41 protein-coding genes, 1 tRNA gene and 10 pseudogenes are annotated in these 47892 nt (G+C 69.6%); 37 read left to right on the top strand and 15 right to left on the bottom strand.

The window, feature by feature from the left end:
* Positions 1-161 precede the first annotated feature (161 nt).
* From ACWC5O_RS40550 to ACWC5O_RS40495, 12 genes and pseudogenes are all read left to right on the top strand, one after another.
* Complete coding sequence (locus ACWC5O_RS40550) at positions 162-815, top strand: adenylate kinase (protein ID WP_450591436.1); 654 nt, start codon at positions 162-164, stop codon at positions 813-815.
* Complete coding sequence (locus tag ACWC5O_RS40545) at positions 812-1156, top strand: DUF485 domain-containing protein (protein ID WP_450591437.1); 345 nt, start codon at positions 812-814, stop codon at positions 1154-1156. The genes ACWC5O_RS40550 and ACWC5O_RS40545 overlap by 4 nt, the downstream gene beginning before the upstream one ends.
* Positions 1153-2748 carry a sodium/solute symporter gene (locus tag ACWC5O_RS40540; RefSeq protein WP_450591438.1) on the top strand — a complete coding sequence of 532 codons (1596 nt, stop codon included), beginning with the start codon at positions 1153-1155 and terminating at the stop codon, positions 2746-2748. Before ACWC5O_RS40545 ends, ACWC5O_RS40540 begins: the two co-directional genes overlap by 4 nt.
* 74 nt (positions 2749-2822) lie before the next feature.
* Positions 2823-2930: pseudogene (locus ACWC5O_RS40535) on the top strand (family 1 glycosylhydrolase); the annotation flags it as partial.
* Between the two features lie 48 nt (positions 2931-2978).
* A pseudogene (locus ACWC5O_RS40530) lies at positions 2979-3634 on the top strand (transposase family protein); the annotation flags it as partial.
* A 792-nt stretch (positions 3635-4426) separates the two neighbouring features.
* Positions 4427-4969, top strand: a complete 543-nt coding sequence (locus tag ACWC5O_RS40525) for a GNAT family N-acetyltransferase (RefSeq protein WP_450591439.1) — start codon at positions 4427-4429, stop codon at positions 4967-4969.
* Positions 4970-5225: 256 nt separating this feature from the next.
* Positions 5226-5549 (top strand): hypothetical protein, encoded by a 324-nt coding sequence (locus tag ACWC5O_RS40520; protein ID WP_328664893.1) that lies wholly within the window; start codon positions 5226-5228, stop codon positions 5547-5549.
* Between the two features lie 94 nt (positions 5550-5643).
* Positions 5644-6069 (top strand): annotated as a pseudogene (locus ACWC5O_RS40515) (IS5 family transposase); the annotation flags it as partial.
* A gap of 22 nt (positions 6070-6091) precedes the next feature.
* A pseudogene (locus tag ACWC5O_RS40510) lies at positions 6092-6442 on the top strand (transposase); the annotation flags it as partial.
* An 88-nt stretch (positions 6443-6530) separates the two neighbouring features.
* Positions 6531-6953 (top strand): hypothetical protein, encoded by a 423-nt coding sequence (locus tag ACWC5O_RS40505; protein ID WP_450591440.1) that lies wholly within the window; start codon positions 6531-6533, stop codon positions 6951-6953.
* Between the two features lie 194 nt (positions 6954-7147).
* Positions 7148-7516 carry an ArsR/SmtB family transcription factor gene (locus ACWC5O_RS40500; protein ID WP_450781206.1) on the top strand — a complete coding sequence of 123 codons (369 nt, stop codon included), beginning with the start codon at positions 7148-7150 and terminating at the stop codon, positions 7514-7516.
* Positions 7517-7732: 216 nt separating this feature from the next.
* Positions 7733-8160: pseudogene (locus tag ACWC5O_RS40495) on the top strand (transposase family protein); the annotation flags it as partial.
* An 88-nt stretch (positions 8161-8248) separates the two neighbouring features.
* On the opposite strand, the gene ACWC5O_RS40490 reads toward ACWC5O_RS40495, so the two are convergent.
* On the bottom strand, positions 8249-10558 hold the full coding sequence (locus ACWC5O_RS40490; protein ID WP_450591443.1) for an NACHT domain-containing protein: 2310 nt from the start codon (positions 10556-10558) through the stop codon (positions 8249-8251).
* 900 nt (positions 10559-11458) lie between these two features.
* On the opposite strand from ACWC5O_RS40490, the gene pknB reads away from it, so the two are divergent.
* On the top strand, positions 11459-13402 hold the full coding sequence (gene pknB, locus ACWC5O_RS40485; RefSeq protein ID WP_450591445.1) for a Stk1 family PASTA domain-containing Ser/Thr kinase: 1944 nt from the start codon (positions 11459-11461) through the stop codon (positions 13400-13402).
* Between the two features lie 61 nt (positions 13403-13463).
* Positions 13464-13706 (top strand): annotated as a pseudogene (locus ACWC5O_RS40480) (GNAT family N-acetyltransferase); the annotation flags it as partial.
* A gap of 660 nt (positions 13707-14366) precedes the next feature.
* Here the strand turns inward: ACWC5O_RS40480 and ACWC5O_RS40475 are convergent.
* Entirely contained in the window at positions 14367-15578 is a 1212-nt protein-coding gene (locus ACWC5O_RS40475) for a PP2C family protein-serine/threonine phosphatase (protein WP_450591493.1), read from the bottom strand.
* Between the two features lie 207 nt (positions 15579-15785).
* On the opposite strand from ACWC5O_RS40475, the gene ACWC5O_RS40470 reads away from it, so the two are divergent.
* From ACWC5O_RS40470 to ACWC5O_RS40460, 3 genes are all read left to right on the top strand, one after another.
* Complete coding sequence (locus ACWC5O_RS40470; protein ID WP_450591446.1) at positions 15786-16313, top strand: hypothetical protein; 528 nt, start codon at positions 15786-15788, stop codon at positions 16311-16313.
* A 650-nt stretch (positions 16314-16963) separates the two neighbouring features.
* Positions 16964-17155 (top strand): hypothetical protein, encoded by a 192-nt coding sequence (locus tag ACWC5O_RS40465; protein ID WP_450591448.1) that lies wholly within the window; start codon positions 16964-16966, stop codon positions 17153-17155.
* Positions 17156-17193: 38 nt separating this feature from the next.
* On the top strand, positions 17194-17424 hold the full coding sequence (locus ACWC5O_RS40460) for a transposase (RefSeq protein ID WP_450781204.1): 231 nt from the start codon (positions 17194-17196) through the stop codon (positions 17422-17424).
* 506 nt (positions 17425-17930) lie between these two features.
* On the opposite strand, the gene ACWC5O_RS40455 is transcribed toward ACWC5O_RS40460, so the two are convergent.
* A complete protein-coding gene (locus tag ACWC5O_RS40455) occupies positions 17931-18956 on the bottom strand; it encodes a LacI family DNA-binding transcriptional regulator (protein ID WP_450591450.1) in 1026 nt (341 codons plus the stop codon).
* 645 nt (positions 18957-19601) lie between these two features.
* Here ACWC5O_RS40455 and ACWC5O_RS40450 point away from each other — a divergent pair.
* From ACWC5O_RS40450 to ACWC5O_RS40425, 6 genes are all read left to right on the top strand, one after another.
* The gene (locus tag ACWC5O_RS40450; protein WP_450591452.1) at positions 19602-21287 is read left to right on the top strand and encodes a glycoside hydrolase family 13 protein; all 1686 of its coding nucleotides are present in this window, start codon (positions 19602-19604) and stop codon (positions 21285-21287) included.
* 253 nt (positions 21288-21540) lie between these two features.
* On the top strand, positions 21541-22812 hold the full coding sequence (locus tag ACWC5O_RS40445) for an ABC transporter substrate-binding protein (RefSeq protein ID WP_450591453.1): 1272 nt from the start codon (positions 21541-21543) through the stop codon (positions 22810-22812).
* 34 nt (positions 22813-22846) lie between these two features.
* On the top strand, positions 22847-23785 hold the full coding sequence (locus ACWC5O_RS40440; RefSeq protein ID WP_450591455.1) for a carbohydrate ABC transporter permease: 939 nt from the start codon (positions 22847-22849) through the stop codon (positions 23783-23785).
* A complete protein-coding gene (locus ACWC5O_RS40435) occupies positions 23785-24726 on the top strand; it encodes a carbohydrate ABC transporter permease (protein WP_450591456.1) in 942 nt (313 codons plus the stop codon). The genes ACWC5O_RS40440 and ACWC5O_RS40435 overlap by 1 nt, the downstream gene beginning before the upstream one ends.
* A gap of 400 nt (positions 24727-25126) precedes the next feature.
* A complete protein-coding gene (locus ACWC5O_RS40430) occupies positions 25127-25924 on the top strand; it encodes an extracellular solute-binding protein (protein ID WP_450591457.1) in 798 nt (265 codons plus the stop codon).
* A 157-nt stretch (positions 25925-26081) separates the two neighbouring features.
* Entirely contained in the window at positions 26082-28133 is a 2052-nt protein-coding gene (locus tag ACWC5O_RS40425) for an amylo-alpha-1,6-glucosidase (protein WP_450591458.1), read from the top strand.
* A gap of 109 nt (positions 28134-28242) precedes the next feature.
* Here the strand turns inward: ACWC5O_RS40425 and ACWC5O_RS40420 are convergent, their stop codons facing one another.
* The 3 genes from ACWC5O_RS40420 to ACWC5O_RS40410 form a co-directional block, all read right to left on the bottom strand.
* The gene (locus tag ACWC5O_RS40420; RefSeq protein WP_450591495.1) at positions 28243-28602 is read right to left on the bottom strand and encodes an IS3 family transposase; all 360 of its coding nucleotides are present in this window, start codon (positions 28600-28602) and stop codon (positions 28243-28245) included.
* 337 nt (positions 28603-28939) lie between these two features.
* Positions 28940-29644, bottom strand: a complete 705-nt coding sequence (locus tag ACWC5O_RS40415) for a DNA polymerase thumb domain-containing protein (protein WP_450781202.1) — start codon at positions 29642-29644, stop codon at positions 28940-28942.
* Positions 29645-29652: 8 nt separating this feature from the next.
* Complete coding sequence (locus tag ACWC5O_RS40410; RefSeq protein ID WP_450591461.1) at positions 29653-29820, bottom strand: hypothetical protein; 168 nt, start codon at positions 29818-29820, stop codon at positions 29653-29655.
* A 190-nt stretch (positions 29821-30010) separates the two neighbouring features.
* Between ACWC5O_RS40410 and ACWC5O_RS40405 the strand changes: the two are divergent.
* The 6 genes and pseudogenes from ACWC5O_RS40405 to ACWC5O_RS40380 form a co-directional block, all read left to right on the top strand.
* Positions 30011-30295 (top strand): annotated as a pseudogene (locus tag ACWC5O_RS40405) (MFS transporter); the annotation flags it as partial.
* 149 nt (positions 30296-30444) lie between these two features.
* Entirely contained in the window at positions 30445-32097 is a 1653-nt protein-coding gene (locus ACWC5O_RS40400; protein ID WP_450591462.1) for a serine/threonine-protein kinase, read from the top strand.
* Entirely contained in the window at positions 32094-32990 is an 897-nt protein-coding gene (locus tag ACWC5O_RS40395) for a hypothetical protein (RefSeq protein WP_450591463.1), read from the top strand. Before ACWC5O_RS40400 ends, ACWC5O_RS40395 begins: the two co-directional genes overlap by 4 nt.
* A gap of 185 nt (positions 32991-33175) precedes the next feature.
* Positions 33176-33634, top strand: a complete 459-nt coding sequence (locus tag ACWC5O_RS40390; protein WP_450591465.1) for a hypothetical protein — start codon at positions 33176-33178, stop codon at positions 33632-33634.
* A gap of 660 nt (positions 33635-34294) precedes the next feature.
* Positions 34295-34732: a nucleotidyltransferase domain-containing protein gene (locus ACWC5O_RS40385; protein ID WP_450591466.1), complete on the top strand. Its 438-nt coding sequence runs from the start codon at positions 34295-34297 to the stop codon at positions 34730-34732.
* Positions 34733-35030: 298 nt separating this feature from the next.
* Positions 35031-35404 (top strand): annotated as a pseudogene (locus ACWC5O_RS40380) (hypothetical protein).
* A gap of 33 nt (positions 35405-35437) precedes the next feature.
* On the opposite strand, the pseudogene ACWC5O_RS40375 reads toward ACWC5O_RS40380, so the two are convergent.
* From ACWC5O_RS40375 to ACWC5O_RS40360, 4 genes and pseudogenes are all read right to left on the bottom strand, one after another.
* Positions 35438-35704, bottom strand: a pseudogene (locus tag ACWC5O_RS40375) (ATP-binding protein); the annotation flags it as partial.
* Between the two features lie 2295 nt (positions 35705-37999).
* A complete protein-coding gene (locus tag ACWC5O_RS40370; protein WP_450591468.1) occupies positions 38000-39169 on the bottom strand; it encodes a hypothetical protein in 1170 nt (389 codons plus the stop codon).
* Positions 39166-40311, bottom strand: a complete 1146-nt coding sequence (locus tag ACWC5O_RS40365; RefSeq protein ID WP_450591470.1) for a hypothetical protein — start codon at positions 40309-40311, stop codon at positions 39166-39168. Before ACWC5O_RS40365 ends, ACWC5O_RS40370 begins: the two co-directional genes overlap by 4 nt.
* Positions 40304-40507 (bottom strand): alpha/beta hydrolase, encoded by a 204-nt coding sequence (locus ACWC5O_RS40360; protein WP_450591472.1) that lies wholly within the window; start codon positions 40505-40507, stop codon positions 40304-40306. Before ACWC5O_RS40360 ends, ACWC5O_RS40365 begins: the two co-directional genes overlap by 8 nt.
* Positions 40508-40640: 133 nt before the next feature.
* Here ACWC5O_RS40360 and ACWC5O_RS40355 point away from each other — a divergent pair, with 133 nt between their 5' ends.
* Both ACWC5O_RS40355 and ACWC5O_RS40350 read left to right on the top strand, forming a co-directional pair.
* On the top strand, positions 40641-40913 hold the full coding sequence (locus ACWC5O_RS40355) for a hypothetical protein (RefSeq protein ID WP_450591474.1): 273 nt from the start codon (positions 40641-40643) through the stop codon (positions 40911-40913).
* Complete coding sequence (locus ACWC5O_RS40350) at positions 40903-41112, top strand: hypothetical protein (protein ID WP_450591475.1); 210 nt, start codon at positions 40903-40905, stop codon at positions 41110-41112. The genes ACWC5O_RS40355 and ACWC5O_RS40350 overlap by 11 nt, the downstream gene beginning before the upstream one ends.
* Positions 41113-41183: 71 nt before the next feature.
* Here ACWC5O_RS40350 and ACWC5O_RS40345 read toward each other — a convergent pair whose 3' ends face one another.
* Positions 41184-41432 carry a hypothetical protein gene (locus ACWC5O_RS40345; RefSeq protein ID WP_450591496.1) on the bottom strand — a complete coding sequence of 83 codons (249 nt, stop codon included), beginning with the start codon at positions 41430-41432 and terminating at the stop codon, positions 41184-41186.
* Positions 41433-41615: 183 nt separating this feature from the next.
* On the opposite strand from ACWC5O_RS40345, the pseudogene ACWC5O_RS40340 reads away from it, so the two are divergent.
* A pseudogene (locus ACWC5O_RS40340) lies at positions 41616-42238 on the top strand (DUF932 domain-containing protein).
* 461 nt (positions 42239-42699) lie between these two features.
* Here ACWC5O_RS40340 and ACWC5O_RS40335 read toward each other — a convergent pair.
* On the bottom strand, positions 42700-43137 hold the full coding sequence (locus tag ACWC5O_RS40335; RefSeq protein ID WP_450591477.1) for a hypothetical protein: 438 nt from the start codon (positions 43135-43137) through the stop codon (positions 42700-42702).
* A gap of 585 nt (positions 43138-43722) precedes the next feature.
* Between ACWC5O_RS40335 and ACWC5O_RS40330 the strand changes: the two genes are divergently transcribed.
* Both ACWC5O_RS40330 and ACWC5O_RS40325 read left to right on the top strand, forming a co-directional pair.
* On the top strand, positions 43723-44007 hold the full coding sequence (locus ACWC5O_RS40330; protein ID WP_450591478.1) for a hypothetical protein: 285 nt from the start codon (positions 43723-43725) through the stop codon (positions 44005-44007).
* Positions 44008-44184: 177 nt separating this feature from the next.
* Complete coding sequence (locus tag ACWC5O_RS40325) at positions 44185-44403, top strand: hypothetical protein (protein ID WP_450591479.1); 219 nt, start codon at positions 44185-44187, stop codon at positions 44401-44403.
* 201 nt (positions 44404-44604) lie between these two features.
* Here ACWC5O_RS40325 and ACWC5O_RS40320 read toward each other — a convergent pair whose 3' ends face one another.
* Both ACWC5O_RS40320 and ACWC5O_RS40315 read right to left on the bottom strand, forming a co-directional pair.
* Positions 44605-44790 carry a hypothetical protein gene (locus ACWC5O_RS40320; protein ID WP_450591480.1) on the bottom strand — a complete coding sequence of 62 codons (186 nt, stop codon included), beginning with the start codon at positions 44788-44790 and terminating at the stop codon, positions 44605-44607.
* An 878-nt stretch (positions 44791-45668) separates the two neighbouring features.
* Complete coding sequence (locus tag ACWC5O_RS40315; protein ID WP_450591481.1) at positions 45669-45986, bottom strand: hypothetical protein; 318 nt, start codon at positions 45984-45986, stop codon at positions 45669-45671.
* A 120-nt stretch (positions 45987-46106) separates the two neighbouring features.
* On the opposite strand from ACWC5O_RS40315, the gene ACWC5O_RS40310 reads away from it, so the two are divergent.
* From ACWC5O_RS40310 to ACWC5O_RS40300, 3 genes are all read left to right on the top strand, one after another.
* Positions 46107-46469 (top strand): hypothetical protein, encoded by a 363-nt coding sequence (locus tag ACWC5O_RS40310; protein WP_450591482.1) that lies wholly within the window; start codon positions 46107-46109, stop codon positions 46467-46469.
* Between the two features lie 459 nt (positions 46470-46928).
* A complete protein-coding gene (locus ACWC5O_RS40305; protein ID WP_450591483.1) occupies positions 46929-47204 on the top strand; it encodes a hypothetical protein in 276 nt (91 codons plus the stop codon).
* A gap of 241 nt (positions 47205-47445) precedes the next feature.
* Positions 47446-47754, top strand: a complete 309-nt coding sequence (locus ACWC5O_RS40300; RefSeq protein ID WP_450591484.1) for a hypothetical protein — start codon at positions 47446-47448, stop codon at positions 47752-47754.
* 61 nt (positions 47755-47815) lie between these two features.
* On the opposite strand, the gene ACWC5O_RS40295 is transcribed toward ACWC5O_RS40300, so the two are convergent.
* Positions 47816-47892, bottom strand: a tRNA-Met gene (locus tag ACWC5O_RS40295).

The raw sequence follows: 47892 nt of genomic DNA, 5'->3' as shown, positions 1-47892 counted from the left end.
CGCCTCCTGCGGGACGTGGCCGAGAACCGCCAACTGGGCGACGTCACCACACTCACCGACTCCACGGTCATGGACCTCATCCAGACCAAACTCCCCGCCGCCCCAGCCGAGGACTGACCACCGAACAGGACTACAGGGATCAGGAACTGAAGGAATTGAGCATGCGAATCGTTCTGATCGGCCCTCCGGGCGCGGGCAAGGGCACACAGGCCCGCGTCCTCGCCTGCCTGCTGGCCGTACCGGAGCTCTCCAGCGGGAACCTGTTCCGCGCCGAGATCCGCCAGGGTACGGAACTGGGCCGGCTGGTGCGGCGCCACACGGACGCCGGGGAGCTGGTGCCCGACGAGCTGACCACGACCGTCGTCACCCGGCGCCTGGGTGAACCGGACGCGGCCGACGGCTTCCTGCTCGACGGCTTCCCGAGGACCGTGCGGCAGGCCGAACTTCTGGACGAGTTCCTGGCCGAGCACGGGACAGCGCTCGACGCCGTGATCGCCCTCGACCTGCCGGACGACGAGATCGTACGGCGGCTGACAGGCCGGCGCATGTGCCCGGCCTGCGGGACGACCGTGCACCTGGTGTTCTCCCCGCCCCGCGTCGCGGACCGGTGTGACGCCTGCGGCGGCGGCCTCGTCCGGCGCGCCGACGACAGCGAGGAGACCGTCCTGCGGCGCCTCGCGGTCCACTCCGCGCAGACCGTCCCGCTGCTGCGGTTGTACGCCGACCGGCAACTCCTGGTCCACGTCGACGGATCCGGAACCGTGCCGGAGGTCTCGGAGCGGATGAGCGCGGCCCTGGCGGCGGTGACGAGATGAACGGACCATACGCCACCCCGCCGCCGGAGGAGACCAGCGGCGGGATGGACCTCGGCGAACTGCGCCGCTCCCGCCTCGCCTTCGCGGTGCCGGCCGCGGTCCTCGTCATCGGTGGATACCTGCTGTACATACTGCTGTCCGGCTTCGCGCCCGGAGTCGTGGACCTCGCGCTGGCCGGACACCTCACCCTTGGACTCGCCCTGGGCCTGGGGGTGTTCGCCACCCTCTTCCTCACCGCGTGGCGCTACGCCAGGCACATGCGCACACGGGTCGACCCGCACACCGACGAGATCCGCGCCCGCCAGGCCAATCCGCGTCGTGACGAAAGGGGCGCACAGTGACCAGTTCCTCGGGGGTCATCCCCCTCAGCGGCCTCGCTCTGCCGCTCGTGCTGTTCCTCGTCTTCCTCGTCGTCACCATGTTCACCGGTGTCGTCGCCGGCCCGTACAACGACATGATCAGCGAGTTCTACATCGGCGACCGCAGGCTGTCACCTTTGCGGTACGGCATGGCGATGTGCGGCGACTACATCTCGGCGGCGACCCTCCTGGGCAGCACCGGTCTGGTCTGTCTGACCGGCTACGACGGCCTGCTGTATCTGGTGGGAACCGCGGTCGGCTGGATCGTGGTTCTGCTGCTGATCGCCGAACCGCTGCGCAACTCGGGCCGGTTCACGCTCGGCGACACCGTCGCCCAGCGCGTCCGGGTCGCCCGGCAACGGCCGGTCCGTCTCGCTGTGGGGCTCTGCGCCCTCGTCGTGTCCCTCTTCTACCTGGTGGCCCAACTGACGGCGAGTGTCGCGCTCCTGGCCCAGTTCACCGGGGTGCCCGGGGGCACGGCACGTGCCCTCTGCACGATCACGGTCGGCACCTTCGTGGTCTTCTACGTCGCGGTCGGCGGTATGCCCGGGACGACGTTCATCCAGGTCGCCAAGACCGTGCTGCTGGTGGCCGTGGTGGCGGTGGCCGCCGTCCTGGTGCTGTCGCGCTTCGGGTGGAGCGGCGACCGCCTGCTCGGCACGGCGGCCGCGAACAGCGGCCACGGGGAGGCGTTCCTGCGGCCCGGCCTGCGCTTCGGAGCGAGTACCACCAGCAGGGTCGACTTCTTCAGTCTTGCGCTGTCCATGGCCCTCGGTGTCGGGGGGCTCCCGCACATCGTCATGCGTCTGCTGTCTCCGGACAGCACACGGCGGTTGCGCGGTGCGGTGCTGTGGACAATCGGCCTGGTGGGCGCCGTGTGCCTGGCGGTCGGCGTGCTGGGACTCGGAGCGGCCGCGATCGTCGGCACCGGCACCGTCAAGGCCACCGATCCCAGTGGTAACGCAGCGGTGCTCCTGCTCGCGCAGTCGGTAGGCGGGAACCTCCTGACGGCGGCCTTCTCCTGCCTCGTCTTCGCCACGGTCCTCTCCGTGGCGGCAGGAGTCACCCTGGCAGCGGCCTCGTCGCTGGCCCACGATGTGTACGTCCACGTGATCCGCAAGGGCGGGGTGGACGACCGCCGGGAACTGGCCGCCGCGCGTGCCTCGGCGGCCGTGGCCGGTGCGCTGGGCATCCTGCTCGCCCTGATGTCCCGGGAGTGGAACGCGTCATCACTCGCCTTCCTCGCCTTCGCCATCGCGGCCTCCTCCATCGTGCCGACCCTCGTCTACACGCTGTTCTGGCCCCGCTTCACCGCCCGCGGTGCGCTGTTCGCCCTCTACGGCGGTCTTGGCTGCTCCTTCCTGCTCATCGCCTCCGGCCCCGTCATCTCCTCCACCCCGACCTCGCTGCTGCCCGCGGCACACTTCGCCTGGTTCCCCCTGCAGAACCCGGGCATCGTCTCCATCCCGGTCGGCTTCCTCCTGGGCTGGCTCGGCACCGTCACAAGCCCCACGACCACCGAGCGGACGACGGGAGCCGCGACCGGCCTGCCTGCGCCGGCACCTGAGCAGTGACCCTGTCTGTCCACCGTCGACTGCACTCGAACACGTCCCGCCCACGAAGTGAGGACAGCTGTGCCTCTGTCGACTTGACCGCCTGCCGCCCCGGCTTCGTCTGGGGTGCGGCCACCTCTGCCCACCAGATCGAACGCGCAGTCGCCGAGGACGGCCGGGGACCATCCGTCTGGGACACCTTCCTCAGCCGTCGGTGGTGACGCCGAGTAGCCGTCCTTGACCACGACCTGGTGGCGGATGTCAACTCACCTATGGTGACGGTGTTTTACGGGCTGCCGGTGCTGGTCGTCGAGGACGTGGCGGACGGCGGTGGCGCGGGGGTGGTCACGGCCCGCACTCGGGATGTGGCGATGCCGTGCCCGGTGTGAGGGACGTCGACGGCGATGGTGCACGGGTATCACCAGCGGACAGTGGCGGACGTGCCGGTCGACGGCCGCCAGGTCGTCGTCCGCCTGCGCGTACGGCAGCTGGTCTGTCCGGTCCTGGGTTGCTGGCGGCAGACCTTCCGCGAGCAGGTTCGCGGACTGCTGGAGCGCTCATCAGTACCGCACGGTGCGGCTTGCCTGGCGGATATCCCGGACGGCACGGGAGTTATGCGGCCGGGCGGCCACACGCCTCGCCGGCTTCCTGGCCGTGCCCGTTTCCCGCAGCACCGCGCTGCGTCGCCTGTGGCGCCTACCGCAGCAGGCGGTCCCGCGAGTGATCGGCGTGGACGATTTCGCCCTGCGCCGCCGCCACCGCTACGTCACGATCATCACGGATGCCTAGACCGGCCGACGCGTCGCGGTCCTGCCCGACCGCGAGGCGGCCACCATGGGGGTGGGCTGCGCGAACATCCTGGTGCCGGCACGGCTCGGCCGCCTACGTCGAGGTCGTGCGCCGCGCCTGATCGTTTGGTTCCGGCTGGTTGGGCATGAACTCCGGCTGGCGGCGGGGGAGATGGGGACGGTTCGTTCGCTCGCGTCGCTCGTGGAAGTGGGTGCTCGGTCTGCTGAAACCAGGCAGAAGAAAGTGCGGCTGGAGGTCGCGCGGCTGCGGGAGAAGGCCGAGCGGGTGCGGGCCGCGCTCGGTGAGGCGGAACGTGCGCGCAGTCTTGCGAGCAGGGGGACGGCGGCGCCGCGGTCCTGCACGCTCGCAGCGGTCACCGCGACAGCCAGAACCACCACCAGGTGCCGCTTGCGGCCGCCCACCTTCTTCCCGCCGGTCCCAGCCGGATGTTGAGCGCTGGATGTTTGCCGCCGCCCGCGGCGACTGCGAGTCCACGATCGCGGCCGTCGGGTCCACCGAGCGGCCCTCCTTATCCCAGGCAGCAACGGCCGGATGACCTGCCACTCCGCATCCGTCAGATCCGAGCCGCAACACCGCACAAGGTCCGGCTCGTCCGCCGCGTTGCCGAACCTGTGCGCGAGGCAGTCACATGACGGAGACGGCGCGTTGGACTTTAGGGGCGCAAGCGCGAAAGGCTGCGGCAAGAGGGCCTCCCGTGCTGCCTGGCTTCGACGCCCCCGAGCTACCGCGAGGCCCTGCCTTCCCACTTCAAGCTGGCGTCGCCGCCCGGCCAAGCTGCACGCGGACAAGGGCAATGACTTCGACAACCTGCGCCACTACCGCCGCTGTACAACTGAGGCGACCGCATATTCATTTGCCGCCGGCCAGTCCGGCCGGATAGGAAGCTTGCATGCTACGAGGCAGCAAGGTCGGGCTCAGGGCCCGGCACGAGGACGACATCCCGATCCTGCGGGCCGAGCTCTACGACGACGTGGTCAACTCCTCGCGGGCCGAGGGCGGGCCGTGGCGGCCGATCACGCCCGGCTCGAAGGATCCGCGGCTCGTTGTGGACGACAAGGAGCAGGGGCGCGTCCAGTTCTCCGTGGCGGAGCTGGAGGGCGGCACCTTGGTCGGCACCGCGGCGCTGTGGGGCATCGACAACCACAACCGGTCCGCGCACATCGGGCTGGGGCTGCTGCCGTCCTCCCGCGGCAAGGGGTACGGCACCGACGTGGTCGCGGTGCTGTGCCACTACGGTTTCGTCGTGCGCGGCCTGCAGCGGCTGCAGATCGAGACGCTGTCGGACAACGCCGCGATGCTGCGCTCCGCCGAGCGCAACGGCTTCGTCCGCGAGGGCGTGCTGCGCTCCTCGGCCTGGGTCATGGGCGAGTTCCTGGACGAGGTGCTGCTCGGGCTCCTCGTCCAGGACTGGAAGCCGGACTCGAAGGCCTAGGTTGCCGTCCGACCGTCAAGGACGGGCCGCATCTGCTACCGCCGCTAGGCCGTGTTGCTAAAGGAAGCTGGTGAGCCGGGTGCACCCCAGACTTCGGCGTCGAGCAGCGTCGTTCCCAGCACGAGCCGCGCCTCCCGCCTGCGACGATGCGGCCGCGTTGGTGTCCATCTCGCTGCGTAAACTGTTGGCTCGTATTCCCTTCTGTGATGTCTGCACGCACACTGACGGTTTCCCGTTCGACCCGAAGGACTGAGCCGTGCCCGACCGACCTGAGATTGTCTGCATCTGCGGCTCTACCCGGTTCGTGGACGAGATGAGCGCGGCGAACCGTGATCTGACCTTCGCAGGTGTCATCGTCGTCGCGCCAGGCGTCTTCCTGCGCGCCGAGGATCACGAAGCAGACGAGTTGATCACCAACGAGCAGAAGACCGCGCTGGACGCCCTCCACCTGCGCAAGATCGACCTGGCAGACCGGGTTCTGGTCGTCAACCCAGGCGGGTATGTCGGCGAGTCCACGAGCAGGGAGATCGCATACGCGCACGCCACCGGCAAGCCGATCTCGTTCACCGATCCCTTCTGACCAGTAGACGCTTCGTCGTGCGCGCGGGCAACGAGTCTCGGTCAGCCTTGGAGCGTGTTGCTAGAGGGTCTTCGAAGTCGTCGGGCGCAGCCTTGTGCTTGTGTCGCGTGACGTGATCTCGGATGAGACGCGGGCCGCGCTCGGGCCGTTGTTCCCGGGGGTGAAGGCCACGGGCCGCCCGCCTGTCGATCGACGCACGGTCGTCGAGGCGACGGCGTGGCGGTTCCGCACCGGGGCGCCGTGGCGGGATCTGCCGGAGCGGTTCGGGAACTGGAACACGATCTACAAGAACTTCGATCGGTGGTCGAAGGCTGGGGTGTGGGCGCGCGTGCTCGAGCAGGTCCAGGAGATGGCCCACCAGGGCGGCGACGTCGTGTGGATCGCGTCGATCGACTCCACGATCGTGCGCGTCCATCAGCACGGCGCGACCCTGCCACGGGACACAGGGGCGGTGTCGAACTACAAGAAGTTCGGTGATGAACCCGCTGATCACGCGATCGGCCGCTCCCGCGGCGGGCTGACGACCAGTCGTCGCGGACGGCAAGGGACGGGTACTGGCGTTCATCCTTACCGGCGGCCAGGCCGCGGACACAACCATGCTGCCCGACACGCTCGACGAGATACGCGTCGCCGGTGCGACCGGGCGTCCGCGCAAGCGCCCGGACCGCCTGCTCTCGGACAAGGGCTACCCGTCCAAGGCGAACCGGGCCTGGCTACGCGAGCGTGGCATCGCCACGACAATCCCAGAACGCGACGACCAGATCGCTCACCGCCGCAAGCGGCCGGGCCGGCCGATCGACTTCGGCGATGAGCGGCGTCAGCGGTACCGGGGCCGCAACGTCGTAGAGCGGTGCTTCAACAAGCTGAAGCAGTGGCGCTCGATCGCGATGTGATCCGACAAGACCGCCCGCAACCACCACTCTGGCCAGTGCCATCCTGCAACCCGACTGGTTCGCACAGAACTTCAGCGAGTCCTTCTGGTTGCCGGGCATCCTGGCCGGAACCCTCGCCCTGCCTACCGGTGGCGGGCGCACGCCGTTCGTCGACGCCGAGGACATCGCCGAGGTCGCCGCCGCGGCGCTGACCGAGGGCCGCCACAGCGGACAGATCTACCAGCTGACCGGCCCGCGGGCGATCGGCTTAGGCGAGGCGGCTGACCTGATCGTCGCTGCCACCGGCCGGACGGCCCGTCACCTCGACGTCGACCCCGACGTCTTCGCGGACCGCATGGTCGCCGAGGGCGTGCCGGCCGACGTCGCTCGTCTGCTCACCGGCCAGCTCGTGGACATCCGCGACGGCCGGGGCGCGGGCGTCTCCGAGGGCGTGGAGCGTGCGCTCGGCCGACCGCCCAGGTCGTTCGAGGACTTTGTTGCCGAGGCCGCCGCCGCAGGCCGCTGGAGCTGACTCCGCCCCCGGAGCGAACGGGAACCGCCGTACTCGGACTACTGTCCGGCGTCGAGCGGAAGAACTGCTGGCAGCTGGCCGAACAGGCCGGCCACGGCCGCCCCGGGCCGATGCAGCGGCTGCTGTGAAGTTGGGCGTGCGCGCCCACGGCCCAGGTGCGGGGGCACTCGTTGAGCAGCTCGGCGCGCCAAGCCATGCGATACCCAGCTGTGTTTACTGGTAGCCGTTCCAGTAGTTTTCGGTGCCCGGGCAGACGTGGTACGTGCGCGAGGCCCAGCGGGTCTGGCCCCCTTATGCTGGTCTACCCCGCCTGTCCCGGGCCCGGCGCCGAACCCGCGACGACGTCCCCCGCGGGAGCACTGTTAGGGGTGACCCGAGCGAAGCTCCTGTCCGATCTCGAGATCCCACGAACAACCACTGAACTGTGCGAGCGCCACTTCCTGGCCGCGAGCAGCGTCTCGTACCACTTGGGGATCCTGCATCGTTCCGGACTGGTCACCAGGACCCGTGTCCGCCACCGCGTCCTTTACCAGCAGACTCTCCGGGCGAGCGGTCTGCTGTGAGCCTGTCGTCTATCCGGTTCGGCGGGGTTTTGTGCCGACTATGTGGTGGCTGGGCGGCTGTATGCCTCACCGGTCACGAGGACTCTGCCCACGTCTCTCGTGAACAAAGCCACGAAAGCAGATCACAGCCCGTGACTAAGGCTTGCCAACGAGGCCGTTTCTGATGGCTCTTGGACGATGTCTCGGAGCCAGATGACGATCGCTGCAACGGCCTGGGCCATGAAGACGGCCCGGATGAAGGCGTACCTGATCCTGGACGGCACCTTGCTGCCGATCGACCGGATCGCCGCCGACACCCCGTACTACTCCGGTAAACACAAACGCCGCGGTATGAACGTCCAAGTCCTGACCGATCCACTCGGCCGTCTGCTGTGGGCCTCGCCCGCCCTGCCCGGCTCGACCCACGACCTCACCGCCGCCAGGCACCACGGGATCATCGACGCGCTCGGCGACGCGGGACTCAAATGCTGGCAGACAAGGCGTACCAGGGCGTCGGCCACCCGGTCCGCGTCCCATTCCGGGGTCGCCGACTCAAAAATTCCGTCCTGAAAGGCTGGCGCCTGCTCCGCAAGCTCCGCTGCAGCACCAACAGGATCACCGACATCGTGAAGGCCGTCCTCGTCCTCCATCACACATCAACGTGAGGTTGGAAGAGGCTCAATGTCACGTGTTTCGTCCAACTTCGGTGTCCTTCCCGCAGGAAGAACTGAGCACCTGGACAGGCGGCACCGCTCACGGTGAGGTCGTTGCCCCGGTGTGTGCGCCTGGTGGGTCAGCAGGTAGACGTGGCTCCGGTAGGCGAGTGCTTTCGGCAAGACGGTTTTGTAGTCGGGCATGGCGGAACTGATAGGTCGAGTTTACTCTGCGCAGGATGCCGAGACGGTGGGCGTCTGCAAGGAATGCCTGGAGCCGCCAAGGGAGTTGACCGCGGACAGCGAACTGGATCCGGGTAACGATGTAGTACGGCCAGGCGCAGGTGGCCAGTGCGAGTACGAACCCGATGACCCCGACGTCGAGGAGCCTGAAGGCGGTAACGATCGCGAGATCTGTGAGTGTGTTGGTGAACCAGATACTCGTCCTGACGCCGGCGTCGGGCAGCACGAAAAGAACTGCGCAGGCTCCTCCGCCGAGCACTGCGAGCAAACGATCGGCGCGCAGGGTCCCCTCCACAGTCTCTTGATCATCGTGAGCGGAGGCAGCGCGGACCCAGCGGAAGAAGGCGAGTCCAACGCCCAGGACGGCACCGATGACCAGGCCGTCACGCAGGCTGGCCAGGAAACGCGGATGCCCCTCTCGGTGCACGTATGCCGCGTAACTAGCGAAAAATAGCCCGAAGAAGGCGGCGACACATACCACGCTGACCACTGCGCGGGGCAGACGTCGTCGCCAGTGAGCCATGCTTGGGCGGCCACGGCTCGGCAGGTCTGGTGGGCTCGGCAGGCCCGCGGCGAGAAGAACCAGCCACAGGCAGATGCCGACGAATGCGGTGGCTACGAGAAACTTCTGCGCAACGTTCGTGCCGGGCATGTAAGGCACGGTGGCGGGGGTGGCGGCCAAGCCTCCGCTGAGGGCCACGAGGGCAGAGACGGCAGTCCGACGTCCCGTATTCGCCAAGGGCGCCGACACCCGGCTGCTGAGCAGGAACATAGGCACGACCGCAGCCGCTTGCAGCATGCACAGTGGCACGTCCCGCAACGGCGCCCCGAAGAAGAGCACCAGGAGCGGATTGGTGACAGCGTGTCCGACAAGAGTAATCGCCAGCCAGGTGGTGGCGCGCCGCCAGGGCTTGGTCAGGGTCGAGCTCCATGTGTGGAGTTTCCACCAGGCCAGGTCGAGGGTGCCCTGTCCGCTGAGCCCCTGTGCGAGGAACGAAAGGTAGTGCTGGGCTCTTTGCGAGTCCCAGCGTCTGGCGGGATTCTGTTGCCGTGAGCGCGCATAGAGAGTTGGAATGAGCGCATCCAGCAAGTGGTGCTCGAGGGCGGAGACGTCAGGAAAGCGGCGGGGGTCGGTCAGTTCGGTGGGGTTACGGGCACCGCTGGCGTACACGGACCGGGCCAGGGTGGCCATCAGAGGGCTCGTCAGGACTTGAGCGACCGGAGAATCCGGGTTCTGGGTCAGGAGCTCGGCCAAGGCTTCCCACGCGTGACGGCGCTCCGGCGGAGCGGCGAGGCGTAATGCGGCGAGCGTATCGCCGACGCGTAGAGGCACCGGCTCCAGCACGGTTGCATTCGCCAGAGGCGTGCTTTCCCTTACGGCGCGCGCATAGTCGTCGGTGCGGCAGGTGAGTACGAGTGGCGCATTCGTCGGTAGGGTGTCGTTGAGGGCTGCCAGAACTACTGTCCGCCGCGCGGAGGGTACCTCATCGAGCCCGTCGAGTACGGGCACCAGACGGTGCTCTGTGAGCAGCTCCACGACGGAGCTGGTGCCGTACCGCTGTGCATCCCCCAGCGCCGGGTAGTCCTCGGTGACCCGGCGCTGCAGCCAGTCCCGAGCGTTCTCGCGTGACGGGTCGAAGGAGGCCAGCGGACACAGCACCGGTACCGGGTCATCGGATGCGCGCGTTCGCAGCAGGGCGAGAAGAAGCAGGACGGCGAAGGTCGTCTTTCCCGAACCGGCAGGCCCCAGCACCACAATGCGCTGCCGCGTAGCCCTCCGGAAGGTGTCAATCAGCTCGTCGGACTCATGCGCATGGCACACGAGCCCGGTATCCGACTGGATGCGGGGATCCACAAGCTCCCCGCGTCGGCAGGGAGCCCAGATCACGGGCAACGGTGTGGGCTCGAAGAGCTGCCGCAGGACGGCCTCGTCCTCCCACTGGCGTCGAACCATACGGGCGAGCGCCTGTGCCGTCTCCGCGATCTGCCCCGTGTCGGAACTCTTGTGGTGAGGCTTGCCCCGCCACGCCCAGACCGCCAGGACCCCGAGCAGGCCGACCACAGTCCCGAGCACCGAGGCAGCAGCAGAGACTTGGTCAGGACTCCACAGGGTCCACACCAACATCAACCCGCCGGCAACCACGGCGCATAGCGACCATGCCACCATCCAGCGCCATCGCATACCCAACCAACGGCCAAGTGCCGAACCCGGTCACTCGCGTCCTGGACGGGGCCCGTTTTCCTTCATGGCCGAACAACAGAGAAGCACGCACGACTCGGGCACGAGCCCTCCGAAGCCGACGACCGCGGCTGTGGCGGTGAGCTCTGCACCCTCGGTGACCTCCCGCGGCCAGCGCCAGCGCCAGCGCCAGCGCAAGCCGAGTAGCATGCCGTAGCCGCTCTGGCCGTGCGTGTCGAAGGGGGCTCCGCGGGGGAGCGGCCGTTCTCCGTGCAGGTGAATGACCGGCCGCATCCAGGCGATAGACGGCCGGGTCACGCGGGTTGGGGCTGTCGCCGCAGAACACCGCGCTCGCCTGCTCCTCGCCCGGGTGCGGATGTGGATGCGGGACCGGCGGAGCGGGCGGGAGCGGGGCCGCCTCGGGCGCCTGGCCCTGCCAGAGCTTCTGGAGCCTTTCGGGGAGGTCCGTCCACCCGGGGCGGACGAAGTAGAGGCTCCTCCCGCAGGGCCGTGAGAACTGTCCTGGCAATTTGGCGACGGCCCGTGTTCCGGGCTCGACACGGGAGAACGACCGAGTCTGAAACGTCGGCGTTGCCATGAAAGGCTTCAGGCTTCACCTGATGACCTACCGGGCGACCGGCCGCGGGGCACTCAGGCGAACGCCGGCAGAGGGCAATCGGTTCGACTCGGCTACACTGACGCATTACGGTCGCTTGTCATGCACACCACGCCCGCCGCGCGGCTGGGGCAGCACTGGTGACGGTCGGTGAAGGCTCGTCAACAGGGGCTGCGATCGCCGCACTCGGCCGGCGGGGCGCCACCGAAGTCGACGTTCACACGGTGGGGGCCTCGCACCGAGGCGGCAGCTGGGGGGAAGTGGCGGGGACGATGGACGTCGAGGAGACCGAGAACTTGCACGCGGTGGGACCGATCCGCTCGGTCGGGCAAGGCCGTTACGTCCTGCAGGCACCCCTCGGCGAGGGCGGCATGGCGTCCGTGTACCGCGCCCACGACACGGTGCTGGGACGCACCGTCGCGGTGAAGACGCTGCACGCGGACCTGGCCCGTGCTCCCTCCTTCCGCGAGCGTTTCCGCCGTGAGGCCCAGGCGGTCGCGGCGCTCAACCACACCAATATCGTGGCCGTGCACGACAGCGGCGAGGACGCCGGGCCCGACGGCGTCGTGCCGTACATCGTCATGGAGTACGTACAGGGCCGATCGGTGCGCGAGCTCATCCGGGAGAGGGCCGCGGCCCCTGTCGGTGGCACGGTCCCGCTGGACCGCGCCCTGGCTGTGACCTCGGCCGTGCTGGACGCCCTGGAGTGCAGCCACCGGCAGGGGCTGGTCCACCGGGACATCAAGCCCGCCAACGTGATGACGACGGGCGACGGCGCGGTCAAGGTGATGGACTTCGGCATCGCCCGTGCGCTGCAGTCGGACGCCACCGCGATGACCCGGACCGGAACCGTGCTCGGCACGCCCCAGTACCTCTCGCCCGAGCAGGCGCAGGGCAAGCCCGCCGATGCCCGCTCCGACCTCTACTCGGTCGGCTGCATGCTCTTCGAACTGGTCACCGGCACACCGCCGTTCGACGGCGAGTCGACGATGAGCGTGCTCTACCAGCATGTCCAGCAGCCGCCGCCGGTCCCGTCCTCGCTCAACCCGTCGCTGCCACCGGCCGTCGACGCCGTCGTAGCCCGCGCCCTCAGCAAGGATCCCGCCGGACGCTACCCGAGCGCCCGCGCCATGGCCGATGACATCCGCCGGGTCGCCGCAGGCGAAGCACCCACCCACTCACTCCACTCCGTCCCCACGTCCATGGCCGAGGACGTCACCGACGACGCCGGTGCAGCCGAGACATTCACGGTCCGCACCGGTGCCGCGGACGCCGGCGCGGCCGACGCCCTCGCTGGGACCTTCCGCTTCGTCGCGAGCAGGCAGCAGGCTCACCGGCGGGCTCTGCGCAACGCCAGGATCGTCGCCTGGACCTCGGTTTTCGTCGGCGCGCCCCTGGTGGCCGCGAGCGTGTTCGGCGCACGGTACGTGTTCCCGGACTTCGCCCACACCCCGGATCCGCGGGCGACCGGACCATACCTCTCGTGCGATCCGACGGCCTCCTGGGGCGGCGGTTTCAACCCACCCTCGTTCACGGGCATGTCACCCGCCGAGGCACAGACCTGTGCGGAGATCGCCGGACTGAAGATCGACCAGAAGACCACCACCGGGGCCAAGTACGACAAGGACACCGTCACGCGGCAGGAACCGGAGATCTCCCAGTCGGTCAAGCGGGGCAGCACCATCACCATCTGGGTGTCGACGGGCGGTGATCCCAGGGCCAAGGGCGACCTTGCCGACTGCGAGGTCGAGGAGCAGCACGGCAAGGTCTCCACTCCCTGGCTCAAGGGCAGGACCCCGGCCGCCGCCCGGATCTGCGCGGACATCGCCCATCTCAAGCTGGAGGAGGCCGGGAAGGTCCAGGACCGGCTCATACCGGCCGGCCAGGTAGCACGACAGGAGCCGGGAACGGAGGACATCGCCGTCGGCGGCACCGTCAAGGTCTGGATCTCCACCGGAGGTGACCCCAGGGCCGTCGGCGAGCTCTCCGGCTGCGACAGTGCGACCGATGAACAGCCCGAAGCGCCGTCACTCCAGTACATGACCGTGGCGAACGCCCGTATCTGCGCGGACATCGGGCACTTCAAGCTGGAGGTGCAACGCGTTCCGGACAAGGTCTGGCCGAGCGGCGAGGTCGTCAGGCAGGAGCCGAGCAGCTCCAGCCGCATCGATCCCGGCGGCACCATCAGGATCTGGGTCTCGTCCGGCGCGCAGTGACCGGGCCTCCCGCCGTGGGCGGGCGCGGGGTGTCACTTCGGCTGGCATGGTCAGGTTGTCAGGCTCTGTCGGCTTGGACGAGGTGGGCGAGGACACGCCGGTCGCGGGGTTGGACATCGGTTGGCGGCTGGCGCGTTCGGCGTGGGGTCGCGGTCACGCCACCGAGGCTGCCCTGGCCTGCCTGGCTTTCGGCTTCGAGGCCCTCGGACTACCGGAAGTGGTTGCGTCGACAACCGTCAACAACCTTCGTTCCCAGTCAGTGATGCGCCGCATCGGCGTGACCCGCGACCCGGCCGGTGACTTCTCGAAGTCGCGCACATCGGGTAGTCGTGCAAGCGCGCGACGCCCGATCTCGCGTCGAAACGACGTCACACTTGCGTACGTACCCAGCCGCCGGATAAGCGGTGTCCGCACGCGGCGAGTGGTCCGTGAGGCACAGCTGATGCGGATGCGCGTGCGGGGCGGGTGATCCGTTCGTAGTCTGGCGGTGCTCGGGGTGAGTGCGGAGGTCTTCCATGCCCCGAGCCAGCTGGTCCGGCACCATCTCGCTGTCGCCCCGCGAGACGCCGAGTTCTTCAAGCACGTGCCAGTCGTCGACCAGGCGTCTGCTGACCTGCCCGCTCTGCGGCATGATCACCTTCGTCGGCGGCTCCCGCCGCGGGGACGCCGTCTACTGCGGCCGCGCCTGCTGTCCCCTCTCATCCGGTCTCATCCGATCCTGCCGCCGCACGGTGCCCTGACCTGTCCAGAGACGAAGTCGGACGAGACATGGACGGCTCACCATCTCACGTGATGTTGTCAGCCAACAGCGCTTCCGCGTCCGAGGCCGCCGCACAGCTACGCATTGACTTGGAATCGGATTCCAAGACCGGACACCGGGGAGGAGGTGCCGGCCGAGTTCCCGACCCGGTCGAATACGGCGTACCAGCACAGCGAGCCTTGGCGCACTACCGCGTCACCGGTGCTACGGGCGCCATTCGAAGAGCAGGATGGTCACGTCGTCCCGCAATTGGTTGCGCTGGTAATCGAGGATGGCGTGGATGAGCAGCCGCAGCACCTCGGCCGGGCGCTGGCCCTCGGCATTGGAGCGGATGATGAAGTCGGTGAACCGGTCGAGGCCGAACTCCGCACCGTCCGCGTCGCGCGCCTCCACGACACCGTCGGTGTAGAGCAGGACGCAATCGCCCGGTTGCAGTGTCGTCTCGTGGACCTGCCGGGCCGCCAGGGCGAGGGGGCCGACCAGGCCTATCGGCGGCTGTGGGGGAGTGTCCAGCGCCCCGTCGAGCACCCGCTCGCCACGGATCAGCAGCGGTGGGGGGTGACCGCAATTGACCCAGCGCAGCAACCCGGTCTCGGCGTCGAGCCGACACACTACGCCGGTGCAGAAGTGGTCGGGCACCCACCGGGCGAGCGCCTGGTCCACGGAGCCTACGACGTCGGCCGGGTCTCCACCGCTGCGGCGGGCGTTGCGCGCCGCAGCCATGGCGATCGACGTGGTCAGGCCGGCGGTCAGATCGTGACCCATGGCGTCGAGGATCATGGTGTGCAGGATGTTCTTGACCACCGAGTGGTCGAAGGCGTCGCCGGCGATGTCGTACGCCGGTTCCAGGACCGCGGTCGAGACGCACCTGCTGCTGCCGATGGTGTGGGGTGGCAGGAAGGCCCGCAGCATCTCGGCGGGCAATTGCATGGGCGCGGTGCGGGTGCGGGCGGCGAGCCAGTCGCTGTAGGTGCGCTTGGAGGTGATCAGCATGGCGAACAGATGGGCCAGCATGCGGGTGCGGCGCATTAGCACCCCGTCGAGAGATGCGGTCCGCACCTCGAGCACGCCCAGCCGCTCCGCACCGTCGACCAGAGGCATCCAGACGATCAAGCCGTCGTCGGCCTCGGCCACCCGCGGGGACACCGTTCGGTACGCCCAGCCGGCCGACGAGCGGTCCACCGGCAGTGGCTCCAAGGCCTCGTCGAGTGGGATGAGCAGCCGTTGTTGCAGGTCGACGAGGTAGATCAGCGCGGTGTCCAGGCCGAGGGCCGAGGCGCACCGGTTCGCCAGGGCGGGCAGTTCGACCGGCAGGGCCGGCTGCGCCTCGATGATCAGCTCTTCCAGCCGATGCTCGTCGACGGCGGTGTCGGGACCGGAGGACACGGTGTGCGGTAGGTCCGACACGGGGATCACCCCTTCCGTGCCCAGTCTCACACCGATCCCGCCCTCTCTCACGTCAGGCAAGCCCGCGGCGAGGGCGAGGGCGGCGGCCAGGGCGGTCGGCTTGGCTCGACCGGGCACACCTCATGCGCCTGCCAGGCGATCAGCCGGTCCGGTATCAAGATCACCACTGTCATCGACTGCGTCGACGGCGGGTGGATCGACTCGCTCGGGCGCGACGTGAACAACTCGCCCGTGATCGTCGAGGACATGCGCGGCACCGACGCAGGTCTGATCAACCGGAGCCTCCACCACATGGCGTGGCTGATGGCTCACAAGGACGTCTTCCGGAGCCCGGTCGTCGACCGGCTCGGGGGCCCGGCCGCCTCCCAGGTCTTGTGGAGCGGGCCTCGGCTGGTCAGTGTTGCCGGCGAATTCACCGGCTACGACGTGCACGCCGTACGCGAGCACCGGCGCAGCATCGACTTGGTCCGCTGCCGCTTCTTCGGCAACGACCACATCGGCCTTGAGCACGTGGCATCCGCCACGGGGCATGCGGCTGCCGCCAAGGGGCTGCGCCTGTGCGCGGCCGGGCGGCCGGCTGTCCGTGGGCAGGGCGGAGCGCTGGCGGAGGCCACCGACCAGGTGCTGCTCGGTCTTGGCGGGGAGGTCACCCGGGTCCAGCGCAGGCAGTATGCGGCCTACCACGGGCTGCGGAACTTCGCTGTGTCCGAGTCAGCGGCTCTCCGGCGGCTCCCGAGTCGGTGACCTCGCGGTGATCAGCGATGAGGAGACCGTCGCCGCCGAGGTGGGGCGGTATCGCGAGGCCGGGGCGACGGAGGTGGTGTCACCGCGACAGATCTGGGCGGGAAGGCCGACCGACGCCGCACCGGGAAGCTGCTCGGAGAGCCGGCGAACAGTTGAGGCGCGCCGGCCCGTCGGCCACAGCCGTGGACGGTTCAGTCCGGCGCCGTTTCCGCAGCGGCAGGCTGCCAGCCCAGCCGGGGCGCGATGTCGTGACGCACATCGTGCAGGATCTGCTCGTAGTCGCCCGGATCGAACTCGTACGGCAGTTTCGAGACGCGGCTCCGGGCAGGGTGCGTGTCTGTTGGCCGAGCGGCTCCCGGACTTGGAACGGGAGGCGGTGCAGTCGTGTTTGTTCAACATGCGCAACTGGATCTCGTCGGTGCGCTGGTTCCACTACCGCTCGACCCGCTACCAATCGCCGCCACAGCCCTGACCCGCTGCCTGTACCCGGTACGCCTGCCCGGCGACGCCGTCCACGAGATCACCATGCACCTGCCCGTCGCCCTTGCCGGCGTCGGAAAGCGCGCTGCGCTGCCCAACCCCTGGCTCCACGCACTGCCCACCCGCGAAAACCGTGCCTACATCCCAGCCGTACGCCGATTGCACGCCTGGTGGCGCAACTCATCGACGACCGCCGGAACGACCCCACCCCCAGCCCCGACCTGCTGACCGTACTGCTCGCCGCCCGAGACGATCACACCGGCCAACCCCTGCCCCAACAGCAGATCCACGACGAGGTCATGACCCTCCTCCTCGCGGGCACCGACACCACCGCTGCTCTCCTCGCCTGCGGTCGTGAATGATCACGTCCTGTGGGGCGTGATGATCTGACGAACAGCCAGTGGCCCGGCTGGAGCCGTTGTTGCCGCGGGGCGTCAGGCCGGGGCGTCCGCCGGTGTGGACGTGTCGGCAGTTGGTCGACGGCATACGGTGGCGGACCCGGACCGGTGCGCCCTGGCGCGATGTGCCCGAACGCTACGGGCCCTGGGACCGGGTCTACGACCCTGTTCCGCCGCTGGCAGCGCGATGGCACCTGGGCCAGGATCGTCACCCTGCTCCAGGCCGAGGCTGACGCGAAGGGCCTGATCACTTGGGCCGTGAACGTCGATTCCACTGTCTGCCGGGCCCATCAGCACGCCGCCGGGGCGTCGGAAAAGGGGACCTGTAAAAGGCCGCCCGGCGGTCTCGCCGTCGAGCCGGCCGACCACGGTCTCGGACGTTCCCGGGGCGGGCTGAGCATCAAGATCCACCTCGCTGTCGAGCAGGGGCAGAAGCCGCTGTCGGTGTTGATGACGGCCGGTCAGCGGGCTGTCCTCTACCCGCCTCTGCGTGCGAGCGGCCGCGCGCCTCGTCAGCCTCTCCGCCGAACCGCGGGGCACCCTGGAACCTGCCCGGCTGTCCATGACCTGCTCAGGCTGCGGGAGACACCACAGGCATCGCACTCCGCCCCGTCGGTACGGTCGTCCTCACGCAGGCCGGCCGCTGCGTTGCGTGGCGCGGCTGTGGTTGACGGAACCCTTCGGGGGTGCCTCGATCGGCATGGGCGGCCTTGTCCGCAGGCGCGGTGCCGGGCACGGGTCAGGTGCTGTCGCGTGGGACGAGCGAGGGCTCCAGCAGTACCCGGGGGTTGTCGGGCATTCGCCCTTCGAGGCGGCTGACGAGCAGTCGCATGATGATGTGGGCGACCTCGTCGAGCGGCTGGCGGACGCTCGTCAACGACGGGGTGACGATGGCGGTGATGGGCGAGTCGTCGAAGCCGGTGACCGCGAGGTCGCGACCGATCTCCAGACCTCGCTGCCGGGCGGCGGCGTAGCAGCCCATGGCCAAGGTGTCGCTGGCGGCAACCACTGCCGTCGGCCTGGGGTTGTGGTCGAGCAGCGCGAGGGCGGCCCGGGTGCTGTCCGAAATGGTGTCGAGCGCTCCTGCGGAGCAGGCGGGCGCCAGGCCGTGCTTGCGCAGGGCGCGTTGCCAGCCGTGCTTGCGGGCCTCGCTGGGTCCGGAGGCGCGGGGCCAGCCGAGGAAGGCGATGTCGCGGTGGCCGCGGGCGACGAGATGGTCCACGGCCAGCTCGGTGCCACGGGCCCCGTCGACGTCCACCGTGAGCAGGTCGGGGAGAGACTCGTCGGGAGTGCCGAAGCAGACGAAGGGTGCGCCTCGCTCGGCGAGCCAGCCTGGCCTTGGATCCCCGGGGTCGATGCCGGACAGGACGAAGGCGTCCACGCTGCCGGTGCGCAGGACGTCGCTGTACCGGCTGAGTTCGTCGCTGGTGCGGCCGGCGCTGAGCAGCAGCAGGAGGTAGCCGTCGGCCTCGGCCGCACTGGTGAGGGCGTGCAGGAAGCGGTCCTGCAGGACGCTTGCGGTGTCCGAACGGTCCGGGTCGAGGCGGTAGCCGATCTGGCGGGTGAGGTGGGTGCGCAGTGACCGGGCCATCCGGTTCGGCCGGTATCCCAGTTCGTCAATGACGGCCAGGACCCTCTGCAGGGTCTCCGCACGGACCCGCTCAGGGGCGTTCAGGGCGTTCGAGACCGTCTGGCGGGACACCTTGGCGGCGCGTGCCACCTCGATGATCGTGAGCGCCTCTGGGTTGGGCCGACGGGCGGTCACGGCGCCGGTGCGCGGACGATGGGCGCTGAATTTGATCGTTCAAACATGGCTCTTCAACGGTGACACAGCGGACCGGGTGAGTCAATGGCCGGGCCGAGCGGACGCGGCGGAGCGAGGGCTGTGGTCGTCGCCAGCAGGATCATGACGCCACGGCCTCGGCCGCTGGTCCGGGGGTGGCGGCACCGAGCTCTCCAGGAGCCAGGGTCCGCGCAAGGGCCGGCCGGCCGTGCGCGTCCCGGCAAACGTCACGCAGGACGGGTTGACAGCCGGATAGCGCGGTGCTTTGGTTTGCCCACCCCGATTTGAACGTTCATATGAACGATCAAATTGAATTACCCCGGTCAGCCCCCTCCCACCGGAGGCGGCTGATCCTGCGCATGGAAGCCCCGCGCGGTGCCCTGCGTGCCACGCCAGGTCTTCCGCTGTTGCCCGCCGCCGTCCCACCGGCCGGTTCCGGGTGCCGCGCGGTCCGGGTGCGGCTGTCCGCAGGTACGCACAGGTGCCCGCAGTTCGACATGAACCGACTTCCCCCCGACCGAGCCGGCTCTTCAAAGCGGCTCACGCCTGCCGCCCCGCCGGAGCTTCCGAGCCCTTGGGGCCCGATGTCCGCCGGTCGATGCCGGCTGCCCGAAAGGTCAGTGTCCGATGGCGATTCCCCGCCTGCCGTGGTGGCGTGATGCCGTGATGTACCAGATCTACCTGCGCAGTTTCCGTGACGGGAACGGCGACGGCGTAGGTGATCTGCGTGGTGCCAGGAGTGGCCTGCCCTATGTGGCAGCCCTGGGCGTCGACGGCGTGTGGCTCGGCCCCTGTTTCCCCTCCCCGCAGTACGACCACGGCTACGACGTGGCCGACTACCGTGCGATCGACCCGCTCTTCGGCGACCTCGACGAGTTCGGCCTACTGGTGGACGACGCGCACCGCCTCGGTCTGAAGGTCCTCCTGGACGTCGTGCCCAACCACTGCTCCTCCCAGCACCCCTGGTTCCAGGAGGCCCTGCGGTCCGGTCCGGGCAGCGCGGCCCGGGCCCGGTTCCACTTCGCGGACGGCCGCGGGCGCGACGGGGAGCTGCCGCCCAACAACTGGCGCGCCATGTTCGGCGGACCTGCCTGGACACGCGTACGAGAGTCCGACGGACGACCCGGACAGTGGTACCTGCACATGTTCACCCCGCACCAGCCCGACCTCGACTGGCGCAACCCCGAAGTGGCGGAACACTTCGACGACGTCCTGCGGTGCTGGCTGGACCGGGGTGTCGACGGCTTCCGTATCGATGTCGCCGTCGGCCTGTACAAGCACCCGGGACTGCCGGACTCGCCCGACCCGGACGCCGACGAGGTCGCAAGGGACGCCGTGAACCCGCTGGCGTGGAACCAGCCGGAAGTCCATGACGTGTGGCGCGGTTGGCGCGCCTTGTGCGACTCGTACGCCGCCGCGGACGGCAGGGAGCGCGTCCTCGTGGGCGAGGTGGCCGTGCCGACCCCGGCCGACCAGGCTCTCTACCTGCGCCCGGACGAACTTCATCAGGCGTTCTACTTCGACCTGCTCCACGCCCCCTGGGACGCCGACGCCTTCCGCCTGCGGATCGACGCCGCGCTACGGGACATAGCCGCCACCGGCGCCCCGGTCACCTGGGTGCTGAACAACCACGACCAGCAGCGCAGCGTCACCCGGTACAGCCGATCCCGGGGCCTCGGCGACCTGCCCGACCTGGAGCGCGGGGCGGCCAGGGCCCGCGCGGCGACGCTGATGATGCTGGCCCTGCCCGGCAGCGCCTACCTCTACCAGGGCGAGGAACTCGGGCTGCCCGAGGTCACCGACCTGCCGCCGCACGTCCTGACGGACCCGATCGTGACCGCCACCGGTGACCCGGAACGAGGCCGGGACGGATGCCGGGTGCCGCTGCCGTGGTCGGGGACACAGGCACCCTTCGGTTTCTCCGCAGCAGGTGAGGTCAGCACATGGCTGCCCCAGCCGGACTGGTTCGCCGCGTACTCGGTGGAGAGCAGGCGACGTGACGGCGCGTCGAGCTGGCACCTCTACCGCGACGCCCTGCAACTGCGCCGCGGCCTCGCCCCGTTGCGCGACCCCGAGCTGCGCTGGCTCGCCGGGCCGCCGGAGAGCATCGTCTTCACCCGCGGCGACGGCTTCGTGTGCGCCGTGAACTTCTCGGACTCACCCGTCGCCGCTCCCGTGCCCGGCCGACCGGTACTGTCCAGCGTGCCCTGCGACGATGGAAAGCTGGCCGCCAACAGTGCCGCCTGGTGGCTCCTCGAGCGGGATCCCGTCCGGCCGCGCACCGGGACCGCTCCGGGCCCTGCCCGGGAGTAAGTCGCGGCCGGCCGCGGCCCCATGACGGCCTGGCGCGGTGACAGGACCGTCGGCACCCTCCCTCCCGCCTGTCCGGCGTCCGGGCGCACCTGACGCTCCCGGCACCTCACCGAGGCATCGACCGATGTAGCCCCTCACGCCCGTCAGGGCTCTTCACGCCCACGGATTTGAACGTTCATATCGCCGCAGCCCGACCGGGCCTCGGCCCTTGCGTCCCGGTCGCCGACCGGGTCGCGACCGCAAAGGAGCAGTCATGAGAAACGCCAGAGCCGCGGCAGCCGCCGCCTTCACGTGCACCGCCCTGCTGGCGGCCACCGCCTGTGCCGGAACGACCCCGGACGGGACCGCGGGCAAGCACGCCGAGGGCCGCGGACCCTTCACCCTCGCCATGGGCAAGGACACCACGGGCAAGCTGCAGTCGAAGATCCTCGACGTGTGGAACAAGCGGCACCCCGACGAGAAGGTCACCCTGATCGAGCTGCCGGAGTCCGCCGACGAGCAGCGCTCCACCCTGGTGCAGAACTTCCAGGCCCGCAGCGACCGGTTCGACGCGGTGGCCATGGACGTCGTCTGGACGGCGGAGTTCGCCGCCCGCGGATGGGTGCGCAAGCTCCAACCCGGCTCGCTTCCCGTGGCGGACATGCTCCCGGCAGCCGTCCAGACCGCCAAGTACCAGGAGGACCTCTACGGGGCGCCCATCGCCTCGGCCGGAGCGCTCCTCTTCTACCGCAAGGACCTGGTCGGCAAGGCGCCGGCCACCTGGAAGGACCTCGTCGGGGACTGCGGCATCGCCAAGCGGCACCACATGGACTGCTACGCGGGCCAGTTCGCCCAGTACGAAGGACTGACCGTCAACGCCAGCGAGGCGATCAACTCGGCCGGAGGCTCCGTCTACGGTCCCGAGGGCTCGGTGACGGTCGACAGCCCGCAGGCCAAGAAGGGCATCGACTTCCTCGTCGACGGTTTCCGCCAGGGCTACATCCCCAAGAAGGCCATCACCTACAAGGAGGAGGACGGCCGCCGCTCCTTCCAGAAGGGCGGCCTGCTCTTCCTGCGCAACTGGCCTTACGTCTACAGCCTTGCCAACACCAAGGGCTCCGACACGACCATCGCGGGCAAGGTCGGGGTCGCGCCGCTGCCCGGCGCCGACGGCCCCGGAGCCTCCACGCTGGGCGGCGCCAACCTCGCCCTCAGCACCTACTCCAAGCACCCGAAGTCCGTGCTCGACTTCATGGCCTTCATGGAGAGCCCCGAGGTGCAGCGCGTCGAGGTCGAGGACCTCTCCAACGCGCCCGTGCTGACCGAGCTGTACACGGACAGGGAGCTCTCCCGGCGCTTCCCCTACCTGTCGGCACTGCGCCAGAGCCTGCTCAACGCCCGCCCCCGACCGCAGGTCCCCGCCTACAACGACGCCAGCCTCCGCATCCAGCGCGAGATCTACCAGGCACTGCAGGGCAGCAAGAGCTCCGCGGAAGCACTCCACGATCTCGCCCAGGAACTGAAGCAGGCCGGCAGCGGCAGCTGACCGGCCGGCCGCGCACCAACTCCCGGAGGCACCCGTGTCCACCGCAGTCCATTCACTCGCCGAACCGGCGCCGTCGGCCCCGGCGTACCAGGGCCGCCGCCGTCGCCGCGAGGCACGACTGGCCTGGTGCCTGATCACCCCCGCGATGCTCCTGCTCGCGGGTGTGATCGGCTACCCCCTCGTCAAGGCCGTCTACCTGTCCGCGTTCAGCGACACCATCGGCGGGAAGCCCGAGTTCATCGGGCTCGGCAACTACCGCAGGGCGCTCACGGGCGACGCGTCGGCGGACTTCTGGTCCGCCGTCCAGGTCACCGTCCAGTTCTCGGTCTTCACGCTGCTGCTGGAAGTCGTCATCGGCACCGCCATGGCCCTCGTCATGCACCGCGCCTTCCGCGGTCGGGGACTCGTACGCGCCAGCGTCCTGGTCCCCTGGGCCATTCCCACCGCGCTCACCAGCGTGCTGTGGCGGTGGATGCTCCAGCCCGACGGCATCGTCAACAGCCTGCTCGGCAAGACCGTGCTGTGGACGGGCAGTCAGTGGCCGGCCCGCTGGGCGGTGGTCATCGCCGACACGTGGAAGACGGCGCCCTTCCTCGCGCTGCTGGTCCTCGCCGGGCTGCAGCTCATCCCCGAGGAACTGCACGAGGCCGCCCGCGTGGACGGCGCGGGCGCCTGGCGCCGCTTCCGCAGCATCACCCTGCCTCTGCTGATGCCCGCGCTCATGGTCGCCGTGCTGTTCCGCCTGCTTGACGTGCTGCGCATCTACGACCTGCCGCAGATCCTGACCGGCGGGTCGAACGGCACCACCACCCTGTCGATGCTCGTCGTGCAGGCGTCCGTCGAACAGACCAAGTTCGGCTACGGATCCGCCCTGTCCACGCTGACCTTCCTGCTGATCTTCGTCGTCGCGCTGCTGTTCGTACGGTTCCTCGGCAGCAGCCTGCTGCCGGCCGAGGAAGGCAAGGAGTCCTGATGTCCACCACCGCGCACCCCGGGCCGACAGCCGCCCTGGGAAACCTCCGGCGGGCGCCCGGGCGGGGACACGCACGTCCCGCACCGGTCCGGCGGGGACTGACACCCGCCGCCCGGCGCAGGCTCGGCACGGTCGGCCTGGCCCTCAGCGTGGCCGTCATCGTCCTGTTCTGCCTCGCACCCTTCTACTGGATGCTGGTCTCCAGCCTGAAGGGGCCGAACGACATCTTCAACAACGACCTGTGGCCGAACTCGCCGACCCTGGCCAACTACCGGGCCGTCTTCAGCGGACGGAACAACTTCCTCTACGCCCTGCGCAACAGCGCCGTCGTGGCCGGTACCACCACAGTCCTGGTCATGCTGATCGGTCTGCTGTCCGCGTACGCCTTCGTACGACTGGCCTTCCGCGCCAAGCGGGCGGCTCTGGCGACCGTCCTGGCGGCATCCATGTTCCCGGGTGTCGCTCTGCTGACCCCCGTCTTCCAGCTCTTCAGCGACTGGGGATGGATCGACCAGTACCAGGCCATGATCGTCCCCGACATCAGCTTCGCACTGCCCCTGGCGATCTGGACCCTGACCAGTTTCCTGCGCGAACTGCCCTGGGATCTGGAGGAGTCCGCGATGATCGACGGCTGCACACCGGCCCAGGCGTTCCGCAAGATCCTGCTGCCGCTCGCCGCGCCCGGCGTCTTCACCAGTGCACTCCTGGTGTTCATCGCGGTGTGGAACGAGTACCTCATCGCCAACGCGATGTCCCTCACGCTCGCCTCCCAGCCGGTGACGGTGGCGATAGCCAAATTCACCGGCAGTTCGCAGTACCAGCAGCCCTTCGGCACACAGATGGCTGCGGGCGTGATCGTGGCACTCCCATTGATCGTGCTCGTACTCGTCCTGCAGCGCCGCATCGTCGCCGGGCTGACCGCCGGAGCGGTCAAGGGCTGATCCGCCAGTGGTCGTACGAGCCGTGGCGGACTCACGGACAGGGCGGTACCGGCCCTGGAGGGGCCGGATGCACGCCCGCCGGACGGGTGTGACCACCTGACGGTCACCACCCGGGCTCCGGGGCGGGCCGACGGCGCGGTCCGCCCCGCACGAGCCACCGATCACAACCGGTCCGGAACACACCACGCCGCCCCCGGGTCGGCAACCACGAACCCCCGGGCCGCCCAGGGAAGGACGAGGACTCCCATGACGCAGAACAGCACCCCCGCACGCACAGGGCGGCGGCGCACGAGGACGGCCGCGGTGACGGCCGCCGCCCTGGTCGCGTCGACGCTGCCGGGATGCAGCGCCCTGGGGGGCCGGGGCGCGGAGGTCACCCTCCGCCTGGTCGCCACGGACTATGCGGACCGGCCCGGGGACGGCACCCGCCTTTACTGGGAGGGCATCGCCGCCCGGTTCCGGGCCGAACACCCCGGGATCCGATGTCCCGATCCCCTACGGGCTGCCGCTCGGAGCCGAGGAGTCCCAGACAGAGACGCTCAGCTGGCTGCTCAGCGGCGGCGGAGGCTACACCGACGACGCCGGCGGGTACGCCTTCGACTCACCGGAAAACGTCCGTACCCTCGACTGGATCGCCCGCCAACTCGTGCGTCCGGGGCTCACCGGGCCCGATCCCGTCGGCACCGACCGCCAGGACGCCTACGACTCGTTCACTCGCGGCGAGACAGGCATGCTCAACGGCGATCGGTCACTGATGCGGCGCGCCGCAGGCAGCGGCATCCGATTTGCCGTGGCACCCGTGCCGGGCCGCACCGGACCGTCCAGCTCCGTCACCGGTGTCACGGACTGGATGATGGCATTCAAACAAAACAAACACCGCCGGCAGATCGGGGTGTTCCTCGACTTCGTATACCGGGACGCGAACGTGCAGGCGTTCGCCGACCGCTACGACACCCTCCCGGTGACCACCAGCGCGGCAGAAGCGATGAGCGCGGACCGGGCCCGAAGACCCCTGCAGGTCTACCTCGACCAGTTGCCGGGCGCCCGGTTCTGCCCCGTCGGCAAACGGTCCTGGGGAGCCGTGCTGGTGAAGCTGAAGTCGCTCGTCGGCTGGGCGGTGGCGAAGAACGGTGACCCGGACGGCGTGCTCAAAAACCTGCAGGACACCGCGCGGGCCCTGGAAAGCACCGGTTCCTGACCACGTGTCCCCCCCCCCCCCGCAGCACGGCTCCGCGCCCGACTACGCGCACCGCCACACCCGTTCCGCCGGCGTCCCCGGCTTTGCCTCGCGACCTGGGGCACCGTCACATCACCCGCGGGGCGGCACAGCCAGCCCCGTATTCGAAGGAGTCACAGTGAAGAACTGGACGCCCCAGCCGTTCATCCACGACGCGGTCATCAACCTGGACGCTCCCATCCTCGTGCTGTCCTCTCCGGACGGCCAGCTCGGCAAGGCGGCCGAAGGCTTCTACGCATCCGACAGCCGACTGCTCAGCCGACTGCAGCTCACCGTGGGCGGCAGGGAACCCGAGCCGGTGGCAGCCCACACCCGCGACGCGCGGCACACACGGTTCCTGGCGGTCCACCGGCACGACGCGGACCCCACCCCCGATCCCACCGTCCTCGTGGAACGAGTGCGCACAGCCGGCCGGGACTGCGAACGGATCACGGTCACCAACCACGGCCGGCATCACATCACCCTGCCCCTGCGTCTGGAGGCCGCCTGCGACCTGTCCGACATGTCCGAGGTGAAGGCGGGTCGCCCGCGGGCAGCGCTGCCCGCGACCCTCTCCGGCCCGGGACTCACCTGGAAGACCGCCGGGCAGCAGGCGGTCACCCTGACCGCGACCCCCGCGCCGGACCATGCCGAACCCGGCCGTTCCCCTGCCCTGTCCTGGGACGTCGAACTGGCGCCGGGTCAGTCATGGACCGCGGCCCTGACGCTCGAGGCTCCGGCACCGAGCGCAAGGACACGGCCCCCCGCTGTCGCCGCACCGTTGCCCGGACCTCCTCCGTGGTCCTCGCCGGAGGTCACCTGCGCCGACCCCCGTCTGTCCCGCCTTCTCAACCGCAGCCTCGACGACCTGTCGGCCCTGCTGCTCGCCGACCCTCGTGACCCCTCGGACCGCTTTCTCGCCGCGGGCGCGCCCTGGTACCTGACCCTGTTCGGCCGCGACTCGCTGTGGGCGGCCCGCATGATGCTGCCGCTGGGCACGGAACTCGCGGCCGGTACGCTGCGGGCCCTGGCCCGGCGGCAGGGCACGGCGCACGACCCGGCGACCGAGGAGCAGCCGGGAAAGATCATGCATGAACTGCGCCGTGACGCCAGCAGCGCACTGCCCCCGCTCTATTACGGCACCGTCGACGCCACCCTCCTCTTCGTGACCCTGCTGGCCGAAGCCTGGCGGTGGGGCATGCCCGAGAACCAGGTGGCGGCTCTTCTCCCTGCCGCCGAGCGCGCCCTGGGCTGGCTGCGCGACCACGCGGACGCCGACGGCGACGGCTTCGTCGAATACCTGAAATTCAGGAACACCGGACTGACGAACCAGGGCTGGAAGGATTCCGAGGACGCCGTCCAGTCCGCCACCGCCCGCCTCGCCGAACCCCCGATCGCCCTCGCCGAGGTGCAGGGCTACGCCTACGAGGCCGCGCTGGCCGGCGCGGACCTGCTGGAAGCCTTTGGCAGGCCGGGCGCCGAGCAGTGGCGGGAGTGGGCCCGGAGCCTGGCCCGTCGCTTCCACTCGGCGTTCTGGGTGGCGGACGAGCACGGTCCCTTCGTGGCGATCGCCCTGGACGGCGCCAAGCGGCCGGTCGAAGTGGTGGCCTCCAACATGGGCCACCTGCTGGGCACCGGCATCCTCGACCAGGACGAGTGCGCGGTCGTCGCCCATCGGCTCGGCCTGCCGGACATGGACTGCGGCTGGGGAGTGCGGACCATGAGCGCCAGGGCGCGCGGCTTCAACCCCCTCGGCTACCACACCGGATCGGTCTGGGCCCATGACACGGCCATTGCGGTCGCCGGGCTGGCCGAAACCGGCCACGACCAGGTCGCCGCTTCCCTGCTCGACGGGCTGCTGGAGGCTGCGTCCGCGTTCGACTACCGGCTGCCGGAACTGCATGCCGGCGAGCAACGCCACCCCGGCTCCCGCCCGGCGCCCTACCCGGCGGCCTGCCGGCCTCAGGCATGGGCGGCCGCGGCGGGGGTGAGCCTGCTGACGTCGCTGCTGGGGCTGCGTCCCGACCTGCCCTCGGGAGCGGTCCGTCTCCGTCCCCTGGACGCTCCCGCGATCGGGCCGCTCCGCGTGAACGGTCTCCGGCTGGGAACCGCAACGGTGACCGTCACAGTGGACGGACCGAGAAAGGGACACATCACCGGCATGCCCGCGGCGACACGGCTCGAGCGATGAGGCGCGCATCGGCGGCCTTGCGGGCCTTCCTCTCCGCCTTCTCCGGCAGATACCCGTATGTGTCCGGGGTCAGCGTCGCGGACCTGCCTTGGTGACTGGGCTCTTGGTGTCACATGGCGGCGGACCAGCCGACGACGGCCCGGGAGAACACGTCCACGACGAACGCGACGCAGACGATCCCGGACCAGGTGGCGACATAGGTGAAGTCCGCGAACCGTCGCTCGTTCGGCCGGGGTGCGGTGAAGTCGCGTTGCAGCAGGTCGGCGGCCCGATCATGGCCGTCGTCCCGGACAGTGGTGCGGATCTTCTTCCCCCGCCGGGCGCCCTCCAGGCCCAGGTCGCGCATCAGCCGTGCGACGCCGCAGCAGCGGGCCACCGGTATGCCCTCGCGATGTAGTTGCCGCCAGACTTTCCGGACGCCGTAGACACTGAAGTTGTCCGTGTGGACGTGGCTGATCTGCGTCTTCAGCTGCGCGTCGCGGACCGACCGGGCGCTGGGTGCGGTTCTTGGCGGCGTAGTAGGTGCTCGTCGCGATCTTCAGTCCGTGGCGGGTCAGGACTCGGCAGATCGGCTCGACTCCGAACACCTGGCGGTGTGCGTCGATGAACACGCGAGCGCTTCGATGGCCACACCGATGCCCAGCTTCGCGGCGACTGCCTTCATCACGGCCCACTCCGTCGGGTAGTTGGGGCGGATCTCCGCGACCATGCGCACTGCACGCTCACGAAGTTCGGGAGGGTAGGGGACGGACGTGCCATGACTCGATCCTCTCAGGGAATCGAGCCTCCACCAGACCCGGAGCGCTTCACCATGCCGCACGACGTCCGCGCGCGTCCGTGGGCCACCGCCTCGGTCCAAGGGCGGGTGGGTCGCGCGCGGACGTCGTGCGCGATGCCGGGTAGCTTGGTCGGCCGGCCGTAGTGCGTCGGCGCGCAGCGCGATGCCGCGGACCCGAGCGCGCTGGAGCCCAAGGGAAGTCGTACACCGCGTACGCCGCGCGGGCCAGGAAGACCGTGTGCTGGCTGGCTTCGGGCAGGTCCGGCTGCGGCGGGTGGCACTCGCATCGGCGTAGCGGATCGTGCAGGTGAACGCCCGTGGCGATCTGGCGGGAAGCGCGGAGGAGCGCACCGAGGTCATCGGCTAGGGCGAGCAGGGCGCGCTGGCGGGCGGCCGGGTCAAGTTCGTCCTGGGCGAAGCGATGCTCGGTGCTGACACTCGCCGGTGTCGGAAGGTCGACGAGTTGGGTGTCGCGGCCCTGGGCGCGTTCGTGGAGGGTGCGGCCGGCGCGGGCCCCGAGCAGGTGCTGAAGCGTGAGCTGGGGGACGTCGGCGACGTCGCCGACGGTGTGCAGGCCGTACTCGGCGAGCGTCGCGGCCGTCCTCGTGCCCACGCCGGGCAGTTCCCGGACCGGGTGGGGGCGCAGGAAGTCGGTGATTGCCTCGGGGAAGTCGTCGATGACGGTGCGCCGATCGAGTGGGGTGAGGGCGCAGGCCATTGCGGCGAGCATCATGTTGGGCGCTACCAGTACGGAAGCGCGCCGGTGAGGTCGAGGACGGCCATGTCCGGCTCGATCATCTGCACGCGGAGCGTGATGTTCTCCAGCAGGCGGCGCAGCCGCGGGCGGGTGAGACCGTCAGTCGCCGGTCCCCGGCCGGTCGACGCGATTGAGGTAGTGGGTCTGGTCATCGACCGGCGGGGATCGCCGATCAGTCGATGGGCACCGTGCCGTCAGGTACAGGGACGATGGTCGCCAGCTCGGCCAGGTACTCGGGTTAGTCGTGCAGGCGTGAACGCTGTACGAGACCGACCGGTCGACCTTCGAGGAAGGCGAGGAGGTCCTCCGAGAGGCGTATCGGCTCCAGCTGCCTCCAGCCCCCTCGCCGTTGCCCCGCTGGGGCACGGCTGGGGCGCCCCAGCCGTGGCAGCGGTGTCCGTGCTCTGCCTCCTCGGCGACTACGCGGGCAGCGCCACGGCGCTCGTCACGGATCTTGCCCCGGCCCACCTCCTGGGACGCGCCCTGGCCCGCTTCCAGCTCCCCACCGGCTTCGACCTAGCCGTCTCCCCCCGGCGGTCGTCACCGCTCTCGCCTCCCACGGCCCGGCCGCCCTGGGGCTCTCCCGCCGCCGCGACGCTCCTGTCGGCCGCCGCCGTCGCCCGCTGACCCGGGCCCGCCCCGGGGCGCCGCCCGCCGGGAAAACCCGGGGATGGCGCACCGCAACCGCAGTGGCCGAAAATGTGTCTTCCCACGCGTGGCTCAGCCCGCCCGGACGTGGGTGAGGCTCCGGCGGCACGGCGTCCTGGGGGGATGCGATGAACACATGGGCGGTGCCCGGATACAGCGATTCACTGGAACTCGGGTCGGGGGCGAGCGGCCGGGTCGTCCTGGCCGTGCACGAGGAGACCGGCGTTCCGGTCGCGGTGAAGTACCTCAGCGAGTCACTTCGCACCCGGCCGGACTTCGTGCACGACTTCCGGGCGGAGGCGCGGCTGCTCGGTGGGCTCCGGAGCCCGCACGTCACGGAGTTGTACGAGTACGTCGAGAGCCCGGACGGCGCCGCCATCGTGATGGAGCTGGTGGACGGCGTCCCGTTGCGGGCCCTGCTGCGCAGTCAGGGGCCGATCGGCCCCGAGGCCGCGCTCGTCGTCCTCAAGGGATCGTTGCTCGGCCTGGCCGACGCGCACCGCGTCGGCGTCGTCCACCGCGACTACAAGCCGGAGAACGTCCTGGTCATGCCGGACGGCTCGTCCAAGCTCGTCGACTTCGGGATCGCGGTGGACGCGGGCACCAGCGCCGGTGTGGCGGGAACGCCGTCCTACATGGCCCCGGAGCAGTGGACCGGCGCACCCGCCTCTCCCGCGGCCGACGTGTACGCGGCCACGGCCACCTTCTTCGAGTGCCTGACCGGCCACAAGCCGTACGCGGGAGACAACCTCGCCGAACTCGCGCTGCAGCACGTCGACGCGCCCATCCCCGCCGAAGAAGCCCCCGAGGCGGTGCGTGAGCTGGTGCGCCGCGGTCTGGCCAAGGACCCCGGGGAACGGCAGCCCGAGGCCGAGGCGTTCGTCAGGGAACTGGAGGAGGCCGCGGGCACCGCCTACGGGCCCGATTGGGAGGAACGGGGCCGCGGCCGGCTCGCCGCCCTGGTGGCCCTGCTGCCGCTGCTGCTGCCCTCGGCCCGCAGCGAGCCCCGGACCACCACGGACACCGCGCGCACGGTCCTGGGGCCCGGGTCGGGCCGCGGCGGGGCGCGGTCGTGGCTGCCCGGCCGGCCCGGGACGCTCGTGTCGGCCGCCGCCGTGCTCGTCGGTGTCCTGCTGACCTACGGCGTCCAGTACGCCCCAGGAGCCGCTTCCCAGCAGACGGCGCAGGCCCTGGCCACCACCCGTGCCCGGCCCGGCGCGGAGCCGGCGTCGCCCACCGCGTCGCCCTCCTCGTCCCCGTCCTCGTCCGCGTCGCCGAGCGCATCGGCCGACCTGTCCCCGTCCCCGGGCCTGTCGCCCTCGGGCACGGCGGCCACCGGTTCCGGTGACCCCGGGGCCTCCGCCACGGCGGCACCGGCCACGACGACCACGGCGCCCGGCGGTGCGGCCACCACGGGGGCGCCGACCGCCACCTCCCCCGCCTCGCCCGCCGCTCCCGCGGTCAAGAACGTCGCGGTGTCCTCCTTCCGGCAGACGGGCCCCACGACCGCCACGGCGACCATCGACGTCACCACGGACGGCACCGGGCCGGTCTCCGTCACCGTCTCGTGGTTCTCGGGCAACCTGCCGGGAGTACTCGGCGCGCCGGACGGTGAGTCCCAGACCTTCCGGCGCAGCGGCGCCACCCAGTACACGATCACCGTCGACCACACCTTCGGCAACGGTGGCTGCTACTGGGCGGTGCAGGCCACGACCGCCCCGGCCGCCACCGGCGGCGGTGCCTCGCAGCAGCTTCTGACCAGGCAGTGTGAGATCCGATGACCGCTCAGAACGACCGCCCGCCCGCACCCGCCGAGGACGGCGAGCCCACCCAGGTGCTGTCACCCGGCGGTGAGGCCACCCAGGTGCTGCCGCCTATGGGTGAGGCCACCCAGGTGCTGCCGCCTATGGGTGAGGCCACGCAGGAGTTGTCGCCTGCGGGCCAGTCCACCAAGGTGCTCGCACCCGCTGGCGAGCACGCCTCCACAGTCCGCCTGGGCGACCCCACCGGCGACCCCACCGGCGGCCCCGCCCCGGGCGACGGGCCCCGCTCCGCCGACGCCGAGTACAGCGCGACCGTTCTGGGCAGCCACTGGATCGAGCGACCCGAACCGGACGGCACCGTCCTCGAGGAGCCGTCCACCGCAAAGAATCAGCCGACGCTGGCGGCCGATCGCACCGAAGGCAGCGTGCTGCGTTTCGGCCCAGGCGTGACCGCCGCCGTCGCCCACCGCACCCACCGGACGCTCCCGGCCGTGCAGCCGCCCCCCGCGGCGGCCCCGCGCCGGCGGCTGCGCAGACACGCTCTGCCCGCGCTGGTGGTGCTGCTCGTCCTCGCCTTCCTCGCCTGGCAGCGCCTCGGGCCGCCCGTCGCCGTGCGCACGGTGGCGGTCTCGGCCCGTCCGGCTGCTCTGGGCTGCGACGACACCACGGACATCGTCGGCCTCGTCACCACGAACGGCCGTCCGGGAACGCTCACCTACCGCTGGATCCGAAGCGACGGCACCGCCTCGGGCGTCCTGCGGGAAGTGGTGGTCCGGGGCCAGCGCCAGGCGCGTCTTCACCTGCGGTGGACCTTCCAGGGCGAGGGCCACCGCACGGCGCGGGCCGACCTGCGCATTCTCTCCCCGGCCCACCGGCCGGTCACCACCCACGTCACCTACGCCTGCCCCTGAGGCCCGGGCCCCGGGGCACTAGGATCCGAGGCCCGTGCCCTGACCATGAACGACGTGGAGCGGTTCAAGGCCGCCAGGCCCCGCCTGGAAGCCGTCGCCTACCGGCTCCTCGGCTCCGCCAGCGAGGCCGAAGACACCGCGCAGGACGCGAACCTCACCGGCGCGGGCATCGCGAAGTGGTCCGCGTGGATCTACCGGATCTCGCTGACGAGGTCCTGGCCGAACTGGCGGCAGCGCGGGCGGACGAGATGGACGCCGACACCGTCAACCGCGAACTGTCCAGCGGGCACAAGGCGATCGGCTGGTGGCAGCGGCAGGGCTGGGCCGAACACGGTCCGACGATCGGCATCGGGCGACGGCCGACGCCGCCCGACTGCCCCAAGGCCCTGGCCGAGAACCAGATCGTGGCCCTGTGGCGGCTGGACGTCGCCCTGCGGGAGAAGACGTTTTGGAAGGTGCTCCACGAGTCGGCGGCACGGGCCGATGAGGTGTTGTGCCTGGGGGTTGATGCTGGTGGACTCGCGTATTCAACTGTCTTGAGCACTGCTGCCCAAGCGTCAGTGCAGTCACTGTTTGTGCTGGGGGCGTCGCAGGGTCATGGTCTGCGCTGTGCAGCAACTCGCGTTCTGGCCGTTGATGGCTGACCTGTTCTCATGCCGGAAAAAGTGCCCAAAGCGATCAAGCGTGTGAGCAAGCAGGACCTTCTTGGAACTGAGTGCGACGGGGTCTCTGCGAGCGATCCTTCTTGAGCATGTTCCCAAGCTCTGTTAGCGCTGCCTCGTTCTGATCAAGCGGGCCGACCAGGAAGTCGAGCACTCCTGCTCGACGTGCTTCCGGAGGATTTCGACCGGCGTGAGGACATCGCTGGCGAGGCTCTGCTCACCTTCACGCGCTGGGTGTTGACGGAGATTCCGTTGAGTCCCCTTCCCGCGGAGTAGCAGGCTCAATCGGCCGACCACAGGTCAGGTAGTGCTCCGTGGGGTCCAGCCTGGTGGTGACCGCCAGGGGTTGCCGGAGGCGTATCGGCTCCAGGTACCTCCGGCCTCGGAGCGCAGCTTGGCCGTGGTAACCCAGTGGTAGCTCAGAGCCTCTGCGACGACCGGGGCCAGCATCTCCAGCACGTGCTGTCGACGGTCACGTAATTCCCCACCGCTGTGGTCACGTGATTCCCCAGGTCGTGGGCCGGCGTCTATCCCCCTCCCGTCGCCGGTGATGGCTGTCGCGGCACCGGCCTGAGAAGCTGTCCGATGTTGGCACCGGCTATCGGCGAGGGGACATTCGAGGTGTATCGAGACGATCAGTCAGTGGATCTGCCAACCGTGCTGTCGCCGGAGCGGGTCGCTGAGATCAACGAGATCATCGATCGGATCACACGCTGGGCTGAAGGCCGCGAAGACATCGTCGGCCTGCTCTTGGTGGGATCTTGCGCCCGCGACGCAGCGCGACCGGACTCCGACATCGACGTCGTTCTGCTCACCACGGACGAGTCCCGATATCTCCTTGAGGATGCCTGGGCCATGGAACTCGGGCTGGGCGAACTGATCCGCACCCGGTCGTGGGGACCGATCACAGAACGACGCCATTCCACGGCCTCCGGCCTGGAAGTCGAGCTGGGCGTCGGCTCTCCGACCTGGGCGAAGACAGAACCCGTCGATCCGGGGACGCATCGTGTCGTCACCGACGGCGCCCGGGTGTTGCACGACCCGGCAGGCATCCTTTCCGACCTTCTCGCCGCCTGCTAATTGATCGGCGGCTTGTCGGCGGGGCCCTTGGGCTGCTTGTTGGCCTGCTGGGGCCGTTCATGATGACCTGGTGGCTGGCGTTGATCAGCCGGTCCAGCAGCGACTCGGCGACGACCGGGTTAGGGAAGAGGGGATACCAGTCGCTGGGTGCCCGGTTGTCGGCGGTTGTCGGCGGTTGTCGGCGTACGAACTGAGCTCCCCATCTGTGTACGGATGAACGTCCCCAGCTATGTCGCGGGCAGGAGCACGGATGAGGATCCTGGTTGAGATCGTCAGGCTGGCCGGAGACACTCGCATGATGAGTCGTAGCGCATTGCCCAGATCGGTCGAACGAGGTTGGGCGGGCCGTGGTACCGGGTTCGCACGGAGGCCTTCGAGGCATCGTTCCTGCCCAACCCTGACGAGGACTTGAACTCGGTGTGCAACGTTGATCTCTTCGTGGACCTCAAGGACGGCTCCCGGTGGAGCGCGACCGTGTTCACGGTGGCAGAAGTCAAACGCTTGATGGATGTCTGGGCGGGAAGCGGCGAGGCTCTCGGCGGCCGCTACTTCTGGTGCTCGGACGGCCTGATCGTCCGGGATCCTGGCATCGACAGCATGACCCACGTGATCGCTGGCCTGCTCGAGTCCGGCGAGTTCTCGCAGATCCTCCAACGGCTCGACGACGACTGACCAAGCCTCCGGCCGAATGTGCGAAGTGGCCTGTCAGGCCACGCCTGTGTCCTGCTCGATGGCCTCGAGTCGGTTCTTGAGCCGGTAGCCGGGGCCGTTGATGGAGATCTCGTCGCAGTGGTGCAGGAGGCGGTCGAGGATGGCGGTGGCGCGGACTTCGTCGCCGAACACCCGTCCCTATTCGCTGAAGGTCTTGTTTGAGGTCGGAATGATCGAGCCCTTTTCATGCCGCTTTGAGATGATCTGGAACGGGTTCGCTTCTCCGCGTTCGAGGATCTCGTAGCCCGCCTCGTCGCCCACGGGAATGTGGGATTCACCGCACAGCATGCTGAGCGTGGGCGGCTTGATGCCACCCAGTCAGATCTCGGCTGTGGCTGGGTGCGGGAGGCCGTCCATCGTGTCCGTCCGCGAGTTGCCATGCACTGCCCCGAGTGCGCGCACCCGCTTCATGCGAAGGTTTCACGGTATGGCCTGCGGTTCTTCGCCCACGATCCTGGCTCGCCCACGTGCGCGTTGGCCGGCGAGTCCATGGAGCACCACCTGCTCAAGCTGGAGCTGGCCACTGTGGTCCGTGCCGCTACCACGCCGGACTGGAGGTCCGCGGGCCGGGCCGGCAAGAGTCCCGCGCGGGCGCTGAGGGTCTCGGCCAGCTCGTCCTCTCCGCGTGAGCGGAGGTGATCAGTTCCTGGCCGACGTGCGTTCCCCGGCCCCGGTGCCTGTCCACGCAATGCGTCTTCCTTCGGCGCTGGGGCCTGGCCCGCTGCCGCAAGTCCGGCCGCAGCGGGCCGAGATGAGCCGTTACTCAAGCCACCAGGTCGGGGCCAGAATGGCTGATATGACGGCATTGCTTGCCTTGATGGCAGCCCCAGCCGGGGCAGTGATGACCACACTGATAGGCGTGTTCGCCGGGAGCATGGTCAGCAGAAGAGCCCAGGACCGTCACTGGATCCGAGAACAGCAGGCGGCAGCGTGCGCCCGCGTGCTGCGGGAATCGTCCTCAGCGCTCGTAGATCTCAGCGACATGGACCGCAACCGACCCGCCGACATCCCGTTAGGTGTCCTGGCCCCCACCACAGTCGACTGGCGCCCCTGGAACGAGGCTGTCGGTGTCATCAACCTCGTCGCCGACAAGGACATTGCAGAAGCCGCACACGCCATTGATGGAGAGATTTGGCGGTTTCACGTTGCCGTTCGGCGGGGTCTGACTCCCGAGGAGAATTGGCTGGATCTTCGAGGGCGAGTCGTTGCAGCACAAGGGAACTTCATCGCTGTCGCTCGTCGCCATCTCTCGCTCACCGGGGATCCACTCCAGCGTCTCGACGGACGCCCTGCCCCCGATGACCCGATATGGCGGACAGGGCAACCTGGGAGCACAGCCTGATTGCAGACCCAGCCGCATACCGATCCCCTCAGGCTGAGCTCGCCCAGAAGTACTGCACCGCTCTGTCCGACACAGCCCGAGCAATGCTCCACCGAAGCCGAACTACGAGCAGTGGGCGCTCAAGGAGGGCGGCGGTGCGTTCGCGGCGTGCCCTCGTGTGGTCGAGCGCGGCGGCTGTCGGCGGCATCCTGGATCCTCACCGACACGTACGTCCGCATCTCTTATACGCGCCCAGGCGCCCTCCCTGATGGAACCGCTCAGTCCACCCGGATCGTGGCCTACGGTTGCCTCCCGGTTCCAACCGGGACCTGACGCGTTCCGCTGAGGTCGGTGACGTGGCAGACAACGAGCAGCACCCCACCGTGGTGATTCTGACAGCGCTCCGCGTGGAGTACGAGGCCGTACGCACCTGCCTCACCGACATCCGGAAGCTGTCCCACCCTCTAGGTACTCGATTTGGTGTGGAGGCCGGCTGGGTGGTCATGAAGTCGGGCGAAGATGGCTCTCCGACTGGGCGGGCCCTGTCGGGCCAGCATGAAGACCTCCTGACAATGGATCGCAGCGGCGCGCCGGATCCACTCTCGGCTCCAGGCTGGTCGGTGAGCCAGGCCGCGAACGTTTCGGAGGTGCGGTCGGCCAGCACGTCGGCGTCCCGGCCAGAGGATGACCGAGGAGATCTCGCATGCCACCGCCGCCCTGGAAGGGGCCGACGACGACATGAAGACCAAGGCCCACCGGCGCCTTCGCCTGCTTGGCCGGGCCTGATCTGGCAGGCGCCCGGGCGTACTATGTCCAGCTGCTCTGTGGTCTCATGTGGGGCCTTTGCCGGCCCAACTTGCCGCGGTGCCCGGGGCCGGTTTCGGGTGTCGAGGGTTCTGTCACAGGGCCGGTCTGGGTTTTGTGACGGATCCCCCGGTTATCTCGGGTGCGGATTGACCGTCAGACATGTTTGTCATGTGGCCCAAGGGGCCGGTGCCTGACACATATCAGCGGGTTGTTCAGGCACGTACGGCATGTTCGTGACGTAGGTACCGACCCCCAACTTCGGTTCGGGCGTGTGACTTCCAACGCTCATGGCGTGTTACTCCGCGGTATTTGGCGGAATCAGTGTGGCCTGCGGTACGGCTTGCACGGTGGAGCGCCGTCGCCCCCGCCACCGCCTCGCCCTTGCCGACAGGATCTGCGGCGACCTACGGCACGGCGGCCGAGCGGAGTCAGCGGCTCCCGCCCGGCCGTGGCAGTTTCAGCTTCAGCGGGCCGCAGCCGAGGCGGGCGGCCTCGGCCTCGACGTAGCGGGGGAAGAGGGTGCGCAGGTCCGCGCTCATCCCGCCCTCGTTGGCCTGTACGAGGAACACCGTCGCGCCCGCCTGGCAACGGGCCCGGAAGACGCCGAGGTTGGGGCCGAGACCGCCGTATCCGGCGGCGGATCTCACTCGGTCGCCCTCGTCCAGCGTCATCCTCGTGAAGATCGCGGCGAGCCTCGGGTCCTCGACGGTCATCAGGCGCTGCTCCGGCTGCGAGCCGGTGATGTCCCGGTCGCAGGTGCGCACCGGGCCGTGCCCGTCCGTGATCATGGGGTAATGGTCCGGCTTGCGCTTCTTGCCCAGGGTCAGCCCCTTGATGCCGCAGAGCGCGTCCGGCTTCTCCGTGCGGGTGTAGCGGGCGGCCTTCGGTAGGCGTTCGACCGGATCGGCGATTGTGCCGGTGCAGCCCAGGTCCGCGCTGACCTTGTTGACGAGCTTCACGACCATGCGGGCCATCCCGTCCCGCTCTTTGGTACGCGGCTCCATGTCGGTGATCCAGCTGCCCTGGGCGATGTCCACGACGGTCGGCCCGTCGAGGTCGCCGGGGCGGCCCAGGCAGCCATCCGGGATCGCGAGCCAGGCGCGGTTGTCCGAGGCCATGCCCAGGAGGCCGCCGCCGAGCGGGGTGAGACGGGCGGAGAGGAACTCATCAGCCCACTTGCCATCGTCGCCGGCCCCGTCGTCCAGCCGGTGCACCCGGGCGGTGAGTGCCCATCCGTCGCCGTCACTGTTCGTCAACTGGCAACTGCCGGTGGGGCCGTCCATGGAGCGCCCACCGTGCAGCACGGGCGCCTCGACTGCATTGACGTTCTCCGGCTCACGGAACGTCGCGGCGAGGTCATCGCGGGACAGCGCGCCCCAGCACACCTCGTCCGGCGCGAACGGCCCGACCTGCGCCTGCCAGGCCATGCCGCCGACGCCGAGCAGCACCCCGGCGAGACCTGCGGCCAGCAGCGGCCGGACCCGGCCGCGCAGCAGTCTGCGCCAGTGCCACCGGCGCAGGCGCCGCTCGCTGAGCAGCTCCCGCTCGGCGGGCAGGGGCTGCTCGTATCGGTTCGGCTCGTCCGCAGTGCTGCTCACCGGGCGGCTCCCTTGGGGGCGATGGGGGCGCAGCCCAGGCGGGCGGCGGACGCGTTGGCGAAGGCGGCGAGGTGGCCGGGGTCGGTGGAGGCACCCATCAGGAAGGTGGCGGGCCGGCCGGCGCAGTCGGCTCGTACGATCGCGTGCTTCTCGCCGATGGTCCCCGTGCCGCGCCAGCCGCGGGCCGCGGGGTGTTCGCCCGCGATGCCGTCGAACACCGCGGCCAGCCGGGGCTGCGCGACCATCGCCAGCTCCAGGTACGGCACGCCGTCGCGATCGCCACGGACGCTGCACGTCTGCAGGTCGCGGGTGACCGCGCCGGTCTGGTCTTCGATGTCCTCCGTGTCGAGGTGCAGGCCGCGGATGCCGCAGACGTCGTCAGAGGAGCTGAAGATGCGCTCCTGCTTGCCCGGCAGGTCGTAGAGCGGCGAGCTGACCCTCAGCGGCTCGTCCGGCGCGCAACCGGCCGCCGCCATCCCACGGTTGGCCGCCGCGACGAGCAGCACCGCCGCCTCCCGGGCGCCGCCCAGGCCGGCCGGATCGTTATGGGTGTACGAGGGGCCGCTGGTGTACGTGCCGGACGCTTCCATGGTGACGACGGTCGGCCGGCCGTCCTGCGTATCGCAAGACTTCGGGAGCACCAGCAGGCCACCGCGCCCGTTCACCGTGCCCGGCAGGCCGTCCGGGAGCGGGACCATGTCGCCGCCCAGGAAACCGTCCTGGACCATCGCGAGCCGGGCCTCCGCGGCCTTGGGGACCGGGCCGTACTCGACGGACACCTGCTGGTTGATGGAGACCCTGTCGCCGTCGTAACTGCTCTTGTAGTCGCTGGCGATGGCGACCTCGCACCTGCCGGTCGGGCGCTCGCGGGTGGGAGCCGTCTCCTTGCCGGTGCGTGACCCGTCGTCATCGTCGCCGAAGGCCTCGTCGCCGAGGAAGTCCGGGCCGCTGTCCTTCTCCCATGCGCCCCAGCAGTAGCGGTCCTTCGGCCACGGCCAGGTGTCCGCCGCCCACGTGGCGAGCCCGGTGCCCGCAAGCACGAGCACCAGCGCGGATATCAGCAACAACCGGCCGCGCCTGCTGTGCGGCAGCGCTCGGCGCAGCCGACCGGGCTCCGCGGGTGCCTCGTCTGTCTCACTCACCCCGTGATCCCCTCCGGCGCAGGAGTGTATCCCCCGTCATGAGTCCGGAGCAGTCCGCCCCGGCCATGGGGATGTTGCCGTTCAGCAGGTAGTCGTCCGTGGTGGGCGTCACGCAGATGCTGTGGCCGTACGCGCCGTGATCCTGGCCCTGTACGTCAGCTCCACCGCGGTCTTGCCGCCCAGCTTGCCTTTTCATCGCTGGAGTACTTCCCGGGACCGGTCGCCGAAGAATTCGTAATTCTTGAGTCCAGCGAAGAGGATTTCACCCGCTGGGCGATGGAGTTCGATGCCCAGGACGCCGACACCGCAGCGGCACACGCCTATGCGCAATGCCGAGAGGAATCCGAGAGGTTGTCGCGATCACTGGCACGGGCGGGAGGGAAAACGAGATCGACTACGCCCCCTCCGAGCATCACGGCTGGTACGCGGTCCACGACTCCGCCTCCGGCGACATCCCGGAGCCGATCGTCCTGCACGACGCCTCCGGCTGCCGCGACTTCCGAGCGGACACCGCCGCCGTCGTGGGGACGATCCGCCGCTTCCTCGCCGCCGCCCGCCCGATCCCTTGGAAGGACCGGACCCATGTTCCTGGTGACCACTGACGCCCGACTTGACGCTGTCGTCGTTGCTCCGGCCTGCGCCGAAGTTGTCGACGAGAAGGCGCGCACCGTGATCGACCGCGCGGGCTTCGTCTGGGAGGCCGACATCGAGGCGTACACGAAGCCGGACCGGGACGAGGCCGAAGCCGCCCAGATCGCCGGACTGCTGTTCGCCCTCGGCTACGCCGTCCGGACCCGCTGACCGCAGGCCAGCACCCCCAATCCAACCTGGTGGCGGGGGAGTGGCACCTCCGCCGCCGGGTCCGACCGAGGTCACATCCGCGAGCCAAGGAGGAAACCGTGGCCGTGGCCGGCGTGAACGCCGCTTTCGCTGACGAGAAGGCCCGCCAGATCGACGCCGTCCGCAGCCGTGAGCGCACCTTCCAGGCCCGGATCGACCGGGGCGAGGTCCGCCTGCTCGGCGGTGACCAGTACGAGGTTCTGACCGGCTGGGACCGGGGCGAAGTGTTCACTGTGTCCCGCAACGCGCAGGGCGAGATCGACGGGATCATCGTGAACCACGGTCTCGACGAGTGCGTAGACGGCACGATCGCCCTGTACGCGTCGTGCCCCGCCTGGCACGGGCTGGGCCAGGTCATTCCCGGCGGTACCGCGGACATCGACACCGTGCTCCGCGAAGGTGGGCTCGACTTCACCGTCGCCACCGCGCTGGCCCTGTACGAGTGGGACGGCAACTCCGTGAGCATGCCGACCAGTTCCACACCGTCCGTGAGGACACCGGTGCCGCTCTCGGCGCGGTCGGCGCCCGCTACCAGCCGATCCAGAACCGCCAGGGCTTCGAGTTCCCCCAGGAGCTGGGGGTCGGTACGACGTCGTGTGGGAGTCGGCCGGGCTCATCCGGGGCGGGCGCCGCGCATCTCCATCCGGCTTCCCGAATCCGTCAGGGCCGATGCCGAGGGCATCAACGACGTGATCGTCCCGTACGTCGCCGAGATGAACGACCACTTCGGGCAGGGGCAGTTCCAGTGCATCGTCATCCCGTGGCGGCCCGTCTGCGCCAACACCAAGCGCTTCGCCGTCCGCGACGCCATGACCCGCTGGCCCGTCCGCACACCGCAGGAGCGACCAACCAGATCAAGGAAGCCCGCCGCACCCTCGGCCTGTCCGTCCAGTACTTCGAGAGGCCACCGAGGAGACCGCGCTCGCACTCGGACCTGGCCGTCGCCGACTTCCACAAGGTCATCGCCGGCCTGTGGCCTCTTGACGACGACGCCTCCAAGCGGACTCGGACCAACCACGCCACCCGACTCAGCGCACTCGACGACCGGTTCCGTACCGAGACAGAGAGGGTGGGCCGCACCACCTAGGCCGCAGAGCGCGCCATCACCGGCTACCTCGACCATGTCGCCCCCCAGCCGCCCCGGCCAGTCGATGACCGAGGAGATCGCGGCGCCACCGCCGCCCTGGAAGGGGCCGACGACGACATGAAGACCAAGGCCCACCGGCGCCTTCTCCTGCTCACTCGGGCCTGACCCACAGTGCGCCGTGCCCACCGTGGCCCGCCGCACTGGCGAGCCGCACCATCCTGCGGGGTGGTGCGGCCCGGCTGCCGCGCTGTGTGGAGCTCGCTGTCTGTGTCGGGCCGGGTGACAGTGCGGAGCCGTCATCCGCCGGCCAATGGACCGCCCTGGGCGTGGTGCGTCCGGGGCGGTGTTGCGGTTGGGCGGGCAGGCTCTCGTCAGCGGGCGCGATGATGCGACGCATGAGAGATGACACTGTGCATGATCAAATCCGGTACTGCGCGAGTGCATCGAGGCTGAGGAGATGATCAAGCTGGGGTTCGGAGGGTCCGGTGGGCGAGGTGGTAGAGGAGCTTCGCGTATACGGTTGTTGCCGCTGCGGCTACTGTCGGTATGACTGTCAGCGCGAGGATGCCCAGCAGGGTTGGCCACTGGTGGAGGTGGTCTGTCTGGCAGATGTGGTTGTCCGGCCAGGGGTTGAGGAGCGGAGCTTGGCACAGGGACTCGCTGCCCCGGTCGGTCGTGACCTCGGGGCCGTAGTCCGCGGCCAGCAGGAAGTACAGCAGTGCCCACATCGCTGCGGCCAGGACGTACCAGATGGCTGACCACCAGGAGATCCGCCGTGCGCGCACGCGCAATGCGGCGTGGCCGTCCGCAGAGCCTTCCTGGGTTTCCCCGGTGTCGGATGACATGGACGCCGATTCACCGGCCGAGTCGGCGGCTGTCATCTCGTTCGCGTGGTCCATGAGCTCTTCTTCCGGTCCGTGATCGTCGGCTGCTGGAGATCGTAGGCCGCTGTGCCCCCGTTCTGTGTGGCGAACACTGGTGGACGGCCCGTGACGCTGCGCGTCACGGGGTGCCGGTACGGACGGCGGCGTGTCCCGGCCGGGCGCCCCAAAACCTGCTCTGGCCAGGGATGACACGTCAGAGAAAGATCGTGCCACTCCTGCAAATCATGATGCTGGTGAGGTGTATTTGTCTCGTTGGTCTGCTGGCCTGGCTCCCCGTCAGCACCCCGCGTCACGCGCTGTGCTGCGACACCGCCCGCCCGGTCGGCCTCAATACCGCCCTGACTCTGTGGGTCGATGAGGACGCCGCAGCGTACCCACGGGCTCAGCCACACCCAGGCCCTCGCGCTGGTCGGCCTCTACCTGGACATGGCCACGGTCGGCCTCATGCCGCGCCCCCGCTCCTAACAGGTCACGTGCGGCCCCCGGACCCATCCGGGGGCCCGATCCCCGAGCAATTCAGCAGAGAGGGAACAGACCAATGCAGGGCGGGGCGGGGCTGTTCAGGCTTTCACGGTCGTCGGCCTGCGTTGGGGCGTCGACATGAGCGTCCTTCTTATTGTCGGAGTGATCTCCGGAGCGGTCGTCGAGGAATGCGTACTTCTGGAGTCCTGCGAAGATGAGTCGACCCGCTGGGCAATGGATTTCGGTGCTCCCGACGCCGATGCTGCAGCGGCGCTCGCGTACGTGCAGTGCGGTACCGACGGGGGTAACGAGGAGACCGTTGGCGCGTTGTTGCATGCCGTCCTCGGGGATGTGTCGGTCCGGTCTTGGCGTGGTGGTGGTGCTCTCCTTGCTGTGCTGGGCCAGGTGTATCAGGCCTGCTGACCGGATTCGCGGCACTCTTCGTGGCCGCCTCAGTTGTAGCGGAACGGACTCCAGCTCCGTCGGTTGTGGAGATCGTCTGCTGCTTCCTCGCCGGCGTCGCACGGTGCGTCCGCTAGGCAGGGGACGTGAGTGCCGTACCCCGACCTCACCCCGACACTTCTGGAAGGGGCGCAACTCATGTTTCTGGTGACCGCTGATGCCCGGCTCGGTGATGTTGTCGTTGCTCCGGTCTGTGCCAGGGTTGTTGACGGCAAGGCCCGTATGGCGCTCGATCTTGCGGGTTTTGTCGGGGACCCGGAGATCGAGGCGTACACGAAGCCGGGCCAGGACCAGGCTGAGGCTGTCCGGATCGCTGGACTGCTGTTCGCCCTCGGCTGCGCCGTGCGGGCTCGCTGACCGCAGCTCAGTACCTCGAGCCCCTCCCGGGCCCGGGCCCGCACCCGAGTCTCCCGGGCCGTGGAGCTGGTCCGCCGGGGCCCGGGCTTCGCCGGGGGGCTTCTGCGTGTCCGGCCAACGGCCGACCCCGCTGTTCTTGTGGTGGTGGGTTTGGGGCGGTTGCGCCCGGGGTCTGGTGTCTTGGCTGATGGTGGGGGTGGTTCATCGGGTGGCGGTGATGGCTGCTGCTGTGGCGATGAGGGCGGCCATGACGCCGAGTGCGGCGAGGGCGGCTTGTACGGGGGCTGCGAGGGAGGGGCGGAAGTGCACGAGGAGGAAGGCGCCGGCTGCCACAAGGCCTGTGACGATGACGGTGATGAGGGCGAGGACGATTGCGGACAGGGACATCAGGGTTCCTCGGTTCTCGGACGCGATCAGCGTGCGTGGCGGACGGGGCTGTGTAGTTCCGCCTGTTCGGTGGCGGGTGTGTTGCGCAGCACACCGCACCCTGGGGGAGTGCGGGGTTAGCGGCGCAACAGGTGAGAGCCCGGGCGTGGCCGGTGCTTACGCGCTTTTGGGCTCAGAGTTGGAAATCGCGTCCGGTCTCACGAAGCCCCCCGTCAGGGGGCTTCCCCCGCCCGGCCAACGGCCGGACCCGTTGTCTGGTGTCCTCGTGCTGTACCTGGCTGTCCCGGTTCCTGTGAGGGGCCCGGTCCCGCCATGCCCTGTCCGATCGGACCCTGGCGCTTCCAGCTCTCCGCCCCGGGGGCCAGCCTGCCGGGACCGGCACCCGAGCGCCCGGGTTCTGTCAGGGGCCCGGCCTACGTCCCGTGCGAATCTCCCGGCTGGGGGCTTCCCTCCAGCCGGCCAACGGCTGGCTCGGGCGTGTTCTGGGGTCTTGGGGGCGGGGTGTTCGGTGTCAGCTGTGTCGGGTGCATGTCGGGCAGGGCAGTTTGGCGGTGGCGGCGCAGTGTTTGCAGGGCAGGAGGGTGGTGATGGTGCCTTCGCCTTGGCAGACCTTGCACGGGGGGACGCCGGGTGCGGGGGTGGTGCACTGCATGGGGCAGATCATGGCAGCCTCTATCCGGCCGTTGGTGCAGGAGCCGCAGGTGATGCTTCCGCTGTTGGCGCAGGTGGGGCAGGTCTGGGTGCTGGTCAGGTGGTACAGGAGCGCGGCGACCACTGCGTAGGCGGTGGTGCGCACGGCGGGTCGGCTCCAGGCCACGCGAGCGAGCTCGCCCAGCGAGAGGTACACAGCGCCGGGTACCGGTATCGGTGCCTCGCCGTCAGAGGGCCGGCGGGCAGGGGACCTGCCGCTTCGTCATGGCATTGATCACCTGGACGGTGGTGCAAATGGCGGGCTGCCACCGCCGGTAGATGTCCAGGCCCGCGGCCGGTGACCACGGGTGGACGATCTCTACGCGGGTGATGTTGGCAGTGGTGCGCGGGTCCCAGTTCTCCTGCCACGGCACGTTCCGGCTCGGCATCCCCAGCCACGTTCCGTTCACGCCGGCGTAGACGGGCTTGCTCTCGGCGATGGCGTTGCCGCAGGCGTCGTAGCCGATGGCGAAGAACGAGGCGGTGAAGCCCCGGAGCGCCGGCAACGAGCGGACGTTGGTCCTCTCCGCGAGAGCGGAGGTGAGCCGTCCCTCGCGGCCATGGGAGCAGGCCTCGGCCTGTCCTCTCCGCGCGACGATGTCAGAGGGACGCCGTACGGTCGGAGCATGACCCTCTTACCGACCTCGCGCCCGAGCGAAGGCTGGCTGCTCCAAGCCACGATCCAGGCGGCTCGTGCCGACGACACCCGCTGGAACGAGCAGCGCACCGCTCTGCGCTCCGTGTCCTTGTACAACTCCGCCACCCAGACCTGGTGCACCCGCATCGGGGTGCTCGATCTGGCGAGCGCGCACAAGTTGCAGGCCCTCTTCGATGCGGCCCGCACGTTCGGGACCGCCATCCATCTTGAGCCCGTGCCGGTCCCGGTCTGGTGGACGGGACCGTTCTTCACGAGCGACGCCGAGGTGGCCGCCCTGCTCGCCGCCGAGGCGGACGAGAGTCGGCCGCTCGGCCAACTGCCCATCATCTAACTCGGCGTGTGTACGACGGCCGTCCTCCACGGCCACGTTCGGTCGGCCACGGGTCAAGATGGAAGTGGCCTACGGAGACGAGGCTGCGCACCTGGTCCGTACGACGCCCTTTTCATCGATCCACCCAGTGGTGGACTGGGGGAGCCGCCGGTCAGCGATGAAAGCGTGGCTGTGGTTCGCCGGCCCTTCAACCCTGGTTGGTGATGCCGCGTATTGGTGCGACGTCACCGAGGCCACCGTAACGCGGCCGGATCGCGTCGTGTCGTGCGGAGAAAGCTGGTGTACGGCTTTTGCGTCGGCCGTCGTGGAGGAGGCAGTGGGGTGGGGAAGGCCAGCCGGGCCAAGCGGGAACGCAGCAGGGACACGGCCGAGCAGTGGACGGCGGCTGGCGCGGCGCGGGCGGCGCACCTCCTGCGGGCGCAGACACAACGGTGTCTGATCGGCAATCGGTGGGTGCAAATGACACTCCCCTCCAACATGAACAACGTCGTCAGCGAACTGCGCAGCGTGCTGCTCCACAGCGATCTCGCGGACATGGCCGATCGGCCCGAGGGCCTGGAGTGGGATGCGGCGCTGTCAATGACGCTGGGCAAGCAGGGCTACCAGCCGCCCTGGCCGCGTGCGCCCCGGGAGGCTGCCGCATGGCAGATACGGCAGATCGGGGCCCCTACATCAAGGGGGCCAGCTGACGCGCCGCTGATGATGGGGGAGAAGGCCTACCTCATGGACTCCTGATGGGCAGCGGTTACGGGGTCCCTGCGGACGGGGCCAGCGGAGCGGTGAGGCGGGCTGTCATGGTGTGACCCGGTCAGCGCGACGCAGGCCAGGCCGGGGGAGGGGAGGGCAGGATCATCCGTGTTCTGGCGAATCTCTGCAAACCGCGCAGTCCCTATGGGCCCGGCGCGCACCCGTGCGCCTGGACATGGGCGGTAGGAGGGCGTCTGGCTTTCCACGTGACTTCGGATGCCGCTCCGACGTGACTGTGGATGTCACCACCGTCCCGCTCGGGCTGCGACCGCTCGTGCCCCTTCCTCGACTGCTGCGTGCGAGCAGCGAGGACTCCGCGGCCCTGGAGCAGTGGCTCGGCAAGCACGGGTGGGAGGTCGATCCAACGGTGTTCATGGCCGGCGCCAGGGGCCCGGCCGTCCAGGCCCGCCGGATCGGGACGGCGTGGCAGGACGGGGAGCCGGGGCTGCTGATCCTGCCCGGTGAGGTGGCGGAGTACGACGGTGGCCGGATACGCATCGCCACCCGGCCGGCCGCGGCAGCCTCGCCCGCCCCGTAGGCCCAGCGCCCCACATGCTTCCGGCCCTCCTCGACGTTGATGTCGAGGAGGGCCGGTGCGTTGGTAGCGGGGACAGGATTTGAACCTGCGACCTCTGGGTTATGAGCCCAGCGAGCTACCGAGCTGCTCCACCCCGCG

The sequence above is a fragment of the Streptomyces sp. NPDC001450 genome, assembly GCF_053597295.1.
The sequence above is the reverse complement of the archived record's forward strand: the minus strand, read 5'-3'. Positions and strand labels throughout refer to the sequence as shown.

What these genes read in the sequence shown, in the direction of transcription:
- ACWC5O_RS40550 (WP_450591436.1), top strand. Translation starts at nt 162, where the DNA reads ATGCGAATCGTTCTGATCGGCCCTCCGGGCGCGGGCAAGGGCACACAG.
- ACWC5O_RS40545 (WP_450591437.1), top strand. Translation starts at nt 812, where the DNA reads ATGAACGGACCATACGCCACCCCGCCGCCGGAGGAGACCAGCGGCGGG.
- ACWC5O_RS40525 (WP_450591439.1), top strand. Translation starts at nt 4,427, where the DNA reads ATGCTACGAGGCAGCAAGGTCGGGCTCAGGGCCCGGCACGAGGACGAC.
- ACWC5O_RS40500 (WP_450781206.1), top strand. Translation starts at nt 7,148, where the DNA reads ATGCGATACCCAGCTGTGTTTACTGGTAGCCGTTCCAGTAGTTTTCGG.
- ACWC5O_RS40490 (WP_450591443.1), bottom strand. Translation starts at nt 10,558, where the DNA reads ATGGTGGCATGGTCGCTATGCGCCGTGGTTGCCGGCGGGTTGATGTTG.
- pknB (WP_450591445.1), top strand. Translation starts at nt 11,459, where the DNA reads ATGGACGTCGAGGAGACCGAGAACTTGCACGCGGTGGGACCGATCCGC.
- ACWC5O_RS40450 (WP_450591452.1), top strand. Translation starts at nt 19,602, where the DNA reads ATGGCGATTCCCCGCCTGCCGTGGTGGCGTGATGCCGTGATGTACCAG.
- ACWC5O_RS40445 (WP_450591453.1), top strand. Translation starts at nt 21,541, where the DNA reads ATGAGAAACGCCAGAGCCGCGGCAGCCGCCGCCTTCACGTGCACCGCC.
- ACWC5O_RS40435 (WP_450591456.1), top strand. Translation starts at nt 23,785, where the DNA reads ATGTCCACCACCGCGCACCCCGGGCCGACAGCCGCCCTGGGAAACCTC.
- ACWC5O_RS40430 (WP_450591457.1), top strand. Translation starts at nt 25,127, where the DNA reads ATGCGGACCGGCCCGGGGACGGCACCCGCCTTTACTGGGAGGGCATCG.
- ACWC5O_RS40415 (WP_450781202.1), bottom strand. Translation starts at nt 29,644, where the DNA reads ATGATGCTCGCCGCAATGGCCTGCGCCCTCACCCCACTCGATCGGCGC.
- ACWC5O_RS40410 (WP_450591461.1), bottom strand. Translation starts at nt 29,820, where the DNA reads ATGACCAGACCCACTACCTCAATCGCGTCGACCGGCCGGGGACCGGCG.
- ACWC5O_RS40400 (WP_450591462.1), top strand. Translation starts at nt 30,445, where the DNA reads ATGAACACATGGGCGGTGCCCGGATACAGCGATTCACTGGAACTCGGG.
- ACWC5O_RS40395 (WP_450591463.1), top strand. Translation starts at nt 32,094, where the DNA reads ATGACCGCTCAGAACGACCGCCCGCCCGCACCCGCCGAGGACGGCGAG.
- ACWC5O_RS40360 (WP_450591472.1), bottom strand. Translation starts at nt 40,507, where the DNA reads ATGAAAAGGCAAGCTGGGCGGCAAGACCGCGGTGGAGCTGACGTACAG.
- ACWC5O_RS40355 (WP_450591474.1), top strand. Translation starts at nt 40,641, where the DNA reads ATGCCGAGAGGAATCCGAGAGGTTGTCGCGATCACTGGCACGGGCGGG.
- ACWC5O_RS40335 (WP_450591477.1), bottom strand. Translation starts at nt 43,137, where the DNA reads ATGGACCACGCGAACGAGATGACAGCCGCCGACTCGGCCGGTGAATCG.
- ACWC5O_RS40330 (WP_450591478.1), top strand. Translation starts at nt 43,723, where the DNA reads ATGAGCGTCCTTCTTATTGTCGGAGTGATCTCCGGAGCGGTCGTCGAG.
- ACWC5O_RS40325 (WP_450591479.1), top strand. Translation starts at nt 44,185, where the DNA reads ATGTTTCTGGTGACCGCTGATGCCCGGCTCGGTGATGTTGTCGTTGCT.
- ACWC5O_RS40320 (WP_450591480.1), bottom strand. Translation starts at nt 44,790, where the DNA reads ATGTCCCTGTCCGCAATCGTCCTCGCCCTCATCACCGTCATCGTCACA.
- ACWC5O_RS40310 (WP_450591482.1), top strand. Translation starts at nt 46,107, where the DNA reads ATGACCCTCTTACCGACCTCGCGCCCGAGCGAAGGCTGGCTGCTCCAA.
- ACWC5O_RS40305 (WP_450591483.1), top strand. Translation starts at nt 46,929, where the DNA reads ATGACACTCCCCTCCAACATGAACAACGTCGTCAGCGAACTGCGCAGC.